At 61.1% G+C, this 57,671-nt stretch carries 52 protein-coding genes, 3 tRNA genes and 5 pseudogenes (1 of these 60 running past the window's edge); 12 read left to right on the top strand and 48 right to left on the bottom strand.

Annotated features, from left to right (window positions below):
* From clpB to FJ934_RS11595, 21 genes and pseudogenes are all read right to left on the bottom strand, one after another.
* A protein-coding gene (gene clpB, locus FJ934_RS11690; RefSeq protein ID WP_140609782.1) for an ATP-dependent chaperone ClpB crosses the window boundary here: on the bottom strand, window positions 1-223 show its start. Its footprint begins 2,390 nt before the window's first position; only the first 223 of its 2,613 coding nucleotides appear in the window; it begins with the start codon at window positions 221-223; its stop codon lies off the left edge, out of view.
* Window positions 224-327: 104 nt separating this feature from the next.
* A complete protein-coding gene (groL, locus tag FJ934_RS11685; RefSeq protein ID WP_140609781.1) occupies window positions 328-1,932 on the bottom strand; it encodes a chaperonin GroEL in 1,605 nt (534 codons plus the stop codon).
* A gap of 76 nt (window positions 1,933-2,008) precedes the next feature.
* Window positions 2,009-2,316, bottom strand: a pseudogene (locus tag FJ934_RS11680) (co-chaperone GroES).
* A 147-nt stretch (window positions 2,317-2,463) separates the two neighbouring features.
* Complete coding sequence (locus tag FJ934_RS11675; RefSeq protein WP_140609780.1) at window positions 2,464-4,488, bottom strand: HAMP domain-containing sensor histidine kinase; 2,025 nt, start codon at window positions 4,486-4,488, stop codon at window positions 2,464-2,466.
* The gene (locus FJ934_RS11670) at window positions 4,481-5,878 is read right to left on the bottom strand and encodes a sigma-54 dependent transcriptional regulator (protein WP_140609779.1); all 1,398 of its coding nucleotides are present in this window, start codon (window positions 5,876-5,878) and stop codon (window positions 4,481-4,483) included. The genes FJ934_RS11675 and FJ934_RS11670 overlap by 8 nt, the downstream gene beginning before the upstream one ends.
* 132 nt (window positions 5,879-6,010) lie before the next feature.
* Entirely contained in the window at window positions 6,011-6,286 is a 276-nt protein-coding gene (locus FJ934_RS11665; RefSeq protein ID WP_140609778.1) for a chaperone modulator CbpM, read from the bottom strand.
* Window positions 6,287-6,288: 2 nt separating this feature from the next.
* Entirely contained in the window at window positions 6,289-7,191 is a 903-nt protein-coding gene (locus FJ934_RS11660; RefSeq protein WP_140609777.1) for a J domain-containing protein, read from the bottom strand.
* 75 nt (window positions 7,192-7,266) lie between these two features.
* Entirely contained in the window at window positions 7,267-7,959 is a 693-nt protein-coding gene (locus FJ934_RS11655; RefSeq protein ID WP_140609776.1) for a CDGSH iron-sulfur domain-containing protein, read from the bottom strand.
* Window positions 7,960-8,099: 140 nt separating this feature from the next.
* Complete coding sequence (gene dnaK, locus FJ934_RS11650) at window positions 8,100-10,049, bottom strand: molecular chaperone DnaK (RefSeq protein WP_140609775.1); 1,950 nt, start codon at window positions 10,047-10,049, stop codon at window positions 8,100-8,102.
* A gap of 152 nt (window positions 10,050-10,201) precedes the next feature.
* The gene (locus FJ934_RS11645; protein WP_140609774.1) at window positions 10,202-10,618 is read right to left on the bottom strand and encodes a hypothetical protein; all 417 of its coding nucleotides are present in this window, start codon (window positions 10,616-10,618) and stop codon (window positions 10,202-10,204) included.
* Window positions 10,619-10,693: 75 nt separating this feature from the next.
* Entirely contained in the window at window positions 10,694-11,344 is a 651-nt protein-coding gene (gene grpE / locus FJ934_RS11640) for a nucleotide exchange factor GrpE (protein WP_140609773.1), read from the bottom strand.
* 124 nt (window positions 11,345-11,468) lie between these two features.
* Complete coding sequence (locus tag FJ934_RS11635) at window positions 11,469-12,035, bottom strand: HdeD family acid-resistance protein (RefSeq protein ID WP_140609772.1); 567 nt, start codon at window positions 12,033-12,035, stop codon at window positions 11,469-11,471.
* Window positions 12,036-12,514: 479 nt separating this feature from the next.
* Window positions 12,515-12,724, bottom strand: a complete 210-nt coding sequence (locus FJ934_RS11630) for a hypothetical protein (protein WP_140609771.1) — start codon at window positions 12,722-12,724, stop codon at window positions 12,515-12,517.
* Window positions 12,725-12,772: 48 nt separating this feature from the next.
* On the bottom strand, window positions 12,773-13,447 hold the full coding sequence (locus FJ934_RS28755; RefSeq protein WP_348642483.1) for a KUP/HAK/KT family potassium transporter: 675 nt from the start codon (window positions 13,445-13,447) through the stop codon (window positions 12,773-12,775).
* A 117-nt stretch (window positions 13,448-13,564) separates the two neighbouring features.
* A pseudogene (locus FJ934_RS28750) lies at window positions 13,565-14,246 on the bottom strand (KUP/HAK/KT family potassium transporter); the annotation flags it as partial.
* Window positions 14,247-14,279: 33 nt separating this feature from the next.
* On the bottom strand, window positions 14,280-15,278 hold the full coding sequence (locus FJ934_RS11620) for a cation diffusion facilitator family transporter (RefSeq protein WP_246671488.1): 999 nt from the start codon (window positions 15,276-15,278) through the stop codon (window positions 14,280-14,282).
* Window positions 15,279-15,371: 93 nt separating this feature from the next.
* Window positions 15,372-16,661: a mechanosensitive ion channel family protein gene (locus tag FJ934_RS11615; RefSeq protein WP_210241956.1), complete on the bottom strand. Its 1,290-nt coding sequence runs from the start codon at window positions 16,659-16,661 to the stop codon at window positions 15,372-15,374.
* Between the two features lie 64 nt (window positions 16,662-16,725).
* Window positions 16,726-16,842, bottom strand: a complete 117-nt coding sequence (locus FJ934_RS11610) for a DUF2474 family protein (protein ID WP_140609769.1) — start codon at window positions 16,840-16,842, stop codon at window positions 16,726-16,728.
* Window positions 16,842-17,846, bottom strand: a complete 1,005-nt coding sequence (cydB, locus tag FJ934_RS11605; protein WP_140609768.1) for a cytochrome d ubiquinol oxidase subunit II — start codon at window positions 17,844-17,846, stop codon at window positions 16,842-16,844. Before cydB ends, FJ934_RS11610 begins: the two co-directional genes overlap by 1 nt.
* Before the next feature lie 5 nt (window positions 17,847-17,851).
* Window positions 17,852-19,264 (bottom strand): cytochrome ubiquinol oxidase subunit I, encoded by a 1,413-nt coding sequence (locus FJ934_RS11600; RefSeq protein ID WP_181165589.1) that lies wholly within the window; start codon window positions 19,262-19,264, stop codon window positions 17,852-17,854.
* An 89-nt stretch (window positions 19,265-19,353) separates the two neighbouring features.
* On the bottom strand, window positions 19,354-21,621 hold the full coding sequence (locus FJ934_RS11595) for an FdhF/YdeP family oxidoreductase (RefSeq protein WP_140609766.1): 2,268 nt from the start codon (window positions 21,619-21,621) through the stop codon (window positions 19,354-19,356).
* A gap of 472 nt (window positions 21,622-22,093) precedes the next feature.
* Between FJ934_RS11595 and cls the strand changes: the two genes are divergently transcribed.
* Window positions 22,094-23,560 (top strand): cardiolipin synthase, encoded by a 1,467-nt coding sequence (cls, locus tag FJ934_RS11590; RefSeq protein WP_210241955.1) that lies wholly within the window; start codon window positions 22,094-22,096, stop codon window positions 23,558-23,560.
* A gap of 155 nt (window positions 23,561-23,715) precedes the next feature.
* Here cls and FJ934_RS11585 read toward each other — a convergent pair whose 3' ends face one another.
* The 9 genes and pseudogenes from FJ934_RS11585 to FJ934_RS11545 form a co-directional block, all read right to left on the bottom strand.
* The gene (locus FJ934_RS11585; RefSeq protein WP_246671487.1) at window positions 23,716-24,615 is read right to left on the bottom strand and encodes a DsbA family protein; all 900 of its coding nucleotides are present in this window, start codon (window positions 24,613-24,615) and stop codon (window positions 23,716-23,718) included.
* 370 nt (window positions 24,616-24,985) lie between these two features.
* Window positions 24,986-25,183 (bottom strand): annotated as a pseudogene (locus FJ934_RS11580) (ACP phosphodiesterase); the annotation flags it as partial.
* 110 nt (window positions 25,184-25,293) lie between these two features.
* A complete protein-coding gene (locus FJ934_RS11575; RefSeq protein ID WP_140609765.1) occupies window positions 25,294-25,866 on the bottom strand; it encodes a flavodoxin family protein in 573 nt (190 codons plus the stop codon).
* Window positions 25,867-25,918: 52 nt separating this feature from the next.
* Window positions 25,919-26,362 carry a hypothetical protein gene (locus tag FJ934_RS11570; protein WP_140609764.1) on the bottom strand — a complete coding sequence of 148 codons (444 nt, stop codon included), beginning with the start codon at window positions 26,360-26,362 and terminating at the stop codon, window positions 25,919-25,921.
* Window positions 26,363-26,811: 449 nt separating this feature from the next.
* Window positions 26,812-27,039 (bottom strand): hypothetical protein, encoded by a 228-nt coding sequence (locus FJ934_RS11565; RefSeq protein ID WP_140609763.1) that lies wholly within the window; start codon window positions 27,037-27,039, stop codon window positions 26,812-26,814.
* A gap of 245 nt (window positions 27,040-27,284) precedes the next feature.
* The gene (locus FJ934_RS11560) at window positions 27,285-27,491 is read right to left on the bottom strand and encodes a CsbD family protein (protein ID WP_140609762.1); all 207 of its coding nucleotides are present in this window, start codon (window positions 27,489-27,491) and stop codon (window positions 27,285-27,287) included.
* Window positions 27,492-27,907: 416 nt separating this feature from the next.
* Window positions 27,908-28,366 (bottom strand): annotated as a pseudogene (locus FJ934_RS11555) (integrase); the annotation flags it as partial.
* 730 nt (window positions 28,367-29,096) lie between these two features.
* Window positions 29,097-29,170: transfer RNA gene (locus FJ934_RS11550), tRNA-Gly, on the bottom strand.
* A 91-nt stretch (window positions 29,171-29,261) separates the two neighbouring features.
* Window positions 29,262-29,346, bottom strand: a tRNA-Tyr gene (locus FJ934_RS11545).
* Window positions 29,347-29,546: 200 nt separating this feature from the next.
* Here FJ934_RS11545 and FJ934_RS11540 point away from each other — a divergent pair.
* Window positions 29,547-30,395 (top strand): RNA methyltransferase, encoded by an 849-nt coding sequence (locus tag FJ934_RS11540; protein WP_140609760.1) that lies wholly within the window; start codon window positions 29,547-29,549, stop codon window positions 30,393-30,395.
* A 132-nt stretch (window positions 30,396-30,527) separates the two neighbouring features.
* On the opposite strand, the gene FJ934_RS11535 is transcribed toward FJ934_RS11540, so the two are convergent.
* From FJ934_RS11535 to gcl, 3 genes are all read right to left on the bottom strand, one after another.
* On the bottom strand, window positions 30,528-31,445 hold the full coding sequence (locus tag FJ934_RS11535) for a 2-hydroxy-3-oxopropionate reductase (RefSeq protein WP_140609759.1): 918 nt from the start codon (window positions 31,443-31,445) through the stop codon (window positions 30,528-30,530).
* Between the two features lie 191 nt (window positions 31,446-31,636).
* A complete protein-coding gene (otnI, locus tag FJ934_RS11530) occupies window positions 31,637-32,434 on the bottom strand; it encodes a 2-oxo-tetronate isomerase (RefSeq protein WP_140609758.1) in 798 nt (265 codons plus the stop codon).
* Window positions 32,435-32,451: 17 nt separating this feature from the next.
* Window positions 32,452-34,233: a glyoxylate carboligase gene (gcl, locus tag FJ934_RS11525; RefSeq protein ID WP_140609757.1), complete on the bottom strand. Its 1,782-nt coding sequence runs from the start codon at window positions 34,231-34,233 to the stop codon at window positions 32,452-32,454.
* Window positions 34,234-34,447: 214 nt separating this feature from the next.
* Between gcl and bhcR the strand changes: the two genes are divergently transcribed.
* Complete coding sequence (gene bhcR, locus FJ934_RS11520) at window positions 34,448-35,266, top strand: HTH-type transcriptional regulator BhcR (protein ID WP_140609820.1); 819 nt, start codon at window positions 34,448-34,450, stop codon at window positions 35,264-35,266.
* 126 nt (window positions 35,267-35,392) lie between these two features.
* Window positions 35,393-35,827 carry a hypothetical protein gene (locus FJ934_RS11515; RefSeq protein ID WP_140609756.1) on the top strand — a complete coding sequence of 145 codons (435 nt, stop codon included), beginning with the start codon at window positions 35,393-35,395 and terminating at the stop codon, window positions 35,825-35,827.
* A 75-nt stretch (window positions 35,828-35,902) separates the two neighbouring features.
* Here the strand turns inward: FJ934_RS11515 and FJ934_RS11510 are convergent, their stop codons facing one another.
* From FJ934_RS11510 to FJ934_RS11500, 3 genes are all read right to left on the bottom strand, one after another.
* Window positions 35,903-36,208, bottom strand: coding sequence for a BA14K family protein (locus FJ934_RS11510; RefSeq protein ID WP_140609755.1), 306 nt, complete (start codon window positions 36,206-36,208; stop codon window positions 35,903-35,905).
* Between the two features lie 225 nt (window positions 36,209-36,433).
* A complete protein-coding gene (locus FJ934_RS11505; protein WP_140609754.1) occupies window positions 36,434-36,646 on the bottom strand; it encodes a hypothetical protein in 213 nt (70 codons plus the stop codon).
* Between the two features lie 194 nt (window positions 36,647-36,840).
* Entirely contained in the window at window positions 36,841-37,008 is a 168-nt protein-coding gene (locus tag FJ934_RS11500; protein ID WP_081850636.1) for a hypothetical protein, read from the bottom strand.
* Between the two features lie 156 nt (window positions 37,009-37,164).
* Between FJ934_RS11500 and FJ934_RS11495 the strand changes: the two genes are divergently transcribed.
* A tRNA-Thr gene (locus FJ934_RS11495) sits at window positions 37,165-37,240 on the top strand.
* A 212-nt stretch (window positions 37,241-37,452) separates the two neighbouring features.
* Here the strand turns inward: FJ934_RS11495 and FJ934_RS28355 are convergent.
* Window positions 37,453-37,728, bottom strand: a pseudogene (locus tag FJ934_RS28355) (DUF2569 family protein); the annotation flags it as partial.
* Between the two features lie 257 nt (window positions 37,729-37,985).
* Window positions 37,986-38,600: a TetR/AcrR family transcriptional regulator gene (locus FJ934_RS11485; RefSeq protein ID WP_140609753.1), complete on the bottom strand. Its 615-nt coding sequence runs from the start codon at window positions 38,598-38,600 to the stop codon at window positions 37,986-37,988.
* Between the two features lie 91 nt (window positions 38,601-38,691).
* Between FJ934_RS11485 and FJ934_RS11480 the strand changes: the two genes are divergently transcribed.
* Genes FJ934_RS11480 through FJ934_RS11460 form a run of 5 tightly spaced genes read left to right on the top strand, consistent with a single transcriptional unit; the run spans window position 38,692 to window position 43,267 of the window.
* On the top strand, window positions 38,692-39,777 hold the full coding sequence (locus tag FJ934_RS11480) for a spermidine/putrescine ABC transporter substrate-binding protein (RefSeq protein ID WP_140609752.1): 1,086 nt from the start codon (window positions 38,692-38,694) through the stop codon (window positions 39,775-39,777).
* 13 nt (window positions 39,778-39,790) lie between these two features.
* On the top strand, window positions 39,791-40,657 hold the full coding sequence (locus FJ934_RS11475) for an ABC transporter permease (protein WP_140609751.1): 867 nt from the start codon (window positions 39,791-39,793) through the stop codon (window positions 40,655-40,657).
* A gap of 1 nt (window position 40,658) precedes the next feature.
* Entirely contained in the window at window positions 40,659-41,441 is a 783-nt protein-coding gene (locus tag FJ934_RS11470) for an ABC transporter permease (RefSeq protein ID WP_140609750.1), read from the top strand.
* Window positions 41,438-42,502: an ABC transporter ATP-binding protein gene (locus tag FJ934_RS11465; RefSeq protein ID WP_140609749.1), complete on the top strand. Its 1,065-nt coding sequence runs from the start codon at window positions 41,438-41,440 to the stop codon at window positions 42,500-42,502. The genes FJ934_RS11470 and FJ934_RS11465 overlap by 4 nt, the downstream gene beginning before the upstream one ends.
* A gap of 3 nt (window positions 42,503-42,505) precedes the next feature.
* A complete protein-coding gene (locus FJ934_RS11460) occupies window positions 42,506-43,267 on the top strand; it encodes an MBL fold metallo-hydrolase (protein ID WP_140609748.1) in 762 nt (253 codons plus the stop codon).
* Window positions 43,268-43,272: 5 nt separating this feature from the next.
* Here the strand turns inward: FJ934_RS11460 and FJ934_RS11455 are convergent, their stop codons facing one another.
* The 3 genes from FJ934_RS11455 to FJ934_RS11445 all read right to left on the bottom strand — a co-directional run bounded on the left by FJ934_RS11455 (window position 43,273) and on the right by FJ934_RS11445 (window position 46,625).
* On the bottom strand, window positions 43,273-44,037 hold the full coding sequence (locus FJ934_RS11455; protein ID WP_246671486.1) for a TetR/AcrR family transcriptional regulator: 765 nt from the start codon (window positions 44,035-44,037) through the stop codon (window positions 43,273-43,275).
* Window positions 44,038-44,066: 29 nt separating this feature from the next.
* Entirely contained in the window at window positions 44,067-45,494 is a 1,428-nt protein-coding gene (locus FJ934_RS11450; protein ID WP_140609747.1) for an amidase, read from the bottom strand.
* A 96-nt stretch (window positions 45,495-45,590) separates the two neighbouring features.
* Window positions 45,591-46,625 carry an extracellular solute-binding protein gene (locus FJ934_RS11445; RefSeq protein WP_140609746.1) on the bottom strand — a complete coding sequence of 345 codons (1,035 nt, stop codon included), beginning with the start codon at window positions 46,623-46,625 and terminating at the stop codon, window positions 45,591-45,593.
* 967 nt (window positions 46,626-47,592) lie between these two features.
* Between FJ934_RS11445 and FJ934_RS11435 the strand changes: the two genes are divergently transcribed.
* Window positions 47,593-48,366, top strand: coding sequence for an NAD kinase (locus tag FJ934_RS11435; RefSeq protein WP_140609744.1), 774 nt, complete (start codon window positions 47,593-47,595; stop codon window positions 48,364-48,366).
* A gap of 191 nt (window positions 48,367-48,557) precedes the next feature.
* Window positions 48,558-50,147: a DEAD/DEAH box helicase gene (locus FJ934_RS11430; RefSeq protein ID WP_181165588.1), complete on the top strand. Its 1,590-nt coding sequence runs from the start codon at window positions 48,558-48,560 to the stop codon at window positions 50,145-50,147.
* A gap of 168 nt (window positions 50,148-50,315) precedes the next feature.
* Here the strand turns inward: FJ934_RS11430 and FJ934_RS11425 are convergent, their stop codons facing one another.
* From FJ934_RS11425 to FJ934_RS11395, 7 genes are all read right to left on the bottom strand, one after another.
* Complete coding sequence (locus tag FJ934_RS11425; RefSeq protein ID WP_140609743.1) at window positions 50,316-50,924, bottom strand: hypothetical protein; 609 nt, start codon at window positions 50,922-50,924, stop codon at window positions 50,316-50,318.
* A gap of 242 nt (window positions 50,925-51,166) precedes the next feature.
* Window positions 51,167-51,817, bottom strand: a complete 651-nt coding sequence (locus FJ934_RS11420; RefSeq protein WP_140609742.1) for an OmpA family protein — start codon at window positions 51,815-51,817, stop codon at window positions 51,167-51,169.
* Window positions 51,818-51,960: 143 nt separating this feature from the next.
* The gene (locus tag FJ934_RS11415; RefSeq protein ID WP_140609817.1) at window positions 51,961-52,329 is read right to left on the bottom strand and encodes a GFA family protein; all 369 of its coding nucleotides are present in this window, start codon (window positions 52,327-52,329) and stop codon (window positions 51,961-51,963) included.
* Between the two features lie 206 nt (window positions 52,330-52,535).
* On the bottom strand, window positions 52,536-52,913 hold the full coding sequence (locus FJ934_RS11410; RefSeq protein WP_140609741.1) for a hypothetical protein: 378 nt from the start codon (window positions 52,911-52,913) through the stop codon (window positions 52,536-52,538).
* A gap of 308 nt (window positions 52,914-53,221) precedes the next feature.
* A protein-coding gene (prfB, locus tag FJ934_RS11405; protein WP_140609740.1) for a peptide chain release factor 2 occupies window positions 53,222-54,353 on the bottom strand; the annotation gives its coding sequence in 2 pieces (ribosomal slippage) (window positions 53,222-54,286 and window positions 54,288-54,353; 1,131 coding nt in all).
* Between the two features lie 225 nt (window positions 54,354-54,578).
* Complete coding sequence (locus FJ934_RS11400) at window positions 54,579-57,035, bottom strand: penicillin-binding protein 1A (RefSeq protein WP_140609739.1); 2,457 nt, start codon at window positions 57,033-57,035, stop codon at window positions 54,579-54,581.
* A 215-nt stretch (window positions 57,036-57,250) separates the two neighbouring features.
* Window positions 57,251-57,671: N-acetylmuramoyl-L-alanine amidase (locus tag FJ934_RS11395; RefSeq protein WP_181165587.1), on the bottom strand; the 421-nt coding region annotated here is incomplete at its 5' end.

Raw genomic sequence — 57,671 nt, 5'->3', positions numbered from 1 at the left:
TAACCTTCGGCAATTTCGCCAGCGCTTCCTCGGTCGCGTTCAGGATCGCGCGCGAATTGCCGCCCGAGCGATCGATCAACCCGGCGGCAAGGCCCTCGCTGTCATCGAGCAGGACCTTGAGGATATGAACGGGCGTGAATTGCTGATTTCCCTCTCGCTGCGCCAGTGATTGCGCAGACTGGATGAAGCCCCTCGCTCGATCGGTGTATTTCTCTGCATTCATTGCGCTACCTTTCAAGGCAACAGGATCTGTCCAGGGCGCGCTGCCGTCGAGCACACCGCATCATTGCTCGATGGCAGACGGCAACGTCGATGGCGCTCGCGGATCTAAGAGGATGCGGCCACGTCCTCGGCCGGCTTGTCGGCCACCATGGCTTCGGTTGTGATCATCAGCCCGGCGACCGACGCTGCATTCTGCAAGGCGCTGCGAACCACTTTCAGCGGATCGATAATGCCCTCCTGGTACAAATTTCCGAAGGTGTCGGTCTGGGCATTCCAGCCATAACCAAAGTCGCCTGTCGCTCGCACTTTGCCGACGATGACCGACCCTTCGTCTCCGGCATTTTCCGCAATCTGGCGAATAGGCGCCTCAAGGGCTCGCCTTACGATTTGAATGCCATGGCGTTGATCGTCATTGTCGGTATGAATGCCATCGACCGCCTTGGCCGATTTCAGCAGCGCGACGCCGCCACCGGGCAGAATGCCTTCCTCGACCGCCGCGCGGGTCGCATGCAACGCGTCGTCGACGCGATCCTTCTTTTCCTTCACCTCCACCTCCGTCGTCCCACCGACGCGGATAACCGCAACGCCACCGGCAAGCCTAGCCAGGCGCTCCTCGAGCTTCTCGCGGTCGTAGTCGGACGTGGTGTCCTCGATCTGCCGTTTGATCTGGGCGACGCGGCTCTGTATGGCTGCCTTGTCGCCGGCGCCGCCGACAATGGTGGTGTTTTCCTTGTCGATGAGGATGTTCTTGGCCCTGCCAAGCATATCCAGTTCGACATTCTCGAGTTTCATGCCGAGATCATCCGAAACGACCCGGCCAGCGGTAAGAGTTGCGATGTCTTCAAGCATCGCCTTGCGGCGGTCGCCGAAGCCCGGTGCCTTGACGGCCGCGATCTTCAGGCCGCCGCGCAGCTTGTTGACGACCAGGGCTGCGAGCGCCTCCCCCTCGACGTCCTCGGCGATGATCAGCAATGGTTTGCCCGACTGCACTACCGCCTCCAGTAAAGGGACCATGGCCTGAAGATTGGAAATCTTCTTCTCGGACAGCAGAATATAGGCGTCCTCGAGTTCGACGACCATCTTGTCGGGGTTGGTGACGAAATAGGGCGAGAGATAGCCGCGGTCGAATTGCATGCCTTCGACTACTTCCAGCTCGGTGTCGGCGGTCTTGGCTTCCTCGACGGTGATGACGCCATCATTGCCGACTTTTTCCATGGCTTCGGCGAGGTAGCGGCCGATCTCGGCATCGCCATTGGCCGAAATGGTTCCGATTTGGGCTATTTCGTCATTCTTGACCACCTTCCTCGCATTTTTCTTCAGCTCATCGACGACAGCGTCGACCGCCTTGTCGATGCCGCGCTTGATATCCATGGGATTTGCACCCGTGGTGACCGCTTTTGCCCCTTCCCGCACGATCGCCTGCGCCAGCAGGGTCGCCGTCGTTGTGCCGTCGCCCGCTGTGCTTGCGGTTTTCGCAGCAACCTGGCTGACCATCTGCGCTCCCATGTTCTCGAACTTGTCTTCGAGCTCAACGGCCTTCGCGACGGTCGCGCCGTCCTTGGTAACACGCGGGGCGCCATAAGGGCGCTCTATAATGACGTTGCGGCCCTTCGGGCCGAGAGTTACCTTCACCGCATCGGCGAGAACATCGACTCCACGCAACATCTTGTCGCGGGCGTCGGTATCGAAAATCACATCTTTTACTGCCACGATGCTCTCCCTGACCAATTGTTCGATGGTTGGAAATTCAGTCCCACCAGTTGCACTTCATCAGTGCGATCGGCCTCTATCGGCCCTCGATGACCTCCAGGACGTCTGGCTCCTTTATGATCAATAGTTCTTCCCCATTGAGAACGATCTCTGTCCCAGACCATTTGCTGAAGAGAATGCGATCGCCGACCTCGACGCTGGGCTTGATCCGGTTGCCGGTTTCATCGCGAGCCCGGGACCAACCCCGACAACCTCGCCCTCCATCGGTTTCTCCTTGGCAGTGTCGGGTATGATGATGCCGCCGGCTGTCTTCTCATCCGCTCCGAGCCGACGGACCAGGATGCGGTCATGCAATGGACGGAAGGCCACGATGATCTCCTCCATGACAAAAAAATCTGCCGACAGACAAGGAGCAACGCTCGTGCCAGTTTGGGCGCGCAATGAAATCAATCGGATATTGCGGATCTCTCGCTGGACACGGACAATATGTCGGGCGCGGGTAGGACAAAATGTCTCGAACCGACCTGCCGGTCAGCCTGCCTCGGGCAGCCAGACGGTAAACGTCGTTCCCTTGCCGAGTTCGCTCTCGACGGCGATGTTGCCGCCCTGCCGCGTTGTCAGCATCTGGCTGATCGAGAGGCCGAGCCCTGTGCCCTCGCGTGATTTGGTGGTGAAGAAGGGATCGAAAACCTTCTGCATCACCTCGGACGTCATGCCGGCGCCCGTGTCCGCAACCTCGATGGCCACGCCCTTGCGCTGATCGAAATCTCGGTCGCATGTCCGCAAGGTGAGCCGCCCGCCTTGCGGCATGGCATGAATGGCATTCACGATCAGGTTGACCAGGACCTGTTGAAGTTCCGTGCGGTTCATCATGATCGTGCGCGAGGCACGGTCCTCCCTCTCGACCTGTATCGTCTTCTTCCTGAGCAGATGCTGGACCAACGGCAGCGTGTCGGTGACGATGTTGGCCGCCGCGTAATGTTCGGTGTAGCCGGCATATTCCTGCGGTTTGGCGAACCGAAGCAGCTTGGTCACCATTTCGCTGATGCGGTTCATCTGCTCGTCGATCAGCCTGAATTCCGTCCTTGCGCTCTCGGCATTCGGGCCCATCAGATCGCGGATCACTTCAAGATTGCCCTGCATGACCGCGATCGGGTTATTGATCTCGTGGGCAACACCCGCGGTGATCTCGCCGATCGCGGCAAGCTTTTCCGACATGACGAGCTGTTTGGTCGTCGTCTCCAACTGCGCCGCAGTCTGCTGGAGCTTGAGCGCGCGCTCCTCCACCCGCTGATTGAGCTCCTCATTCCATCGGCGCAACTCCGCGTCGCGATCCTGGACCAGATCGAGCAGATGATTGAGATGCAGTGCCACCTGGCCGATCTCGTCCTTGTTCCTGATCGGCCCGGTTCGCGCGGCAAGATCGCCGCTTTCCACCCGCGCTATAGTGCCGGTCATGCGCTCGAGTGGTTTGAAGACGCTTCTTGCCCAGGTCAGGAACAGGGGGACCGTCGCGGCCACGGCCAGTACGAACGCGGCCGCGATCGTCAACAAAGTCTGGAACTTGGCATCGGTGAAGGGCCTCTGCAGAAATCCCACGTAAAGCATGCCGACGCGGCGATCGAAGCTGTCGAGGATCGGCTCGTAGGCCGAGATGTACCAGTCGTCGACGACGAACGCGCTGCCGAGCCATGTCCGCCCCTGTTCGAGGACGGCGTCCTTGACGGCCGCCGAGACCCGTGTCCCGATCGCCCGCTTGCCCTTGAACAGACCCACATTGGTGCTGATGCGCACGTCGCCGAGGAACAGGGTCGCGGTTCCCTTGCTGCCATCGGGCAGGCCCGCCCCGCTGAAGGTGAGATCGTTGATCGTATCGACGAAGGCGAGGTTCTGGCTCAACAACATGCCGCCTATCAACGCGGCCTTGCGACCGTCGGGCAATGTCAGGGGGCCCGCGGACTGGAGGACCAGCCCGCGCGTTTCGACCGCGCGATCGGTGTCGGCGCTGCCGGTGGTCTTGACGAGGTCGATGCGTGCCCGTCGTGCGAGTCCGGGAGATATGGCTGCAAGCTCGCCGGGCTCGAAGACATCGATGTCCGTCTTCGGTTGACCGCGCAGGGCGGATACGACGATCGGCCAGTCCCAGCGGATCGAGACGGCAGCCATCGGGTATTCGCTCGCCACGACATGCCCGCCATCATCGATGACGTAGAGAAAATCGAAAACGTGTTTTCGTGCCGTCTCCTTCAGAAGCTCTGCAAAATTGCCGTCGGTATAGTCGCCCTTGACGAGCAGGTCTTGAAATCGGGCCGACTCAGCCATGGCGACGAGTTGGTCCTCGGTGTTCTGGAGTATCCTGGCCAGATATTGATGCGCGATCGTCAGATCGTCATTGACCTTGGATACCGTAATCGCATCGAATTTGGCGTTCCAGCGATAAATGCTGATGCCAAGCAGGAGCGGCAGGATGACGAGCATCGGCACGAGCGCGATCGCCAACAGGCGGGCGCGCACCGATAGTCGCTTCCCGCTCGCTAGCATTGCACCGTCAAACATTCCAGCTTGCGCATTTTCGATCGATCGTCTTGCGCGAAATACCCAGCCGCCGCGCGGCTTCCTCGCGATCGCCGCCGACCCCATCCAGGACCGACAGGATGTGCTTGCGCTCTACGTCGGCCAGGCTCTCCTTTGCACCCTCCCGGTCGTCCTCATCATCGACCCGCGTGGCGATGTCTTGCGGAAAAGCACCAAGGATCACTGCCCGCTCAATAAGGTTTCGCAGTTCGCGGATATTGCCCGGCCAATCGTAGCGCAGCAGCGCAGCCCGCACACCAGCGTTTATCGCCACGGCGGGCATGCCAAGCTGGGAAACAAACGAACGCATGAAATACTCCGCCAATTCCAGCACATCGTTGCCACGGTCCTTCAGACGCGGCAAATGGATCTGGATGACGTTGATGCGGAAATAGAGGTCGGCTCTGAAGGTGCCTGCGTCAACACGCTTGGCAAGGTTGGCGTTGGTGGCAAAGATGAACCTCGCGTCGAATGGAACTTCGCGTTCCGAGCCGACCGGCCGGACGCGACGATCCTCGAGAACACGCAGCAGCTTTGTCTGTAGCACGAGCGGAAGCTCGCCTATTTCATCGAGGAAAATGGTGCCGCCATGGGCGTGCATGAACAGGCCCTCACGCGCCCTGCCTGCGCTGGTAAAGGCACCCTTCAAATGACCGAACAGCTCGCTTTCGATCATGTCTGCCGGGATTGCCCCGCAATTGATGGGCACGAAAAGCTTGTCGGAACGATCGGAAAGAGAGTGGAGAGAGCGGGCAGCCACCTCCTTGCCCGTCCCCGACATGCCGGTCAGCAGGACCGAGGTCGGCAGCGGTGCAACACGCGCGATCGTCTCGCGCACATGCTCGATCGCTTTTGAACTGCCGAGCAGCTTGTCGCGCAGCAATATCTCGTGCGACGGCGACCGTAGTTCGTGCCGCAGGACGTCATTCTCGCGCTGTAGTCGCATGCGATCCAGGCACCGGGCGACCGCATTCAGCAACTGATTTGAGCGGAACGGTTTCAGGATGAAATCGACGACGCCGGCGCGCAATGCTTCGATCGCCGCGTCCAGGTCGGCATAGGCTGTCATCAGGATCACGTCGGCAAAGAATCCGATTGCACGCTGCTGCGCCAGCCAATCAAGACCGTTCTGCTCGGGCATGATGTTGTCGAGTATGACGACGTCGAAATGGTGGCTGTCGACCTTGCGGGAGGCCTCCTTGGCGTCTTTCGCTTCCTCGATCACCTTGCAACGCGGCGCAAGAATCTTGACAAGGAAGTTGCGAATGCCCGGTTCATCGTCGACGACCAGGATGGACGCCTGAGCCAGCCACGGCCCAAACTCCGGATCGGAGGCAGGCTCGCCGATGTCTTGAGCTCGGTCTTGCGACATTCAAACTCCTTCCGAAGCCGGCATTGGCCAATCAGTCTACAAGCGGCCAAGCGACCCTTTCACACCGCTGATCGATCACTCCTCCCAAAGCCGCGACCGCGATATTTGCCTTGGCCAAGCGGGAGGAGCGCCTCAGAACGAACGCCCCTTTATGTCATTACGCAACTGTGCGAGCGCGCGGCGCATCTCGTGAAGCTGATCCATGAGGTGAAGGATCACGTCGACGCCCTCATCGTTGGCTCCGAAATCGTTCTTCAGTTCTTGGATAAGCTGAGCGCGCGCGACATCGATATCCGCGAACCGCGCTCCCTTCGAGGTCTGCTCTGGAATAAGCCACCGCTGTTCGAGCCAAAGTTCCAGCGTTTGAACTCTGAGACCCGAGGACTTGAGAAACTCCTTCTTGTTCATCCTCATGTCCTGTCCTCGCGCGGATTGAATTCCTTGCCTTTGCTCCAATTCGACACGAACGCCTCGAGCTCGGGATCCGTCGATTTCGGCAACATCACCTTGAGCTTGACCAGCTCGTCGCCGTGACCCCCGCCGCGATGCGGAGCACCCTTGCCTTTGAGCCGTAGGGTCGTGCCGGTGTTCGACCCCTTGGGGACCGACAAAGTGACATCTCCGGTCGGCGTCGGAACGCGGATGCGCCCGCCCAGCACCGCCTCGGAAAGCGAGATCGGCACTTCGAGCGAAATATCGTCGCCGTCACGGGTGAACCGCCGGTCCGGTAGGACCTCGACTTCGATGAGGGCATCTCCGGGGCCACCCTTGCCGGCTCCGGGCGCCCCTTTTCCTTTGAGACGCAAGGTCTGCCCATCCACGAGACCGGGCGGGATCTTCACGTCCAGCGTGCTTCCGTCCGGCAGCGTAAGGCGCTTGTTTGCGCCTGCGATCGACTCCACGAAATCGATCGGCAGGTGATAGTGCATGTCCTGCCCGCGGCGATTTGCCCTTGCCCTCTGGCCGCGTCGCAGAAGCTCGGCGAACGCGTCGTCGGTGTCCATGAAGTCGGCGAAGCCGGAAGCATCGGCATAGGGATGTCCCTGATCCGATGACGCGTAGTCCCGGTAGAAATTGTGCTGCGGCCGCTCGGCTCCGGAGGCGTCGATTTCGCCGTTGTCGAAACGCTTGCGCTTCTCGATGTCGCTGAGCAGGTCATAGGCGCCCGCGACCTCCTTGAACTTTTCCTCTGCCGCCTTGTCGCCAGGATTGAGGTCCGGATGCAGCTTCTTGGCAAGCTTGCGGTATGCGCCTTGTATCTCGGCAGCGGAAGCCGTGGCGGCGACACCGAGAACTTCGTAGGGATTCCTCACAGCTTGCTCCGGAAGGCTTTGTCGATTGCGAAACTTGCGACCACAACCCCACCCGACGGTGCCGACATGCGCATTCTATTTCGCCCGAAACTTGATTGCGGCATGAGTACCATCGCAAAAAGGCTTGTTCCTGGATCCTCCGCACCGGCACAACGTCATTCGATTGCGTACCTCGTATTCCTCTCCGTCAGCCGAAACTACAGCAATTCCACCGCGCAGCCAGAGCGGACCGCTGCAACCTTCCGCAGGATCTTCGATGAGACCGATCGAGGGCGCAAGCTCCGGCTCGATGGCCGACCCGCGAGCCTTATCCCAGACGACGAGGCGCCCCGACGGACAGTTTTGAACCTGCCGGATGAAGGTGGCGCGAACCTCCGGATCGTCGGTTTTGGCAACCTGGCTCCAGACCTGCCCCTTCGGATCACAAAACCGGGCAAACGCGCACAAGCTTTCGACGTCGAGAAGAGCCAGGAACGGGCCGTCGAACGCCTCCGCCTGGTCAAGATACATCGTCCGAGCAGCGACCTCGGTGCCGATAAAGCCAACCCTGGCGTGCGAGCCATCGCAGAACGGCTTGTTGTTCGAATGCCCGCATCGGCATAGCGCAAACTTTGGACCGGGCGACGGCAATATCTTCTCGATCCACTCTTCCGATTCACCGTCGGAGTCGGTTCCGATGGTCTGCTCGCAAAGGCTGAGATCGCCCGTCACCAAGTATGGGCCATTTCGCGTGACGGTCACGCGCGTATTGCGGTCCGATGTCTTCATGGCCGACATTCCCTCCTGATAGGGCTGGTAAAAGCTAGCACCACACCCACTACGCGGGCGCGATGCGCTTGGCTCCCCACACCGGCGCCTAGACCGGCACGGTGCACATTCTGAGTTCCGCTTCCTCGCAGCGTCGCTGCCTACTTTTTATCGTCGTCCTCGACTTCCGTGAATTCGGCATCGACAACGCCATCGTCGTTGTCTGCATGGGCCGAACCGGAATCAGTCGACGCTTGCGACGCAGACTGAGCGGCTTCGGCGAGTTTCATAGCACGTTGCTGCAGGACGCCCGCCTTGGCGCTTATCATCGGCCCCTCGTCGACCTTCACCGCCTCGCGAAGGTTGGCCATGGCATTCTCGATTTCGCCGCGATCCGAATCCGAGAGCTTCGAGCCGTGCTCGGCCAGCGACTTCTCCGTTTCGTGTATGAGTGCCTCGGCGGAATTCTTGGCTTCGACGGTCTCCTTGCGCTTCTTGTCTTCCGCGGCATGGGTCTCCGCGTCCTTGACCATCCTGTCGATATCCGCTTCCGAGAGGCCGCCCGACGCCTGGATCTGGATCCGCTGCTCCTTGCCGGTGCCCTTGTCCTTGGCCGAGACGTTGACGATGCCGTTGGCGTCGATGTCAAAGGTGACCTCGATCTGCGGCATGCCGCGCGGAGCTGGGGGAATGCCCATCAGATCGAACTGCCCCAGCATCTTGTTGTCAGCCGCCATTTCGCGCTCGCCCTGGAAAACGCGGATGGTGACGGCGCTCTGGTTGTCCTCGGCCGTCGAGAACACCTGGCTCTTTTTCGCCGGCACAGTCGTGTTGCGCTCGATGAGACGGGTGAAGACGCCGCCCAGGGTTTCGATGCCGAGCGACAACGGGGTCACGTCGAGCAGCAGAACGTCCTTGATGTCGCCTTGAAGCACGCCGGCCTGGATGGCCGCGCCGACCGCCACCACCTCATCCGGGTTGACGCCCTTGTGCGGTTCCTTGCCGAAGATCTTCTGAACGACCTCCTGAACCTTCGGCATTCTGGTCATGCCGCCGACCAGCACCACCTCGTCGATGTCCTTTGCCGCTATGTCGGCATCCTTCAACGCACTCAGGCATGGTTCGATCGTCCGTTGAATAAGATCCTCGACCAGGGACTCGAACTTTGCGCGGGTTATCTTGACCTGGAGATGCTTAGGCCCTGTGGCATCCGCAGTGATGAACGGCAAATTCACTTCAGTCTGAGTGGAAGTCGAAAGCTCGATCTTTGCTTTCTCCGCCGCCTCCTTCAACCGCTGCAGCGCGAGCTTGTCCTTCTTCAGATCGATCCCTGCTTCCTTCTGAAACTCGTCCGCCAGGTAGGTGAGCAGACGCATATCGAAATCCTCACCACCAAGGAACGTGTCTCCGTTAGTGGATTTGACCTCGAACACGCCGTCACCAATGTCGAGGATGGAAATGTCGAACGTGCCGCCGCCGAGATCATATACCGCGATCTTGGCCAGCTTCTTCTTGTCGAGGCCATAAGCCAATGCCGCCGCGGTGGGCTCGTTGATGATGCGCAGCACTTCCAGGCCCGCAATTTTGCCGGCATCTTTCGTCGCCTGGCGCTGCGCGTCATTAAAGTAAGCCGGTACGGTGACGACTGCCTTGGTCACCTTTTCGCCGAGATTGGCCTCTGCCGTTTCCTTCATCTTCTGCAGGATGAACGCCGATATTTGCGACGGCGAATAAGTCTTGCCCTCGGCCTCGATCCAGGCGTCGCCATTCGGGGCCTTGACGATCTTGTAGGGAACAAGCGCCTTGTCCTTTTCGACGATCGGATCGTCGAAACGGCGGCCGATCAGCCGCTTCACCGCAAAAATCGTGTTGGTAGGATTGGTCACTGCCTGCCTACGGGCGGGCTGACCGACAAGGCGTTCACCGTCGCTTGTGAAGGCAACGATGGAAGGCGTGGTGCGCGCGCCCTCCGAGTTCTCGATAATGCGGGCATTCTTGCCCTCCATTACGGCAACACAGGAATTCGTCGTTCCCAGGTCGATTCCGATGACTTTGGACACCGCTGCGCTCCTTGTCTGGTTTGCTTGTTTGCTCTGATTGTCCTCACCAATCCGACAGCAACTGACATGCCAATTTCGATATGCGGCGAATTCAATGGCTTACGGTTCAAGCTCGTACCGGCTCGGACAAAATGTCTCCTTCATGCTGGACAATGTGTCCGCCGCCGACCTCTGTCAGCCGCCTGAAGAACACCCTCGCGCCTTCAGGAGATTCCGATGATCCCTCCTTCGTGCGTCTTGTTGGGGGTGATCCCGAAGAACTCAGTTCCAGTCGCCTTGTCGAATTGGTTGGGCCGAGTCGCTATTCGGATGCTGAACGGGGGCGAGTTGCTGGGCACGGCCAGGATCGCGCTCCATTGGCCATTGCCGATGCACTCGTCATAATTTGTTTCGCAGTTGTTGCCCGTCTCTGAGATTTCGAACCACTTCCCATAGTTGCCGTCCGGACCAGCTACGGATGCAAATGAATAAACCTCATTGGTTATATTGACCAAACCGAGGACCCATTTTTCGCTCGGCTTGCCGCGCCCTTTGAGAGGATCGAAGGTCTTATCGATGTCGGCGTCTCTGATGGTGAAATCGGTGTACGCACCTTTGGTCTGAATCTTCTTGTAAGACACGACGTCCTCCTCGCTCGTCAACCGAACAATGATATCTGTGGCGGCACCCTTGGCCGGCCAGCGCCTCTTTTGGGTTTATTCCTGATTGCCAGGGAGCGGCATGCCTACCGGGGGAGCGCCCGTCGCAATGCCAACCTTGGCCGGGCGCAGCGGTCGTGATCCGATAGTATACCCAGGCTCCACGACCTTGGTGATGGTGCCTGCCGGCACAGAGAGGTCGGGCAGCTCAAACAACGCCTCATGGAAGTTCGGATCGAAGCGCTCCCCCACGGGGACTAGCTTCTTGACGCCATGCTTCTCCAGTGCCTGAAGCATCCCCTTTTCGGTGAGCTCCACACCAAGGATCAGCGTCTTGACGGCCGCGTCAATCTTGCGGGCCTCGTCGGGGACGCTGGCGATGGCGCGTTCCATATTGTCGGCCACGCCAAGCATGTCGCCGGCGAATTTCGCGACTGCATACTGGCGCATGTCGTTGATATCCCGATCTGCGCGGCGGCGCACATTTTCCACCTCCGCCAGAGCGCGCAGCAAGCGGTCTTTCAGCTCGACGTTCTCCGCTTCAAGCCTGGCGAGCGCAGACTGCGCGTCTTGATCGCCCACTGGGTCCTTGGCGGCGCTGTCGGACCGATCAACAGCGGCTCCAGTGCCGGTGCGCTCGGCCGGTTCATGCGCAGGCGCCTTGCCGGTCCGGGGATCGTTGCCATCGGATTTGTGCTTCTTGGTCATGTCATTCTTCTCGCAGAATACGCTCTTCCGGATTTGACTGGACGTCCGCAGGTTCGCTCGATCATCGGCGATCCGCCGCTATTGGCCACTACTCCAACCGAGGCGGGACCAGGCCCCCGACGAGCTAGGCCGCCGTTCTGAGACGCAGGCTCAGCCCGATCAGCGTAAGGCCTTGGAAGACCAGGTCGATCGAGAGGACCAAGCCCAGCAGCCACAGGCTGTTGACCGGCCAGCCCAGCACCAAGACCAGCCCCGCGATCGTCGTCACGACGCCGGAGGCAACGATCCAGCCCCAACCCTGTTCGGATTTCGCCTGGAATCCGAGCCACAAGCGCATAAGTCCTGACGCGATCGTCAACAACGCCAGCAGTAAGGTGAGTATGGCCGATACAAGCAGCGGATTCGCGAAGGTCATGACGCCAGCGACGGCATAGAGCAGACCGCTAAGGAGCCAGAGGAAGAAGCCTCCCCAACTCTTGACCCGCATGGACTGGACGATCTGCGCAACGCCGGCGACGATCATCAGCATGCCGACATAGTAGACCGTCACGATCGTCGCGAACAGCAGATTGCTCACCGCAATCGCGCCCAAGACGACAAAGATGATTCCGAGGACGAGAAACCATCCCCACCTTGCGCGCGCCTCGGCGAACGCTCCTGGCAGCGTGGAAGCTTGATAGGCATTCGTCATAGAAACCTCCCCTTTGTTTTCGCGTCCGGGTTTTTCGCGTCTGCGCTCCTCGCTTTCCGCTGTCACACAGGACGGCCCCGGGTTTCAGACACCTCACATTTGACGGCCGATCGGCAGCCGACCGCTTCCTGCTGATCGCGCGGATTCCGCGTGAGCACCGATTATGGCCGACGGGCCGTCACGGGCGCTCGCGCTTCCATTTGCGGCAACCACAACAATGCATAAGCAATGCACGTGCCAATCCCGAACGGCAGCGATATCAACCGATTGTCGATACAGTCGTGGCGAGCATGATCAAAATGTCCGGCCGCGACGGACAATTTGTCCTGACAACCCTGAGCAATCCGCGCATGAGGAATGCCGCATCGGCAGCGGCCACTTCATCTACCTGCAATACATGCGGCAATGACTGTGCGATCCGGTTTCAAGTGTCGCCAGCGTCCACCGACTTCGAAGCAACGGGACCGACGGGAGGAGCGTCATTCGTCTCCCGTCTTGTCGCCGTAGAGGACCCACTCCGGAGAATTGTCTCCCCCCGGCAGCTTCGACCGCCTGATGTTCGCCAGATTCAGGATGTCCTTGGGCGGTTTGTTGCCTGCCGCATCCATCGAAACCTGGTTGTTCGGGTCATCCGGCGCGCGGGCTACCGTCGTCATGGCCGGATCCGTCCAACGATATTTCTCAGCCATCTCCGTACCTCCTGTTTCGACGGAGCTTCAGGGCTCCCGGGCGTAAAGCTAGATTCTTATCTCGGTCCCGATTTCGACGAGTTGTCCGGACGGGATGCCGAACGAGGCGCCGGTCGTTGCCGAGTTGCGCTGCATCCACATGAAAATGGCTTCCCGCCAGCGCCACATGCCTGGAACATTCGCATCGGGAATTACGGTCTCGCGGCCAATATAATAGCTGGTCTGCAGCAGTTCGTGCGGAGAAACGCACACCCGCGCCTTTGCCAGCGCGCCCGGTATGTCGGGCATCTCCATAAATCCGAACCTGAGGATGACGCTCTCAAAACCGGACGTCAATTCGGAGACCACAGCCCGGTCGTCGGCGTCCATCACCGGGATTTCTTCGACAACCACCGAGACGAGCAGGACGCGCTCCTGCAATGCCTTGTTGTGTCTGAGGTGGATCGAAAGCGACAGCGGGATGCCCGTCCTCGCGGCGGAAAGAAACGCGGCGGTGCCGGGCACCCGGCAGACGGCCTTGTCCTCAAGGGCGGCGATGAATCGTTTTTCATCGAGACGCCGTTCGGCGCGCGCTGCCTCAAGAAGCTCGAGGCCGCTGCGCCATGTCAGCATGAGGAAGGCGATGGCCCCGGCGATAAGCAGCGGGAACCACCCGCCCTCGAGCAGCTTCAGGGCGTTGGCCGAAAGAAAGATGAGATCGACCAGCATGAACATGCCGTTCAACAGCACGACCAGTGTCGGATTGTATCCCCATCTGATCGCCACCAGCGCCGCCAGGAAGGTCCTCGCCGCCGGTGACCGCCAGGAACGCTGCGCCCAGAACGCCGAAGCTGACAGCGAGTGGCGCATGCGCCACGAACCCGACCGCCTCGGATGGCAGCAGCGCCTTGAGAACCTGTGGATCCCTGGCGACGCCGACCAACCCCAGCAAGCCGATCGCGACAAACCAGCACAACATTATCGGGCCGAAAATCCGGCCGATGAATCCGGTTCCCTTGGACTGCGCCAGGAAAAGGGCGATCAGGATCGCGAGTGTTATGGGGATCACCGCATGCTCGAGGCCGGGCGCGTCAAGCTTGAGCCCTTCGACCGCGCTCAGCACGGAGATCGAGGGTGTTATCGCTCCGTCGCCATAGAGCAGCGCGGCGCCGACCAGGCCCAGCACGAGCAGGGCGCCATGTCCGCGACCTCGCCGCCTGTTGCGGGAGCCCAGCAAGGCAAGCATCGCCATCACCCCGCCCTCGCCGTGATTGTCGGCGCGCAGGATCAGCAAGGCATATTTGACTGAAACGATCAGGACGAGGCACCAGATCACCAGCGAGGCTATCCCGACCGCCGCCGCGCCAATGTCCTGGCCGGGTCGCGCGGCCGCCTGCAGCGCGATCTTGAAGGCGTAGAGGGGACTGGTGCCGATATCCCCGTAGACGACGCCGAGCGCCGCAAGCGAAAGGCCGGTCAGGCCCCTTTGCTTGACAGCCGGCTGATTCCGCCGATCAGGCGGATGGTCGCTCGACCACGTCAATCGTTGTCCCCTGTTCGCCCAACTCTTTCTCAGTCACGGCCGCGCGGCCGGAAATGCGTAGTCGCCGAACCGCCGCTTTCGCGCGCTTTCGAATTGCTCCAACGTCTGAGGCTTGACGAAGAGCGCGACGACGTCGGGATGGGCGAGTTGCACGCGCCTTTCGATCGCGGCGACGCAAGCCTCGATTTCCTCGGCGCCAAGCGATTTGTCGAACTCGATGCTGAGCGCAACCATGGCCTGATCCGGCGCGAGCTGGGCGGTCAAGGCGCTGTTGGCGTGCGCCACGCCCGGCTGTTCCTGGGCAAGCCGGCATATGGCCGCGACGAGGGCCGGCGGAGCGCGCTCGCCGATCAGCAGGCTTTTGCTTTCGATCGCAAGCAGCAGCGCCGTGATCGCAAGCACAAGCCCGATCAGGATCGAAGCGACACCATCCAGGATCGGCATGTCGAGCACATCGGCAGCCATGATTCCAGCGGCGGCAATTGCGATGCCGACAAGTGCCGCGCTGTCCTCGAACAGCACCATGAACGCCGGCGGATCCTTGCTTTGCCTGAATGCCGCCCAGAAATCGAGATCGCCTCTGATCTTGGCAAACGTCCGCCACGCGACGAGCCAGGATGCGCTTTCGAACAAGAAGGACAGGCCGAGCACGACGTAGCTGACCACGACCTGTTCCACAGGTCGCGGGGCAATGACGTGCTGGACGCCCTGGTAGAGCGACACGCCCGCGCCAAGCCCGAACAGCAGCAGTGCAACGATGAAACTCCAGAAATAGAGCTCCCTGCCAAAGCCCAATGGATGAATGAGGTCCGGTCGTCGCGCTGCCCGGCGATAACCGTAGAGGAGCAAGCCCTCATTGCCGGAATCGACGATCGAATGCACAGCCTCGCTGGCCATCGCGGCGCTGCCCGTGACAAAGGCCGCCACGAGCTTGGTCGCCGCGACGGCAATGTTGCCGGCCAGCGCGGCATGAACGACAAGGCGTGCCGATGGCCGTCGATGCAGTTTGGGATCAGTCAGCACTGCGCTCACGACAACCTCCCCGGCAAAAGCCACTTGTCGTGGACAGCGCCCGCGCGAATCCGTAAGACCATCGGCATGGTGCATACGGCCGCAACCGGGACGCTACTTTGTCTGTCTGGATACGGCATCGGGTTTGTCGCCATTGTGCGTGGTGGGTTGCGAGGGTTGAGGTCCCGCCGGACCGGGCCGTGCTGCGGATGACTGCTGCTGTTGCAGCGGGAAGACTTCGGTGCCGGCCGGCATGGTCTCGACGTAGACGGCGGATCCTGGGGAGGCGAAATCTGCTCCGGTCTTTGCAACGACCTCCTTGAGGGCGTAGGCCAGCGCTTCCTTGATCTTGAGCCATTCGCCCCATTCGGTGGTGCGAGTGAAACAATAAACCATGACGTCGATGGAAGAAGTGCTGAAGCTGGCGATACGCACGAAGGTCGGCGCCTCGGGAGGTTGGACGAAATCTCCATCGCCCAGGATGTGGCTTTCGATACCGTCGCGGATCTGACGGAGCTGGTCGACCGTGGTGTGATAGTCCAGGCCGATGATCCAGGAGATGCGCCGATACGTCATCTGTGAAAAGTTGGTCAGCGCGTTGTCCGCCAATTTTGAATTGGGAACGAAAACCGGCGCCATGTCGAAGCGCCGCACTTTGGTCGTTCGAAGGCCGATGACTTCAACCGTGCCCTCGACAATGCCGTCCACCAGAATCCAGTCGCCGTTCCGGAACCGTTGCTCGCCGATGATGAAGATGCCGGCTATCAGGTTCTTGAACAGGTCCTGCGCTCCGAGCGCAACTGCGACGCCGACCAACCCAAATCCCGCCAGGAAGGGTCCGACACGGATACCCCAGATTTCAAGGATGACGGCTGCACCCAAGGATAGGACGAGAACCTTGGCCACCCGCACGCCCCAGCCGACCATGGCCCGACTAAAGGCTGCCTTGCGGCCGTCAAGTAGCGCACCCACCGGCACGACGATTGCGAAAAGCCCCCAGAAGATCGAAAAGCCAACCAGCGAGCGATTGATCTCGCCGAAGATCTCCTTCGCCTGCGGTGGCACAACAAGAAACGTCGAGATTGCAAGGGTCGCCACGATAATCGGGATGAACCGGATTGGCGGGGCCAACGCTTCAACGATGGCATCGTCGATCACGCTGCTCGTCCTTTTTGACCAATAGCGGATCTGTTTCAGTATCACGTAGCCGAACAGCCGCCGCACGGCCATCGCCGCCGAAAGGATGAGCATGGCGAGAACGAGTTGCCCGACGGTTATTCCGAGGAAGCCGTAGGCCCAGATGTCGATCAGCGATGCCCGAAGCGCCGCTGGAATCGAGCTTGTCGTATTTGGCTCCATTTGCATCGACCCTCGCAACCGGTTGCTGGCTTTGTCGCCGTTCAACCGGGAGTGCCGCTCTCCCCCAGGTCTCGAATACCTAGAATGCAATGACGCATGACAACCACTCTCAGCCGGAGAGCCAAAGCCGCATCGCGCCGGCCACGAGCCCAAGCGCCGCCACGCTTGCCGCCCAGATTGTGGCCATCCATGCAAGCCGTTTCCAAAGGGGGACGTCCGTGGTCATCAGTGATAGCCGTGGATGCCCGCCTTGCCTCGGAACACCCAGTAGGCCCAGCCAGTGTAGGCGAGGATCGCGGGAATGATGATGAGCGCGCCGGGCAGCATGAAAATTTGGCTCTCGGGCGGTGCGGCCGCTTCCCAGATGGTCACCGCACGTGGCACGACATAGGGGTAGATGCTGATCCCGAGCCCGACGAAGCCTAGCAGAAACAATGCCAGGGCCATGAAGAACGGCGTACGCTCGAACTCGCGCTTCAGGCTCCAGAAGAATGTCGCGGAGCAGATGACCACCAGCAGGGGTACCTGGGCGGTCAGCAGCACGCCCGGCAGCGCGAACCAGCGCCGCCAGTAATCGTAGTGCAGGAAAGGGGTAGCCATGCTCACGGCCGCAAGCGCGACCAGCGTCGCGGCGCCAAGCAGCGATGCCGCGCGGCGCGCCTGGCGCTGGCTCGTTCCTTCGGTTTTCATGATCAACCAGGTTGCGCCAAGCAAGGCATAGCCGATCACCACGGCGACACCGGTCAGCAGACTGAATGGGCTCAGCCAGTCGAGCCAGCCTCCGGCATAGGCATCGTTCTCGACGTTGATCCCCTGCAGGATCGCGCCGAGCGTGATCCCCTGCGCAAGCGCCGCCACGAACGAACCCGCCGAGAAGGCCACATCCCACAAGGGACGGTGGCGCGGATCGCGCCATCGGAACTCGAAGGCGACACCCCGGAAGACGAGCCCCAGGAGCATCGCGATTATCAATGGATAGGTCGCGGGCAGGATGATTGCATAGGCGAGCGGGAAAGCGGCGAGCAGCCCGCCGCCACCCATGACCAGCCATGTTTCATTGCCGTCCCAAACGGGCGCGATCGAGTTCATTGCCTGATCGCGCTCGTCGCCCACCTCCAGGGTAGGGAAGAGGATGCCGATGCCGAGGTCGAAACCGTCCATCACGACATAGGCCACGACAGCGAACCCAATGATCGCTGCCCAGACGATTGTGAGATCAATGCCGAGCATGACGATCACCCCTTTGCCGAGGAGGACGCAGCCACGCCTAGCGCCGGCGTGATGCCGGCCGCGCGTTGCGGCACGTGGGCCGGCTCTGTCTCGCCGCGCTCCGGCGCTTTGGCCATCAGGCGCAGCAGATAATAGGTGCCTGCCCCGAAGGCGAAGAAATAGACCACGACAAACGCGATAAGCGACGCGGCGACCGCCGGAGCGGCGAGCGGCGAATGCGAGTCCGCGGTCCGCAACAGGCCATATACCGTGAAGGGCTGCCGCCCGACCTCGGTCGTCACCCAACCGGCGATCACGGCGACGAAGCCCACCGGTCCCATCACGATAGCCGCGCGATGCAACCAGGACCAGTCATATAGCCTGCCGCGCAAACGGGCGGCGAGGCTCCACAGGCCGATGCCAAGCATGGCAAAACCGATCGCCACCATGATACGGAACGACCAGAATATGATGGGTGCCGGAGGCCATTGATCTCGGGGGTAGTCAGTGAGGCCTGGTAGTGGCGCATAGGGGTCGTGCTTGAGAATCAGGGATCCGATATGGGGGATTGAGATTTCATAGCGGACGCGGGCCTCGTCATTGCTCGGAAAGCCGAACAGCACGAGCGGCGCGCCATTGGGGCTCGGCTGATAATCACCTTCCATGGCGAGCACTTTCGCCGGTTGATGCTCCAGTGTGTTCAGCCCATGCGCGTCTCCGGCCAGTATCTGGATCGGCGCGACGATCGCCGCCATCCACATGGCCATCGAGAACATCTTGCGCGCGCCGGGATTGGCGCGATCCCGAAGCAGATGCCAGGCACCGACGGCGCCCACCACGAAAGCGGTGGTGAGATATGCCGCAATCACGGTGTGAACGAGACGGAAGGGAAAGCTCGCAGTGAAAATGATCGGCAACCACGAGCCCGCGGGGACGAACTGGCCCTTGGCGTTGATCGCAAAACCCGCCGGCGTCTGCATCCAACTGTTGACGGCGATGATCCAGGTTGCCGAGATCAGAGTGCCGAGCGCCACCATGCAGGTGGCAAAGAGATGCAGCTTCTTTCCGACCTTGCTCATGCCGAACAGCATCACGCCGAGAAAGCCTGCCTCGAGGAAGAAGGCGGTCAACACCTCATAAGCCATGAGCGGACCGACTATGGAACCGGCCTTGTTGGAAAACACCGACCAGTTCGTTCCGAACTGGTAGGACATGACCAGACCCGACACGACCCCCATGCCGAAAGCGACGGCGAAGATCTTGAGCCAATAGCGATAGAGGTTGGCGTAGACGCCCTGACCGGTTTTCAACCAGAGCCCTTCGAGTACCATCAGGTAGCTCGCAGTCCCGATCGAAAACGCCGGGAAGATGAAGTGGAAGGAAATGGTGAACGCAAACTGCGCACGCGCCAGAATCACCGGATCGAGTTGATCGAGCAACATCCTTCCTCCTCAGACAATCCAAACACGTCGCCTCGATGGGTGCAACCATCGAAGTCATTCTTTCCTGATCGACAGATCAGCCTCGTTCAGGTGGCAACGACCCGAACAGGGATGGATTTGGCGGCCGGTGTACCGCTGATCCTGTCGTAATAATCGAGAGGCAGGAGCGGGTTCAATTCGGGGTAATATCCCGCAACCGCCCCGCGCGGCATCGGATAATCCAACACCGTCAGACCGTCGACTTGTCGTTTGAGGCCGTCATCGCTGATCGTTTCCAGCGCGACGCGCGCCCCCGCGTCAATGCCTCTATCGGTGCGATCCTCGGCGTTCATGAAGAGCACCATACGGTCGTTGTAGACACCGCGGTAGCGATCATTGTTGCTGTAGATCGTGGTATTGAACTGATCGTGCGAACGCACGGTCGCCAACCGAAGTATCGCGGGGTCGGAAACCGGATCATTCACCTCGAAACCGGACATGAGGAGGAAATTCGCCTTGCCGTTTGGCGTCGGCCAGACGAGGCGGCGTGGCGGCACGTCGAGGTGAAACCCTTTCGGATCTTTGATCCGCTCCGAAAAGTCGCTGTAGATCTCCGGATAAACCGCGGCGATCTTGTCCCGAATGAGATTGTAGTCGTGGATATAGTCTTCCCACGACACTTTGCTGTCGGGCAGCGTGGCAAGCGCCATCCGGCAAACGATCTCCACTTCCGGAAGCAGATGCGGGGTGGCGGGCGCCAGCACGCCGCGTGACGCAGTAACGTTCGACATGGAGTCTTCGATGGTGACGAACTGTTCGCCAGCCGACGCCCTGATCCATTCGGAACGCGAGACAACCGGCAGGATAAGCGCGTCGCGGCCGTGCACGATGTGCCCGCGATTGAGCTTCGTCGCAATTCCCACCGTCAGTGCCAGTTTGCGCATCGCCGCGTAGGATCTTTCAGTGTCGGGAATCGCGCGAACGAAATTGCCGCCCATCCCGATAAAGACCTTGGCGGTGCCTTTTTCCATCGCTTCGATGGTCTCTATCGTGTGGTGCCCATGTTCGCGTGGCGGTTCGAACCCGAAAACATCGCGGACGCGGTCCAGATAGTCTTGCGTGGGCTTTTCATCGATTCCCACCGTACGATCGCCCTGGACGTTGGAATGGCCGCGAATGGGCGAAATGCCTGCGCCAGGCTTGCCGAAGTTGCCGCGAAGCAGGAGGAGATTGGCCACTTGCTGCAGGAGGCGGGATCCCTGCTGGTGCTGGGTAAGGCCCATGCCGTAGCAAATCATGGTCGCGCGCGAGCGGATGTAGATTTCGGCGCAGCGGCGAATCTGGGCTTCTTCCAATCCGGAAATCCTGACGATGTCGGACCATTCCTGGGCCATGGCATCTTCGCGGATGGCGTCCAGCCCGACGGTGTGCTTGTCGATGAAGTCGGTGTCGATGATCTTCTCGCCTTGAGCTTCGCGCTCGAAGATCACCTTCATCATGCCCTTGATCAATGCGAGGTCGCCGCCGATGCGGATGTGAACGAATTCGCTCGCGATAGCCGTTGAACCAAAGGTCGCCATCTGCACGACGTCTTGGGGCTCGGTGAAGCGTATCAGCGCGCGCTCGGGCATGGGGTTGACGGCAACGATCGGAACCCCGCGCTTCCGGGCCTCGACCAGATTGGTCATCATGCGTGGCGAATTCGTCCCGGTATTCTGCCCGATCACGAATATGGCCTCTGCGTGCTCGAAGTCCTCGAGAACCACGGTCCCCTTGCCGACGCCGATAGCGGGCGGTAGGCCGCGGCTCGTCGGCTCGTGGCACATGTTCGAGCAATCCGGAAAGTTGTTGGTCCCGAATTCCCGAATGAAAATGGCATAGAGGAACGCCGCCTCGTTCGGCGTGCGGCCGGATGTATAGAATTCCGCGTGATGGGGACTTTCGAGCGCCCGCAGATGATCGCCGATCATCGCAAACGCCGCGTCCCAGTCGCACGGCACGTATCGGTCGGACGCAGCATCGTAGCGCATGGGCTCCGTCAGGCGCCCCTGCATCTCGAGCCAGTAATCCGACTGTTCCATAAGCTCCGACACGGTGTGCTTTTCGAAGAACTCCCGGGTCACGCGCCGTTTCGTTGCCTCGAACGCCAGTGCCTTGGCGCCATTCTCGCAAAACTCGAGCGTCTTCTTGCAATCCGCGTCGGGAAAGGCGCAGCTCGGACATTTGAAGCCGCCCGGCTGGTTCATCGCAAGCAGCGCCCGCGAACCCTTGGTGACGACGCTTTGCTCGAGCAGCACTTTCGCTGTTGCCGCCGCTGCTCCCCAGCCGCCGGCCGGATGGTGATACGTCTTATAAAGCGGCTTGGTGTCGGCCATTTCGCGAAGCGCTCCGTAGACCCGTGAAAATCATACTTAAACATATTATCCTATTGAAATCTATAGACAATTTGTCTTTCATGATTGGACAATTTCATGATTGGACAAAATGTCCTCGGGATGAAGTCGAACAGAGCGTAAGCCTTTGATATTCCACGACGTGGAGAACTGGCACGAATGATGCTACGGGCAGGCCACTGAAGAGGTGCCTGTCATTCTGCCGGCAGCGCCGACCTCGGATCGGACAACCTACCATTCCGAGGCGAAGTCCCCTGCCCGGCAGGTTGCGGGGCATCCCCGGTTTGTGGGCGGATGCGAGGCGCGTTCGAATTCCGCTGACGGCGAGCAAACGGGCGGTTCGGACGTCAAGACCGCAACCCGGCGATTGTCGTCCCTGACCGCAGCGCGCTAGCTTGCCGACACAGTAGCTGAAACGAAGGGCGCGATGGTGTCGTTATCGGGCGCGGTTCACATGGGCATGCAAGCTCTGTCTGGCCTGCCGCTGTTCGTCGTACACCTAATCACGGTGGCGCGCGCGATCACCCGCGCCAACCGCACACCTGCCGCCCGGGTAGCCTGGGTGGCTGTCATCATGCTGCTGCCGCTGCTTGGCGTCATTGCCTATCTGTTCCTCGGCGAGACCAGCATCGGACGCAGGCGGGCGCGACGGCTGAAGGCGGCGGAAGACCGAACCGTCCGGCCCAACCATGCGGCCTATGTGCCGGTGGTCATCGAGCCGGAAGCGGCGGGTCAATTCGAGCTTTGCCGGTCCATCAATGGACTGCCCCCGGTGGCGGACAACCGCATCTTGCTTCTTGGCGATCCCGAGGCGTCCAACGACCAGCCGACGCTCGATTCTGACAGCGCAATCGACTCGCTGGTAAGGGATATCGAACAGGCAAGGGAGCATGTGCACATCAGCTTCTATATCTGGCTCGACGACAACAACGGCGGCAAAGTCGCCCACGCCGTCGCCGATGCGGCACGGCGCGGCGTGCGCTGCCGGGTGATGGTGGACGCGCTGGGGTCGCGTGCGTTCACCCGCGGTCCACGCTGGCGGCAATTGCGCGAAGCCGGTGTGCTGCTGGTCGCCACGTTGAACGACATTCCACGCTTGGGGCACTTGGCCGTGGGCCGCGTCGACCTGCGCAACCATCGCAAGATCGTCATCATCGACAATCGTATCGCCTATTGCGGCAGCCAGAACTGCGCGGATCCGGCATTCCGTATAAAGGCGAAGTATGCGCCCTGGGTGGACATCTTCCTGCGTTGCGAAGGGCCGGTGGCGCGTCAGGCGCAGTATCTGTTTCTATGCACATGGATCGCCGAAACCGGCGAGCCGCTGGAAGGGCTTGCCGCGGCTGAGCCCGCGCCGGAGCGCTTCCAGCCGGGGAGCGTGGCGCAGATGTACGGCACCGGACCGACGACGCCCGGCAATGCCATGTCCAACTCCTTCGTTGACGCGATCTATTCCGCACGCCAGGAACTGGTGATCACGACGCCTTACTTCGTGCCTGATGAGGCGGTTCTGCGCGCCGTGTGTGCCGCCCCGCGCCGAGGCGTCGAGACGACGATCATCTTCCCTGAACGCAACGATTCATGGCTGGTGAAAAATACGAGCCGCAGTTGCTATGCGGAGCTGCTCGTCAATGGCGTAAGCGTCTATGAGTATCCCCTAGGGCTGTTGCACACCAAATCGATGACCATCGACAGGAAGACCGCGTTGATTGGGTCGGCCAATATCGACCGGCGCAGCATGCAGCTGAACTTCGAGAACAACCTGCTGGTGGCGGACGAAGGCGTCGTCGCCGCGGTCCGAGCCCGCCAGCAGGGTTATCTCGACGTATCGCTGCCGGTCGCGCTCGACGTCGTCAGGGCCTGGCCGTTCCATACGCGCCTGGTGCAGAACGCCGTGGGCATGACGGCGCCCGTGCTCTAAGGAATTCCAGGAAAACCGTGATCGGACAGGCGCCGCAGCCATTCGTCCGGAATTGCGTTAAATCAAAAAGAGAGCAAATCAAAGAGAGGGCGGTTCGCCGTTTCGTAAAACGGTGAACCGCCCTAGAGGCTTCGGCTCGGGAGGAAGACCGAAGGTCAGGCCGCCTGGATCCTGGCGACCAGACTGTTAAAACTGCCGTAGAGCGCATTCGCGTCGATGAGACGCGGCGCTCCGTTGCGGATCACGGCGAGCGCCGGTGTGCCCTCAGCATGCAATCGCTGGAACAGCGCGCGACCACAACCGAGCAGGTCATGATGAGCCACCAGGAATTCTTCCGTCGGCGCCGCCACAAGCCTTGCAGCATCCGCCATGTCGGCGTCTTCCAGAACCTCGGCCACGCCCCGTTTGGTCACGATATCGCGGCCGTCGACGTAGCGGGCATACTGGATCGCCTTCAGCGCCGGTAGCCGGCGCTGCGAATCCTTGAAACCGGCGGCGCAGATGCCTAGCGTGGCGGTGGCGGAATCGAGCAGCGTGCCTCGCGCGTTCAGAACATTGTCCAGATAGGCCTGGCTGAAAGGCTGACCGCTCAGTTGCTTGATGCGCTGGTCGCTGGTCCAGGCATGAGCGGCAAAACCCGCATCCAGCGGCCGGGCGCCGGCCCCCGAGAAGAGACCGGTCGGCAGCGCGTCGATCGCGACACCGCTCGCGGCAAGTCTGTCCAGCATCGGCGTGGCGCCATAGCACCAGCCGCAAAGTGGGTCGAAAAGATAGGCGATGATCATAGCTGTCTCGGCACGCTTGATATGCGAGCTTATTTCACTCTGCGACCATGAAAGAAGCCGGCATTCGTCGTGTTCAGTCGGATGTTGCCGGTTTCGCCCTGTTCCGACGGGTTGTCGATCCTCTTTTCGGATATCGTTTCCTTCTTGTTTTTCGGACTTCCTCCCACCCCTTTCGGGCTGCGACTGGCGGGCGGCACAGGTGGCATCTCGTTGTGTCGTGACATAGCGAACTCCTGGAACGGCAGGCCGGAACTGAGAACCTGGCAGCAATACGCATGCCAATTGGCGTGCGCCGCGATATCAATGGCTTACAAGTAGGCTTCGGGAAATTTTGGACAACATGTCCGCGTAGGAAAGACGCGTTGTCCATGTCGTCGCCTGATGGCTCCTTCGCCGTTCCACGTGACGTTGGTCACCATCGACTTTGACCTTCGTCAGATGTTTCCGCCCGTTGAGCCACGATAGAAAGCCGCATGCGCTTCTGTTGCGATCATCATCGACGAGGTTCGCGCATCACTCTCGGATCCGGCCGCCCCAGTTGTCGTGACCACGAGTAGAGAGTGTCCGGCAGGGATCATCGATGGCTCAAGGTCAGCCGATGATCCGCATTGTTGCAAGGCGAGAGCGCTGCCTGGAATTCGATAGCATCCTTGAAGGCGCGGGCGACCGCCGGAAAGTCGGCGTCGTAGTCGTAGCTGTAGAGTGGCAAGTCCTTGAAGGAGATCTCCGACATATCGAGTTGCGGCGGGGCAAGCTGCACCAGCGCCTTCGCGAGCTTGCGGTTGATGGATTCACGCGCGAGGCTGCCGGTGAGATAGTCGACTTTGTGCTTGGTCATTTGTACCTCCCTGCGTTCACCTGAACGTGCTGATGATGATTGCAATCCCACATGAGGCGCATCGCGACCCGACGAAGCCCGCGATTTCCCGTGGCGTGCGAGACGATGCGCTATTCTCGCAGCTTGGCCGCCACCTCAGCAACGCGCTTGCCGAGCAGACGCGCAGTTTCAAGGTCGCCCTGCCGCGGAGCTTCCTCCGGCGAGGCGTCGGAAGGCGAAATCGCCAGCGCGCCCGCAAAACCGGCCGTCCAGTTCACGTCGTCGGGTCCTGCCTCCTTATTGTTGGCCGGCATCAGGCCGGTGCCTACCCAGATTTGGCCGTGTTGCTGGGAGAGGGTGAAGAAGAAGAGCATAGTGGAGGACTTATCGCCGTTCACCGACGCGGAATTGGTGAAACCGGCCGCTACCTTGTCCTTGAGCGCCTGCGTGAACCAAGGCTTGGAACTGGCATCGGCAAACTTGATGAATTGCCAGGCCGGTCCGCCCATATAGGTCGGAGAGCCGTAAATTATCGCGTCTTGCGCGGCCAGGGTTTCGAAGGTGATCTCCGGCAGGTCGCCATTCGCGTCGATCCGGAACATCGTCACCTCCGCACCCGCAGCGGCAGCACCATGCTGCACAGCTTCGGCCTGCTTAGCGGTGTGGCCATATCCGCTGAAATAGACGATCGCTATCCTGGTCATGAACTGCCCTCATATCGCCGGGTGAACGGGACGTATTGCACAGATGAATTACTCAGATGATTTCTTCAATTTTCACTTTGTGGACGCCAAACTCGACGGTGTCGGATTTCTCCAATCCATCGATCGCCTGATAGAATGGCGCGAGCGGTGAGAGGCCTATTAGCTCGATCCCCTCGCAGGTGAAGTGGTCCATAGAGACGCCGATCACGAAGTGGCGGCCATTGACGGTTACGATCGCGCCAGGCTCGACGAATTCCTTCGGCCCGAAATCGAGCGCATTCAACGCCGCGACCTTAGCTTCGGCGGCGCGGAGCATCTTCTCAAGGTCTTCAGCGAGCTCCGCTTGCGACCAGGCCTGAGCTTGATCGTCCACCACGGTCGCTTGATCTTCGGCCGGCTTGCTCGCCTGAAGGTGCTCGGTATATGCCGTCCTCGCGCCGTCCAGTTCGGCCGCTGCCAACTCAATCAACTTGCCGCGGACGCTGTACTTGTTCATTTACCGCATCTCCGTCTTGTCCAATCGCTCGGGTCCTGTCGGAAAATTTCATCGAGGCGTGCGTCGCAAGATTGCTGGCCTCCGCGACTGGCCACATCGAGACAGCCCGATTGCAGATTCGTAAATGCAGCCGGTCGCCGGCACGAGTTCGACCCAGATCGGACTGATCTCTCCGCCAGTTGACATCGATCGTCAGTTCGAGGAGCGGCAGGCCTCCACTCACACGACAGGTATCGTTCTTTCTAATCTTCACTGGACTGGCCTTGCTCATCGCACCATGGCCTCCATGATGGCGGCTCGTGGGCTCCGGCTGCCGCCCTGCCGTGTTGGATATCATCATCGTCAGCTCGGCCGCGATCCCCTCCCCGCACGCGACTCCTCCTCGACACAACCACTTCCGTCGAACGGAAATTACAATCACCTAGCGAGTATCGCTCTGCGCAGTGCTATCAATCTTTGTGATCTCGCTGATCTCGATCGAGCTTGGCTGCGATCGCCCTGTCGATCAATTCTTCATTGTGGCTGATAAACTCCTCTCGTGTCATGCTGGAGGCGCGCCACTTTGCTTCTAGGGCCGCGTCTCTATCGAGCCATTGATCGCGCGTCGCATGGTCGAACTTATGTCGTCTGGCATCCTGTGATCCTCGCGAGGCGTCGTGGTGATCCTTGGTCATCATACATTCCCTTCTAACAACATCGTCGCCTGGTCGCCCGAAATACTTCGTATGGCTGCTTTGGAATACATGACACGGCGACACGCAGACGAGTAACTGTTCAGGCATGTACAAGCATTGGTCGCCATGTGAACTAGCGAGGCAAAATCGAACAGAGCACCTTGGCGCAGTATCGGTGTCGATCCGAAATATCGCGTTGGGGCGATGCCACCGGTCGACACTGTTCTCGAAGGACGGTCAACGAAGATTCAATTCCAATTGGCCTCTCTCGCCCACTTGTCCACCTCCTTGCGCACTTGGTTTTTGTCGTAGCCGTAGAGATCCTGAAGCTTACCTTCCAATCTCTCTCGATCACCGTTGATGATGTCGATATCATTGTCGGTCAGCTTGCCCCAAGTCGCTTTGAGCGCGCCCTTGGCAGCCTTCCAGTTTCCCTCGATGCGATCCCAGTTCACATTCGCCTCCTTCGCTGATTCGTCCGTCAGGGATGTTCGGCACGCCGAACATCAGTAGGCCTAGCATCGGTACATGGAAGCGCAACAAACGTGCCAGTCTCGTAAAGCAATCAAATCAATACTTTGGCAGAAGGTCGTTGGAATGCGATGGACAACTTGTCGAAATGGCTGCGGTCAAATTGTCCTCGGCGCAAATCCCCAGGCCGATAGCGCGCCGTGCTGGTCGCCTCATCCAAGCGAAGTTCGCCCACGCGCCAAAAGGTTAGATGATGCGCCGACATGGAGCTTCGCGCAGCCCTGATGGGGCACAGGTTTGAGAGGCGACCGCTGTTGTTTTCCGGGACTATGCCCGCTGCGGCCGTGTTGGAAGGCGCTCAGCGGCGGGCAGGCTAGCACCTGAACGAAATCCGGGCGTGTCAGACGATCGCTGGATCGAAGTCGAAAGCTATCGCGCCCAGGACCTTCTGGCGGAAGCGCAGCGTGCCCTTCTCGCCGTACAGCGGCCTGTCGAGCTTATGCCCCATCAGGACCTCCCTCAGCTCCAGGTCGACGCCGCCTTCCAGCATGCGGTCCTCGAAGGCGCGTCTGAGGGAGTAGACGCTATGTTGCGGGCTCGGCTTCAGGCCATGTTCTTTGAAATATTTGTTGGCCATGGCCGAGTAGGAGTCCTCCTTGTCCTTGTACCGGGGAAATCCCTTCGGGTGCCGTTTGAACGCCTCCAGGGCGACGCCGACCAGCGGAATTTTCCGGTCCGACTGCTCCGTCTTTATGGCCCTGGTGTCGTCGGGGTCGGTCCTGGCCCTGACGTGTATGTACGGGACCTCGTCGTCCAGGAAGATGTCCCCCGGCGCGATGTTGCACAGCTCCCCAGGGCGACAGCCTGTTCGACCTGTGCCAGGTGATTCCGCGGCCTTCGTCGTTCATGGCCGCGAGCGCGCCGGGAGCTAGAATCTTGTCCCGGATCCACTCTGCCGCAAACGGCATTCTCTTCCGCCCGCCCCCGTTCTTGAAGCTGAGGTCGGAGGTGGGTTCTTCCTGTCCTCCTGCTGGTGCCTGAAGTACCTCGAGTAAATGTTCCGCAGTATGCCGATCTGCTTGTTGGCGGGAGCGCCCCTTCTGCTTTTTGTCGTCCGGCACCACCCTGCCGAGCCAGTATTCGTGAAGGGTCAGGCCGTCTTCGCGCGTCGTTTCGGCGATCGGTTTGTCGCCGCCCACCAGCGAAAGGAAATTTGATATCGCGCCCTTCCTCGTGTTGTCCCAACGCGTCAGCTGTCCCGGGCTCTTCTTTGCAAGCTCGTCTTTCTTGATCACGTTCTTGTAGACTTCGTATGCCTTCCACCAGCCGTCCTTCGGTCGGTCCTCGCGCCCCAGGACCGCAGCCTCCGCTTCGGCCGACGTCCCCGCCGAGGCGATTGCAAGCACGCGCCGGACGAGTTCGATGAGCGGTCCCGAAGCCAGCTCCGAGCTCGTCCGATAGGAGAACCCCAGCGCCTCGGCCCGCCTGGTACCGCAGGCGTGCCTGGGCCTCGTCCTCGTCGAGAACCAAGCCGCATTGCGCGATCCCTTGCATTGGAAGGCGGAGGCGGAGATTCTGGGGATGGAATCTGGAGCGGGTAGCGGGAATCGAACCCGCATATTCAGCTTGGAAGGCTGCTGCTCTACCACTGAGCTATACCCGCGCCTTGCACTGAAGTACCGGATTCACCCGAAAAGCGCCATGCGCTTTTCGCCTCCGATGCTTTTCTCGTTTCAGGGCTTCCGGGCCGGCAGTGGTGGAGAGGGTTGGATTCGAACCAACGTAGGCTAAGCCAACGGATTTACAGTCCGTCCCCTTTAACCACTCGGGCACCTCTCCAGTCTGCCGCCGGAGCCATGCAACGAGGCATTCACGCCGTTCCGGACCCGAGATAGATGTCTTCTCCGAAATCAGCGAAGCGCCTTATGGCGGCAAGGCCAGTGGGTGTCAACCGCGCTGGTAGGGTTTTTCGATGTTGTTCGCCGGCTGCGGCGACGGGCCATATCCCTGGCCGCGGGACCCAGCTATAGAAGCCAGCCATGAACAACAAGACCAACACCCCGAAAGACACCCACTACGCCAAACTGCGCCGCGCCCATCGCGACGAGAAAAGCGGCGGCGCGCCGGCATTCAGGCCGCGCCTGCCCGTTCCGCCGGGCGAGAATGCCGCCGACGGCCTGGTGCGACTTTATGGCCTGCACACGGTGCGCGCAGCACTCGACAATCCGCTCCGCAAGATCCGGAAAATGCTGGTGACGCGCAATGCGGCCGAGCGTCTTGATATAGCCGACCTCGCCGCCCTGTCCTTCAAGGCGGAACTGGTCGAACCCAGGGATATCGACAAGGTCACGGGTTCCGACGCCGTCCACCAGGGCGTGCTGATCGAGGCCGAACCGCTGAAGCCCAAGCGCCTCGATGCGCTCGGTGACACAAGGCTGGTGCTGGTGCTCGACCAGGTCACCGACCCGCACAATGTCGGTGCCATCCTGCGCTCGGCGGTCGCCTTCGGCGCCGGCGCGCTGATCACCACCGCGCGTCACAGCCCGCAGGAATCAGGCGTGCTAGCGAAATCCGCCTCCGGCGCGCTGGAACATATCGACCAGATCGAAGTGAAGAATCTCGCCGACGCGCTCGGGCAATTGCACGAGGCCGGCTTCCAGACGATCGGTCTTGATTCGGACGGGCCGGCGGAAATCGAAACCAGCTTTGCCGGCGACCGGATAGCGCTGGTGCTCGGCGCCGAGGGCAAGGGCCTGCGCCAGAAGACGCGCGAGACCGTGACGAAGCTAGCGCGGCTCGACATGCCCGGCGCCATCCACTCGCTCAACGTGTCGAACGCGGCGGCGGTCAGCCTCTATGCCGCGCGGGCATTTTTGAAGCGCGGCTGATCCGGAAGCGGCAGAGCCGCCTGCCGGGAAGGTTACGAAACGAGAAACGGGTTCCGGCGACATCAGCCGAAACCCGTTCTTGGGCAGGGCAAGAGGTGGCGGCTTGGGAACGTTATACCGCCCTCTCCTGACCTATGCCGCTTTGCCTTTGACTTCGGCTGCCGCGCTGCCAACCTCGAAATTGGCCATCCGCTCCAGTGCCCGGACCAGGGCCGAGTGATCCTCCTTGGCACCACCATTGGCCGCGCAGGAATTGAACAGTTGCTGGGTGGTCGAGGTGTTGGGCAGCGACACGCCGAGCGCCTTGGCGCCTTCCAGCGCCAGGTTCAGATCCTTCTGGTGCAGTTCGATGCGGAAGCCCGGCGCGAAAGTGCGCTTGATCATGCGCTCGCCATGCACTTCAAGGATGCGCGAGGCCGCCAGCCCACCCATCAAGGCTTGCCCGACCTTTGCCGGATCGGCGCCGGCTTTCGACGCAAAAACAAGCGCTTCGGCGACGGCTTCAATGGTCAGCGCGACGACGATCTGGTTGGCGACCTTAGTGGTCTGGCCGACGCCGTTCGGTCCGACCAGCGTGATGTTCTTGCCCATCTTCTCGAATACGGGCCTGGCGCGTTCAAATGCCTTTTCCTCGCCGCCGACCATGATGGTGAGCGACGCCGCCTTGGCGCCGACCTCGCCGCCCGAAACCGGCGCATCGAGATAGTCGCAGCCGAGATCATTGATCTTCCCAGCGAATATCTTGGTCTCGATCGGCGAGATCGAGCTCATGTCGATCACCAGCTTGCCCTTGGTCAGGCCTGACGCAACGCCGTTCTCGCCGAACAGCACATCGGCCACCTGCGGCGTGTCGGGCACCATGGTGATGATGATGTCGGCAGCCTCGGCCACGGCGGCATGGCCGGTGACGGTTTTCAGGCCTTTGGCCACGAGATCCGCCGATGGCTTGGAGCGGTGGTCGCTCGCGATCACCTTGTAGCCGGCGTCGAGCAGATGCCCTGCCATCGGCGCACCCATGATGCCGAGGCCGATGAAGCCGATGGTTTCCATTGATTTTCTCCTGAAGGTCTCTGTTCAAATGTATCGAAGGTCGGCGCTGCCCCTCATCCGCCTGCCGGCACCTTCTCACCGTGAAAGACAGGGAGAAGGGACAAAGCTCCAGCGCTGGCGGCCCCCTCTCCCCGTTCTTCACGGGGAGAGGATAAGGTGAGGGGCCGCGCCAGCGGTGGTTGAAAATCAGCCTAAGCCGCCGCGCTCCCATGCCCGGCGAACTCGCTGAACCAGCCTAATCCGGCCTCCGTGCCCGCCTTCGGCTTGTATTCGGCGCCGATCCAGCCGGAATAGCCGAGGCGGTCGATGTGCTCGTAGAGGAAGGGATAGTTGATCTCGCCCGTCCCCGGCTCGTGACGGCCGGGATTGTCCGCAAGCTGGATATGTGCGATGCGGCCGAGGTTTGTCTCGATTTTCCGGGCGAGATCCCCCTCCATGATCTGCATGTGATAGATGTCGTATTGCAGGAACAGGTTTTTTGAGCCGACACGATCGATGAACGCCAGCGCCTGCTCCGAATAGTTCAGGAAGAAGCCTGGAATGTCGCGCGTGTTGATCGGCTCGATCAGCAGCCTGATGCCTGCCTGCTCCAATTTCTCCGCCGCGAAGGCGAGGTTTTCGGCAAAGACGTCTTCCAGCACCTTGCGCTCGACGCCCGCTGGCGTGATGCCGGCCAGGCAATTGACCTGCGGGCAGCCGAGCGCCTGCGCATAGGTGATCGCCTTGACGATGCCTTGACGGAACTCCGGCACACGGTCCGGCAGCACGGCGATGCCGCGCTCACCCTTGCCCCAGTCGCCGGCCGGCAGGTTGAACAGAACCTGCGTCAGGCCGTTCTTCTTCAGCCTCGCGGCTACCACATCAGGCGCATGATCATAGGGGCCGATATATTCGACGCCCTTGAAGCCCGCGCGGGCGGCTGCGTCAAAACGGTCGAGGAAATCGTGCTCGCCGAAGAGCATCGACAGATTGGCTGAAAAACGCGGCATTCTTCTTGTCCTTCTTCTCAGTCGAGCATCACGATCGCCGTCGGCGCGTCTTCCTGACGTTCGGCAAGGTCCTCGAATTCGGTGATCTTGTCGATCTCGGTGCCCATCGAGATGTTGGTGACGCGTTCGAGGATGAATTCGAGCACGACCGGGACCTGGTGTTCCTTCACCAGCCGCTGCGCTTGCTTGAAGGCGGCGGCGAATTCGTCGGGCTTGCGCACCCTGACCGCCTTGCAGCCCATCGCCTCGGCAACGGCGACATGGTCGACGCCATAGCCGGCCTCGGGATCGTTGGCACGGTTGATGTTCTCGAAGGCGAGGCTCACCTCATAGTCCATCGAGAAGCCGCGCTGTGCCTGGCGGATCAGGCCGAGATAGGCGTTGTTCACGACGACGTGGATGTAGGGCAGCTTGTGCTGCGCGCCGACCGCCAGTTCCTCGATCATGAACTGGAAATCATAGTCGCCCGACAGCGCCACGATGGTGCGGTCCCGATCAGCGGCGCGAACGCCAAGCGCTGCCGGCAGCGTCCAGCCAAGCGGGCCGGCCTGGCCGCAATTGATCCAGTTGCGCGGTTTGTAGACATGCAGGAACTGCGCGCCGGCAATCTGCGACAGGCCGATCGTGGTGACGTAGGTGACGTCGCGGCCGAACGCCTTGTTCATCTCCTCATAGACACGCTGCGGCTTCAGCGGCACCTGCTCGAAATGGGTCTTGCGCTTCATCGTCCTCTTGCGACCCTGGCACTCCCTCGCCCAGCCCGACCAGTCGCGCAATTTGCCAGCCGTCTTCCACTCGGTGGCGACGTCGAGCAGCACCTTCAATGCGGCACCCGCATCCGAGACGACACCGAGATCCGGCGCGAAGACGCGGCCGATCTGCGTCGGCTCGATGTCGACATGGATGAATTTCTTGCCCCTGGTGTAGACGTCGACCGAGCCGGTGTGGCGATTGGCCCAGCGGTTGCCGATGCCGAAGACGAAGTCGGCTTCCAGCATTGTCGCATTGCCGTAGCGGTGCGAGGTCTGCAGCCCGCACATCCCGGCCATCAGACGATGGTCGTCGGGGATCGCGCCCCAGCCCATCAGCGTCGGGATGACCGGCACGCCCGTGATTTCGGCGAATTCGATCAGCAGATCCGACGCATCGGCATTGATGATGCCGCCACCGGCGACGATCAGCGGCTTTTCGGCGGCATTGAGCATGGTCAGCGCCTTTTCGGCCTGCGCGCGCGTCATCGCCGGTTTGAATGGCATCAGCGGCTCATAGGCCTCGATGTCGAACTCGATCTCGGCCAGTTGGACGTCGACCGGCAGGTCGATCAGCACTGGGCCCGGCCGCGACGAACGCATCAGATGGAATGCCTTCTGCAGCGCCATCGGCACCAGATAGGGTTCCATGACTGTGACCGCCCATTTGGCGACAGGCGACGCGATCGCGGCGATGTCGACGGCCTGGAAATCCTCCTTGTTGAGCCGCGCACGCGGCGCCTGCCCGGTGATGCACAGGATCGGAATGGAATCGGCGGCAGCCGAATAGAGACCGGTGATCATGTCGGTACCGGCCGGACCCGAGGTGCCGATGCAGAGCCCGATATTGCCCGCCTTTGCACGGGTGTAGCCTTCGGCCATGTGCGAGGCGCCCTCGACGTGACGGGCCAGGACATGGCGGATCGTGCCCCTCGCCTTCAGCGCCGAATAGAGCGGATTGATCGCCGCGCCCGGCACGCCGAAGGCGCAGGAGATGCCTTCTTTTTCGAGAACGAGAACCGCGGCATCGACAGCGCGCATTCTGGCCATTTTCCGGCCCTCCAAGGGGTTGTCATTGTTGGATTGGCTAAGGATGTCAGCAAGCCGGCTATTTTTCAATTTTTTCAGAATATTTTTTCATTTCTAGAAAAAGGCCGCTACGCTTTGATTTCATTTGCCTTCCGGTTTTTCAGGAATTTTCCCGCCGATAGCGGTGGAAAACTTTTTCATTTCCTTGTTCGACGAAATCGGTGACAATGGTGCGATGGAAACCGCCGAAAAACGCCAGCGCGGCCGTCCGCGCGCCTTCAACGGGCCATCCGAGGCCAATTCAGTGCAATCGCTCGATCGGGCCTTGCGGATCCTGGCCATCGTCGCCGAGGGTAGCGGCCTGTCGCTGAGCGAGGTGTCGGCGCGGAGCGGGCTTGCGGCCTCCACCGTCTACCGCATGCTGACGACGCTTCAAAACCGCGGCATGGTCGAGTTCGACACGGGCGACCAGCTGTGGTCGATCGGTGTCGAGACCTACCGCATGGGCGCGGCATTCCTGCGCCGCCGCAAGCTGGTCGACCGCGCCCGCATCGTCATGCAGGAATTGATGGAAAACACCGGTGAAACGGCCAATCTCGGTGTCGCCGAAGATGATTGCGTGGTGTTCGTCAGCCAGGTCGAGACGCACCAGGCGATCCGCGCCTTCTTCCGTCCGGGCACGCGCAGCCCCTTCCATGCGTCGGGTATCGGCAAGGCGGTGCTGGCGCATCTCGAACCGGAGCGCGTCGGGACCATCCTGCGCAAGGCCGGCCTGCAGCGTTTCACCGACAAGACGCTCTCCGATATCCCTGCCCTCGCCCACGACCTGGCGACGATCAAGCAGCGCGGCTGGTCGGTCGACGACGAGGAACGGCACCCCGGCATGCGCTGCGTGGCGGCGGCCATCTTCAACGAGTTCGGCGAACCGATCGGTGGCGTCTCGGTGTCGGGCCCGACCGTGCGGGTGACGCCGGAGCGGCTGGCCGAAATCGGCCCGATGGTGCGCAACGCGGCCGCCGAGGTGACCAGAATGATCGGCGGAACAACGGGTTGATCGGCTGCAGCGCGCTCTTGTCGCTGATAGGAGTTTGGCCCGCTGGACGCGCATCAAATGCCTATACATCGTGGGTTGCCGCGCCAAAGGCCGACGACAAGCGGCGTGATTGGAAAAAGGGCAGGCATGAGGAAAACGGTTCCGCTTCTGCTTGCCGCTTCGCTTTGCGGATGCGTGGCGGTAGCGCCCAAACCCGATCCTGGGGACCAGCGCGTCAATCCGATCCCGATCTCGCTTGCCCTGGAGGAGATCGTCACCACCGGCATTCGCCAGCGCCTGGAGGACCCTGCCTCCGCCAGGTTCGAAACGGTGCTTGCCGGCGAGCGGATCCTCAACGGCCACCGGGAGATCGTGGTCTGCGGCCATGTCAGCGTCAAGAAATCGTCCGGCGACCATGGCACCGACGAACCTTTCGCTGCCAAGATCTATCCGGACGCGGGAAGCAGCTTCGAACTCGTCGCGATGGGTGACCAGTCACCGAATGCGAGCCTCCTCATCGGCGACACCTGCCGTGCCGCCGGATTGGCGATCCTGGACTCCAAACTGAAGGCTAGTCTCTAAACGCGACCTTCCGCCGTTCAAACGAGGAAAAGGGGCCGCGTGCAGCCCCTCTTGCCTGTGTTGGCACACCTCCTCTTAAAGCCGGCAGTAGTGGCTGTAGCCGTCGTGGCCGATATAGGTGTCGGAGTCCGGATCGTAGCTCGAGTAGCGTTCGAAGCAGCGGCGTACATGCCAGGAACCGCCATCTTCGTCGACATAGACAGTTCGCGGCTGCTGCTGGGCGAGAAGGCTGCCGAGGACGAAACCGCCAACGCCGGCAGCGATGCCGATGCCGAGGTCGTGGTGATGCGAGTGAGCCGCCGAGGGCTGAACGGTGCCGACCAAAGCGGTGGCGGCGACAGTGGTGGCGACGAGGCCGGAAACGAGTATGCGCTTGAACATGACGATCTCCTTGGTTCATTGACCGAGGCGATCCATCCGCCTCTTGATCATCTGTCGCAGTGACAAGGAAAAAGGTTCGAAAGATTTTTCGGGCGGACAAATATCGGCCAGCTCGACGTGGCCACGTGGCGCCAGTCATCAACGATGAAATCGGCGCATGGCGGCACGCGGACGCAAGAAGGGCGGCCGAAGCCGCCCTTCTTCGATCGCACCGTCAGGCTATGTTCAGTAGACGATGATGTGATGGTGATGATGGTGGTGGTGATGATGGTGCCACCAGTAATCCGGGTAATCAGGGTAGTCTGAATAGTACGACCAATCCTCGTAATGATGATGGTGGTGCATACCGTAAGCTGACGACGTCTGAACCGTGGCGGCCAGCGCGCCTGTGGCGACGAAAATGGCTACGAGAGCGGAAGTGAGCGTGCGCTTGAACATGATGATCTCCTGGATCCTTGACCGAGGCGACCATTCGCCTCTGGAGATCAGTCGACGGAGGGCGGCAAAAGGTTCGAAGGCCGGGAGATTTTTCGGCTGAGCCGGAAAAAGCGAGTGGTGAGTAGTGAAGACAGGATCACGAACGTCGGGTCACTACTGACTACTGACTACTGACTACTGACTACTTCCTGACCTCATCCCATGCCGGTGATATGGCGAAGCCAGAAGGCGAGCGCGATGAAGCCGATGATGGTGGTCACGCCGGTCCAGTCGACATTGGCCTTCTTCACGTCACTGATGAGCTTCACCAGCAGCATCCAGGCGATGACGACGATCGGAAGAATGATGACAAGCCTGATCATGCGACACTCCAGTTCGAAGCGATTGCACCTGCCTTACATGTAGGAAGCACGTTTGCGGATTTCAGCGTGGGGCCCACGCGTCATCGACCAGGGCACGAAGCCGAAAAACGGAGTTTTGTCTTTACTGGCGCGACAAATATGCTAACGGGGCGCCATGCCCTTGTAGCTCAGCTGGTAGAGCAGCGGTTTTGTAAACCGAAGGTCGCGGGTTCGATTCCTGCCGGGGGCACCAGTTCCTAACGTGTACGACCCAGCAGCCCAAAACTGTATTCGACCACAGGCGCTCCCCTCTACGAGGCGCTCGCGATTTGGGCAGACACGTTCGTCCCGGTGAACGTATTTCTCACCCTGATCGACCTGTGGAGATAAGCGGCCCGTCACCACAAACGAGGCTATGGGTGCCACCAATGCATCGCCTGCAAGCGCTTGGTTCACCGAGACGCCCAAAATCGATGAGATCCAGATCGTGTCCAGGATGAACACGAGCGGAATTGCAAACCACTGGAACAGAAACAATTGCGGGAAGCGGTGGCTTCGTCTCAGCATCGAAACCAGCACGACCAGCTGAAGCGCCAGAAACGCCAGATTGAGGGCAACTTCGCCATACGCCGCCAGAGCCCCGTTCGGCAGGGTCACGAGTTGCTGGTAACCTTCGACCGAATTGGCCAATTCCGCGATCGTACGCAGCGGTGACAATGTCTGACCGATCGCCAGCAGCATCAACCAGCCGCCGAAACCCGCAAGTGTCGCTGGATTCTGTGATGGCTTCGCGGCTGACCGGACGGCAAAGAAAACAGGCACGCCGATCAGCAACAGTACTATTGCCCAATGCCAGATGGAAAACGACATCTTTATCCCCCTTTTATGCCCCTTCAGGTTGTATCAGATTTTAAATTCAACTCAAGAGGTGAAGCTCGCGAGAAGGCACGTCGGATGCCGAAGCGGCGATTTCTGCTGCCTGCTCCTGACAGTTAGTTTCACACCCCGATCGCCGCCACCAATATCCGGTTCTGCCGCCTTATCGCCGCGCGCAATTCCGGTATCCCTGCCTTCTCGCGTTTCACGAACTCGATGAACATCATGTTCATGTTGTTGAAGATCAGTTCGCCGAGTGACGCCCCGTCGATGTCCTGACGTACCAGGCCGAGCGCCTGCAACCGGGCGATCAGTGCGCTTATCTGCTCGGTCAGCGATCGGTCGAGCGCGCTGTAGGCCTGCCCGAAAGGGCTGTCTGGCAGCTGCGTCGAGATCGCCATCGCCTGCCGCCACATCTCCTTGCTGAGATAATGCAGGGAGTGCTCGATATAGATGCCGACCAGCATGTCCAGCGCATCACCGATATTGGCCGGCGGGTTGGCAACGACACCGCGTCCAGCATTGAGGACCTCGTTGACCTCTAGCGAGACGATGGCACCGAGGATGTCGCCCTTGTTCTGGTAGTAATTGTAGATCGTGCCGATCGAGACTTCGGCTTGCGCTGCTATCGTCTCGATCTTGGCCCCCTCGTAACCGGTCTCGCGGAAAAGCGCCGCCGCCGCCTCGATGATGCGCCTGTGACGGTCCGCCTTTTGCCTTGCCCGCAATCCGCTCATGTCGGCCTCTTGCCACAAAAACAGAATTGACTCAATTTTAGAATTGGTTCAATTTTTTGCAAGAAGCCACAAAGGCAAGGGAGAACACTCGATGTCCGTCAAATCCGCGAATCCGCTTTCTGGCCTGAAACGCCATCTGCATCGAGCTTGCGCCGCCGCGGCCCTGTTGCTTGGGGGCGGCAGCCTCGCCGAGGCCGCCGATCTCAACGCGCTGATCTGGTGCGACCATTCCGATCCGGCGCTGCTCCAGCCCTTCGAGGAAGCCAACAACGTCAAGGTCAACGTCAAGGAGTTCGAGGGCACCGGCGCTGGTCTCGCCATCGTCGAGCAATCGCAGCCCGGCGACTGGGACGTGATGGTGATCGATTCCATCGACGTGCCGCGCGGCGTCGAGAAGGGCCTGTTCGAGCCACTGCCGGAAGACAAGCTGCCCTTCGCCGACCTTTTCCCGCAAGTGAAGATGGACAAGTCGACGATGATCGACGGCAAGCGCTACGGCATCACCGAAAAGTTCGGCTACAACACGATCGGCTTCAACAAGACCAAGGTCGATCCGGCCGACATGCAGTCTTTGGCGTCGCTGACCAGCGACAAGTACAAGGGCAAGGTCGCCATATACGACTATTACCTGCCGGTCATCGGCATGGCGGCGCTGGCCATCGGCAAGAAGACGGCTGATCTCACCGAGGCCGACCTGCCCGCCCTCAAGGAAGAGCTCCTGAAGATGAAGGCCAATGCCAAGCTGGTCGGCGAAGTAACCGCCAGTCAGACCGCGCTCGCCACGGGTGAAGTCGACATACTGGTCGGCGGCGGCGAGTGGGTGACGGCGGGACTGGCGAAGGAGAACCCAGCGCTGGATTTCTCCATCCCGAAAGAGGGCGCGGTGCTGTGGTCGCAGTCGCTGGCCATGTTCAAGGATTCCAAGAACAAGGACATGGCGCTGAAGTTTATCCAGTACATACTGAGCCCCGAGGGCCAGGCGCGGCTTGCCACATCGTCCTGCTATTGGGGCATGCCGTCGAACACCAAGGCCGCGCTCACCGACGACCAGAAGAAGGTTCTGCGATTCGACGAGCAGCCGGGCTTCCTGGCTCGTGCGCAAGCCTATCCGGCGCCCAATGCCGACCTCGACAAGAAGATGCAGGACATGTGGACCGAAATGCTGCAGGCAAAGTGAGCGATCTCCGCTCATGAGCACAACTGAAAACAACGGGCGTCCTCGGCCCCGGGCGGGTCGCACCCTGCCCTGGGTGCTGGTCATGCCCGCGCTCGGCTGGACGCTGCTGTTCTTCGTGCTGCCCTTCGCCGCCATGGGGCTTTCCAGCCTGACAACGCATGAGGGCGGCGGTTTCACCCTCGCCAACTACAGCCAGTTCTTCACCAACCCTTCCTACTGGCAGGCGATGGTGAACTCGCTGCAGGTCACGGCAATCGTCACCGTGGTTTCGGTGCTGCTCGCCTACCCCTTCGCCTGGATCCTGGCCGAACAGGTGCCGGAGCGCTGGCAGCGCCTGGCGCTGATGCTGGCCGTGCTGCCGTTCTGGACGTCCTATGTCGTGCGCTCCTATTCCTGGCTGCTGGTGCTGGCGCAGAACGGCGTCATCAACCGCGCGCTGATAGGTTCGGGCCTGATCTCGGAGCCGCTGCAGCTCGCCAACACGCGTTTGGCCACGGTCACCGGCTTCGTGCATTTCTTCGTCATGCTGTTGACGCTGACCATTTTCGCCAACCTCAAGCAGCTCAGCCCGAGCTATCGCAAGGCGGCCGCCGATCTCGGCGCCGGACCGGTGCGCACCTTCCTGCACGTCATCCTGCCGCTGACCTTGCCCGGCATCATGGTCGGCGCCTTCCTGACCTTCGTGCTGTGCATCGGCGACTACATCACGCCGCAGATTCTCGGCGGCAACAACGAGCTTCTGATGCCGCAGTTGGTGATGATGCAGATCGGCCGGCGCGGCGATTTTCCGCTGGCCTCGGCGCTGTCTATTATCTTGATGGCGGTGGTGACCATCGCCTACCTCGCCTGCGCGCGCTGGCTGAAGATCGAGCGGGCCTGACATGCGCCGGTCTGTCCGCGTCATTTCCTGGGTCTATGCGCTTGCCGTCTACGGCTTCATCTTCCTGCCGGTTGTCGTGCTGGTGCTGTTCTCGCTGCAGTCGACCTCCTTCCCCATCCCGCCCTTCACCGGCCCGTCGCTGCGCTGGTACGATGCCGTGCTCTCCGACGCCAGGCTGACCTCGGCGCTGGTCAATTCGCTGCTGGTCGCGGTGCTTTCCTCGGCGACAGCCGTTACGCTCGGCTTCCTCTCGGCCTGGGGCTTCGCCCGCTTCGTGCTGCCGGGCTCGGGTGTGCTGCGCGGCCTGATCACGCTGCCGCTGACGGTCAGCTATCTCATCATCGGCATGGGCCTTCTGGTGCTATTCAACTGGGCCGGCGTGCCGAAGTCGCTGCTCGCCGCCGGTATTGGCCATGTCGTGATCAACCTGCCGCTCTGCTTCGCCATCATCTACAGCCAGATGGGCGACCACCAGATCAACATCGAGCGTGCCGCGCGCGACCTCGGCGCGCCGGAGTGGAAGGTGCTGCTCCTCATCACCGTGCCGGTCATGGCGCCGGCCATCTTCGCCGGCTTCTTCCTGTCGATGACCTTCTCCTGGGACGAGTTCGTGATCTCTTTCCTACTCACTCGTTTCGACACCACATTGCCCGTGGAAATCTGGAACCTGCTGCGCTCCGGCCTCAATCCAAAAACCAATGCCGTCGGTTCGCTGGTCTTTGCCGTTTCCATCGTGCTGGTGGTGCTGTTCGAACTGACTTTGCTGCGCAGGAGAAAGCCATGACCGCGCCCCTGGTCGACATCCGCAGTGTCTCGCACCGTTTCGGGCAGCTGGCCGTACTGAAGAACGTCTCGCTGCGGATCGAGCCCGGCAGCTATACGATCCTGCTCGGGCCGTCGGGCTCCGGCAAGACGACGCTGCTGTCCATACTGGGCGGCTTCGTCACCCCAAGCGAAGGCAAAGTCTTTATCCGTGGCGAGGACTGCACATCGGTGCCGCCGGCCAAGCGGCCGACGACAACCGTGTTCCAGGACTACGCGCTGTTTCCGCATATGAGCGTCGGCGGCAATGTCGGCTTCGGCCTGCGTATGCAGGGCGTCGATGGCGCAACACGCGCCGCCCGGGCGCGCGAGGCGCTGGCGCTGGTAGGCCTTGCCTCCGCCTTCGACAAGAAGCCGCACCAGCTTTCCGGCGGCCAGCGGCAGCGCGTCGCGCTGGCGCGTGCGCTGGTCATCGAGCCGGCGGTACTTTTGCTCGACGAACCGCTCGGTGCGCTCGATCTCAAACTGCGGCGGCAAATGCAGGACGAGTTGAAGGCGATCCAGAAGCGCGTCGGCACCGCCTTCATCCATGTCACCCACGACCAGGAGGAAGCGATGGCGCTGGCCGACCACTGCGTGGTCATGAATGATGGGCGTATCGAGGACGAAGGCCCGCCCGAGCGTGTCTATGCCAGGCCGGCGACGCGCTTTTCGGCGACCTTCATGGGCGAAAGCACGATCCTTGCCGGAACGGTGATGAAAGCGACAAACGGTGCAATCACGGTTTCGACGCCAGCGGGTGCGATCTCGCTGTCCGGCGCTCAGCCGGCCGGTACCGGCATTGCGCTTGCTATCCGGCCGGAACACCTGCGCCTTGGTGAGACCAAAAGCGATATTGCGCTGGGTGCCGCCAAAGTCAGCGATGTCGTCTTCCAAGGCAGCTTCAAACGCGTGCTGGCGACTTCGGCGTTGGATCCGGCACTGCAGTTCATCGCCAGGGCACCCGCATCCACAACTGTTCAGGCAGGCGACACTGTCGTGGTTTCGTGCAACGCTGACGACATCATCCAGCTGGCGGACTGAGACATGAGTGTGCTTCCAGCTATCGACGCGGCAGACTGGTACGAGACCATCCGCATGGCCGACGGCGTCACGCTGATCCATGAACCATGGATCAAACCCTTCTTCCGCTGCAACATGTGGCATGTGCGCGGTCGAGACCGTGACCTCCTCTTCGACACCGGGCTCGGCCATTTCAGCCTGCGCACGCATGTGCCTTTGGTGACGGAGCGCAAGCTCACCTGCGTCGCCAGCCACACGCATTTCGACCATATCGGCTGCCATCACGAATTTCCCGACCGTTGCGTGCACAGCGCCGAGGCGGAAATCCTCGCCGATCCGCGCAGCGAATGGACGGTTGCCGACCGCTACGCCACCGACGAAATGTTCGATCGGCTGCCGCAAGGCTGGGACACCGCGCGTTACGACATTTTACCCGCGCCGGCCGACCGTCTGCTCGAGCATGGCGACATTGTGGATCTCGGTGACCGTGCCTTCGAGGTCGTCCATACGCCGGGCCATTCGCCTGGCGGCATCGCGCTCTACGAGAGAAAGACCGGCATCCTGCTGTCCGGTGACATCATCTATGACGGCCCGCTGATCGACGACGTCTACCACTCGGACATCCCGGATTATATGGCCACGCTGATCGCCATGCGCGACCTCGATGTCTCGGTCGTGCATGGCGGCCATTTCCCCAGCTTCGGCAAGGTACGCTACCGACAGTTGATCGACGAGTATCTGGCGCGGAAGCGCCAGGCCGGCTGCCATTTGCGGCAGCGCCCCTAACGGGCTCAACGCATCAATTCGAAATGTCGCGGAAATGCCTGATGCAGCAGGAGCAGCATGGTCTTGCGCAGAACGTCGGTATCGCGCCCGGAAGGGTTCAGATGATCCCAGTACCACGCACCATGAACCAGATAATTCAGACTCTCCGACAGGGTGTCTATGTCAACACCCGTATAGGCGCCGTTGCGCGCTATCTCGATCAACAGCTCGCGCGCTTCGGCGGTGTAGGCGAGGTCACTGGGCAGGCCAATCTCATTGTAGATCTGCATGCTCTTGCGGTCGCTGGAGAACACGACGAAGACCGACACCCATTTCGGATGCTGCCGGGCAAAACGTTGCGCGCATTCGACGGCGCCCAGCAGCCTGTCAACCGGCGAGAGGCCGGGCGCCCGCACCAGGTTGAACCACAGCTCGTCATACTGATCGCTGAGATATTGCAGGACGGCCCGGAACAAGTTCTCCTTGCTGCCAAAGTGGAAGACGACCAGCGCGTTGGACGAGCCGACATGTTCGGCGATGCGCTGCATGGTGACACTCGCCAGGCCCTCCTCCGCGATGAGCTCGATGGTCGCGTCGATGATGCGCTGGACGCTCGCTTCGCCGCGTTCGCGCCGACGGTCCCTGGGCGGGGCATCGTTTGCCGAGTCCCTGCCCTTCGTCGGCGCGGCCTTGCGTTTCTCCGGCTTTGCGGTTGCCTTGCGCTGCGCCATTTTCGTCAGCCCTTTCGGACCCGTGGCGGAAATATTTCGCCGCACGGATTGCTTTGCCATACGGACCGCCGGCTCATCCCCCAAACCGCTTAAAGCGACGGGCGTGTCCCGGCATTTCCATACCATTGCCCCCGAGCCGTTTCATAGGCCAGCCCGGCCCGGAAAACGTCAGCATCGCAGTAGGTGCGGCCGACGATCTGGATGCCTGTCGGCACGCCGTTGGCGGCGTGGCCAGACGGTATGGAAAGAACCGGGCAGCGGCTCATCATGTTGAACGGCGTCGTCATCACCCAGCCCAGCGACGGGTTCACCTGCTTCCCGTTGATCTCGACAGTGTCCCTGGTCTGGTCGAACTCCGCCGGAACCGCCGGGATAGCGTTTGTCGGGCAAATGAGCACGTCATACTTTTCCAGCAACGGGCCAAGGGTCTGGTACATCCTGCCGGCGACATCCAGTGTTGCGACAAAATCCGTGGCCTTCGACTTTTGCCCGTCCTCGGCGAACTTGCGGGCATAGCTGGTCATGTCGTCGGCGTGCCGTTGGAGCAGTTGCGACAGCGACGCGCCGAACAGATGCTCGAGATACATCATGGCGGCCTTGAGCACCTCATCGCCCCAGCCCAGATCGACCTCCTCGACAGTGGCGCCCAGCGACCGGAAGACGTCGCACGCGGTAAGCGTGTTCTTGCGAACCTCCGGATTCACCTCATAGGAGCCGAGATCCATGGAGAAAGCGATCCTCCAGCCCTGGATCGGCTTGTAGTCGAACGGCAGGCGCAATTTGGGGCGAAGCGTCGCGATGTCGAGCGGGCTTGGCCCGGCCATGACGTTCTGCAGCAGGATCGCGTCCTTCACGGTGCGCGCCAACGGTCCCGTGTGGCAGTAGAAGTCGAGATTGAAGGGCGGATCATCCGGGTTTCGACCGTAGGGCGGCTTGAAGCCGACAAGGCCGCAAGCCGATGCGGGAATGCGGATCGACCCGCCAATGTCGGATCCCGTCGCGATCGAGGAGGTGCCCGAAGCCAGCGTCGCCGCCGCGCCGCCCGATGAACCGCCCGGAGTGAAGTCCGGGTTCCATGGATTGCGCGTGACGCCCCATCGCTTCGACCAGGTATAGCCGGCGCAGCTGAATTCTGGCGTCGCGGTACGCGCGTGGACGATGCCGCCGGCCTTGATGATGCGCTCATTCATGGTCGAGGTGTGGCCGCCAATGGCATCTTTCGACAGCAGCGAACCGTGCGACGTCGGCTTGCCCTTGATGTAGCTCTCGTCCTTGATGCCGATCGGCAGGCCCTCGAGCGCACCGGTTCTGGCGCCTTTGGCGTATTTCGCCTCGGCCTTGGCGGCCAGCTCCATCGCCTCCTCGAAATGCGTGAACGTGAAGCAGTTGATCGCCGATCTGGTGGCTTCGGCGCGGCGAATGGTGGCCCGCATCAATTCGACGGGCGAGAGTTTCTTCGCCTTGAACAGCCGCAGCGCCTCATGGGCCGGCATGTAGCAAAGGTCGAGATCGGACATCGGAAGTCTCCCGCGATCAAGAGACCGCACTTGGCATGAAGGTGGCCGGGCCGCGCGTTGCGGCCCGGTGGCTGTTCCCGGAGTCGGCTGGCAGCGCTATTTCTGGAGGTCGGTCCAGATTTTCGTGTAGAGCGCCTGCACATTCGGCGGACAGGCCTGCATGAACTGGCCCTTGGCGGCAAATTCGGCCGGAATTGCCACTTCAGGCGCGGCCTTCATGTCGTCCGGCATGAAAGCGTCGGATCCCTTGATGCCATTGGAGTAGCGCGCGAAGGCCGAGATCATCGCGGCATTCTTTGGGTCCATGATGAAATTCTGGAAAAGCTTGGCGTTCTCGACATTCTTGGCGTCCTTGAGGACGGCGACATTGTCCATCCAGATCGGAAAGCCTTCCTTCGGATAGCCGTAGACGATCTTGTCGTTCTGCAGCCGCTCGCGCAGCGATATGCCATTCCAGTTGACGCCGGCGGCAATGTCGCCCCTGCCCAGGCCGTCGACGGCCGCATAGTCGAGCGAAAGCCATTTCGCCTTCGCCTCGACCAGCTTGTCGTGCACCTTCTTCAGCACTTGCATGTCGTCGGTGCAATATTTGCCGCCCTCGTAGGCGATGGCGAGGAACAGGATATCGCCCATTTCGGGGACGACGTTGATCTTGCCGGCGAGTTCCGGCGGCGGGTCGAGGAAGATCGCAGAGGTGTTCGGGTCGCCGGCATAAACCGACTTGTTCACCGAAATGCCCGTTGTCCCCCACTGCCACGGAACGGTGTATTTGCGGCCCGGATCGAATGGGACATCGACCCATCGCGGATCGACATTCTTGAAATTCTCCATCTTGCTGGGATCGGTCTCGAGCAACAGGCCTTCGCTGATCCAGACCGGGACGGCGCTGGCCGACGGCACCACGATATCGTAGCCGGACGCGCCCTGGCGGACCTTGGCCAACGCGGTGTCGTTGGAGTCGTAATCGGTGACGGTGACCTTGACCTTGTAGGTCTCCTCGAACTTCTTGATCAGGTCCGGGCTGGTGTAGTTGCCCCAGTTGTAGATGTTGAGTTCGCCATCGGCGCGGGCAATGCCTGTTACGGCGAAAAGCGATAGCCCAACGGCCGCCGCTGTCAGTTTCCAGTTCATGCTAGTGCTCCCATTGTTGGGACCGGCCGCGTCGCCGCCTCAGGTCCATTTCCTGCGATGAACAAGCCTGTTGACGCCTTTCGTCCCGATGATGGGCCGGACGGCTGTCGAGATATTTCCCTCTTCGCGGCCATTCACAGGCAAATGCCGGCTGGCCAACTCGGTTATCCCCGAGGCTAAATTATAACTAACTATACAGTCAATATCTTTTCGCCGGCACTACCGCGACCTAATCAGATGCCCTGCACTTTCCAGGCGGCGAGCCGCTGACAGAATGGCGGCGCAGGCTCGGCCGCGGCTGTTGGCGGGAAGCGAAATCCGATAGTCTGGCCCTCGATTCCTCGGTTTCCGCCAAGACCGCAGGCGATCCAGCAGCAGGCAAGACATGCCGAGCATCGGCGGCGGTTCCATGGCGTGGATGGACGATCGTGCTTTCGCGACCTAGAGCGCTCTTTGCGGGCAAGGCATCCCTGCGGCATCGCCGCAGCGTGACGCCGTGGGTAATGGTCTGGTGCTCATTGCTTCCGACTGGCGCACAAGCTCGGCGAAGACCAGCGCGAAGCTACCCAGCATGACAAAAACGACGATCAGGCGTGTTACCGGCAATGTGTCGGCCTCGTCTGGCTGGCGCATGTCCCGGGTATGAGGATTTTCCAGGAATCATGCGCACGATCAAAAGTGCCGCAGCCTCCATTTGACCATCCCGAAGGATACAGCGGTGCTGCGGGCGCCCCACGCTGCCCATGCCGGCTAACATGATCGATCCGCGTTTACGAGAGTTTAAGCCCCGCCTTAACCATCACATTCGCTCGCGCTTTGACATGAAGCGCGAGCTACCGGCTTTGGCGACGCAGCCCGGCGCAGTTTCGCTGGCCGACATACCGGCTCTCTTTGCAGACCCGCCCGCCCATGCTACCCCGGCGCTGGCGCGGCCGGAATCTCGCCAATCGGTCGCGATCGGGGAGCCATGAGCACAGCCGCCAACAGCATCGCCTTCGTTTCGTCCGACACAGCAGACGCCAAGGCGGCGCTGGAAAGCCTGACGAGGCGCTATGGTCAGTGTTCGGTCGCGGACGCGGGCGTTGTGGTGGCCTTGGGCGGCGACGGCTTCCTGCTGCAGACTTTGCGCGACACGATGGGAACGGGAAAGAAGGTCTACGGCATGAACCGTGGCACCATCGGCTTCCTGATGAATGAGTACCGGTCCGGAGGGCTCACCGAGCGCATCGCGGCCGCGGTCGCTGAAACGATCCGCCCGCTCGAAATGCAGGCCGTCACCTCGGAAGGCGAAACGGTGTCGGCGCTGGCGATCAACGAAGTGGCGCTGTGGCGCCAATCCTATCAGACGGCCAAGATCCGCATCAGTGTCGACGACCAGATACGGCTCGAGGAACTGAGCTGCGATGGCGTAATGATCGCCACGCCTGCGGGATCGACCGCTTACAATCTTTCCGCGCACGGCCCGATCCTGCCGCTCGACGCTCCGCTTCTGGCGCTTACGCCGGTCAGCCCGTTTCGCCCGCGCCGCTGGCGTGGTGCGTTGCTCTCCAACAAGGCGACCGTGCGCTTCGACATTCTGGAGCCTGAAAAGCGGCCGGTGAACGCCGCCGCCGACCACACGGAGGTCAAGGCGGTGACTTCCGTGACAGTGCGGGAATCGCCGACAGCCACAGCGACCTTGCTGTTCGATCCCAACCATTCCTGGAACGAACGCATCCTGGCTGAACAGTTCCGTTACTGAGCCGGCACAGAGAGAAGCGGCCGGATTAAGCATCGCGATTAAGGTTACGACTTCACAATCGCGCCAATCCCGCCTGTTTCTGTTGACAAATCGTGGACTTGCGCCTAATCGCATACCAACTTTGCAGGCGCGCGGCGCTTGCCGCGACGAATGACGTTGCGCCTCCCCGAACCAGCCAAAGACGACAACACTTGTCCTCAGACACCACGATCGCTCAAGAAGCGTTGACCTTTTCAGACCTCGGCCTGTCGCCGAAGGTGCTTTCCGCAGTCACCGATGCCGGCTACACGCAGCCGACTCCGATTCAGGCCGGCGCCATCCCGCACGCCTTGCTCGGCAAGGACGTGCTGGGTATTGCCCAGACCGGCACCGGCAAGACGGCCTCCTTCGTGCTGCCGATGCTGACCCGGCTGGAAAAGGGCCGCGCCCGCGCCCGCATGCCGCGCACGCTGATCCTGGAGCCGACGCGCGAACTCGCCGCACAGGTCGAGGAAAACTTCGTCAAATACGGCAAGAACCACAAGCTCAACATTGCGCTGCTGATCGGCGGCGTGTCGTTCGACGAGCAGGACAAGAAGCTGGAACGCGGCGCCGACGTGCTGATCGCGACGCCGGGCCGCCTGCTCGACCACCGCGAACGTGGCAAGCTGCTGCTCAATGGTGTCGAGATCCTTGTCATCGACGAGGCCGACCGCATGCTCGACATGGGCTTCATTCCCGATATCGAGCGCATCTGCGAGATGATCCCGTTCACCCGGCAGACGCTGTTCTTCTCGGCGACCATGCCGCCCGAGATCACCAAGCTGACGGAGAAATTCCTGCATGCCCCGGTGCGTGTCGAGGTTTCCAAGGCAGCCTCCACCGCCACCAATATTACGCAGCGGCTGGTGAAATCCGGCTCCAAGCCATGGGACAAACGCGAGACGCTGCGCAACCTGATAAAGGCCGAAGACGCGGAACTGAAGAACGCCATCATCTTCTGCAACCGCAAGGTCGAGGTGTCGGAGCTGTTCCGCTCGCTGCTGAAGCATGATTTCGATGCCGGCGCACTGCATGGTGACATGGACCAGCGCGCGCGCATGCAGATGCTGGCTAATTTCCGAGACGGCAAATTGCGCTATCTCGTCGCTTCGGACGTGGCCGCGCGCGGCCTCGATATCCCCGACGTCAGCCACGTCTTCAACTACGACGTTCCGATCCATGCCGAGGATTATGTCCACCGTATTGGCCGCACCGGCCGCGCTGGTCGCTCGGGCAAGTCCTTCACCATCGCGACCAAGTCCGACACCAAGTATATCGACGCCATCGAACGGCTGATCGGCACCAAGATCGAGTGGCATGACGGCGACCTGTCGACGGTTGTTGCCAGCGAGAGCGAGGATGATGCTCCGCGCCGTGGCAAAGGCGCGCCGCGTCGTGCCGGCCGCAAGGACGAGGACCGCAAGGCCCATGATCGCAAGGACAATGGCGAGCGCAAGCGAGGCGGCGAACGTCGTGCCCGACGCAGCGAGGAAGATGCCCCGGCCGCGGTTGCCCAGCAGAGCGAACAGCCCGATGCACCCGAGTCGGCCGTGGCCGACATTGTCGAACGGCGCGCGCGCAAGGATGCGATCCGTTCGGAAAACACCGAGCGCAAGACGTCCTCGGATCGAGCACCGGAGCGCGGTGACACCAGGCCCCAGCGCAACCGCCCTGCCCGCCAGCATCAGGAAGACAATGATAGCACCGTCGGCTTCGGCGACGACATGCCGGCCTTCATGCGCATCGTCGCCAAGGTCTGATCGCCGAACGATTGAAAGCAAGCCGGCCATCCGGCTTGCCCTGCCGGCAGGCGTCTAGCCGCGTCGCGTGTGAACCGAGTCAGGCGACGCGCTTTAGGCCTTTGTTTCCTCCATGTCGTGCTCCCAAGGGACCACTTCTGGCGACATGCATTAGCTCTGACTTGCCTGTTACATCGGTCCAGGCACCATCTTGGTCGGTTTCTCCAGCATCGGAAACTCGGCCTTGTTGCATTTCACGTTCGGGTTCGTCGGGCTGAACATGCCGTTCGGATTGTCCCTGAACAGCCAAGCGTGAAGATCGTAGTGGACGAACTCCCTCGGAATGAGCGGGTAGTGTCCCTCCATCGGGCCCTGGAAGGTTTGGCCGAGCAGTTTCGGCGGCTCCTTGATGTCCGGCGTCAGCGGCACCAGCCATTCCACCCCGACCAGGCGCAAGCCCTTTTTCGTCGGTTCGTAGATCAGCACATTGGGGCGCATCGGATCGAGTTTTTGGCCGACACTTTGAGCGTTGACGAAATGGATGCCCATGGCGCCTTTCGGATAGTCCATCGCGCCCGGTATCTTTTCTCCGCTGTAATAGACGCAGCCGACTGTCGACAGATAGAGGTCGCGAACGGCGACGGTGTAGTCCTGATATTTGGCCAGCGATTTTTTCAAGGCGTCGATGTCGGCCTTGTTGGCGTCTTCGGCCACGGCCGAAGCGACGCCTAACCATGCGCCTACAATACTCGTCAAAGCGAGGACGCCGCAGCGCCCAAGGCAGGCTGTTCTTGTCATGCATTCCTCCCAGATTTTCTGATCTGGCCGTTCAAGACGGAGGCGGAAAATGCTGATTGCGCGGCCAGTTGTACCGCCTCATCCCCTCTGGACAGCCACGATGCTATTCCTTTCCACGGCCGCAGGAAAGCAGCTATTTAGAACTAGCTAATTCCCCAGCGCGCCAATCTGAAGAGCGCCGAAATCGGCTCAAACAAAAACGGCCCCACATGGGACCGTTTCGCATTCGCATGCCGTCCAGTTCAGGTGAGCGGAGAAAGCTGGATCTCGACGCGCCGGTTTTGGGCGCGGCCTTCGGCCGTTGCATTGGATGCGACAGGCCGCGTCTTGCCGAAGCCGGTGACGGCAAAGCGGCGCGAATCGACGCCCTGACCGGACAGATAGTTGGCGACGGCCAGCGCACGCCGCTGCGACAGATCGAAATTGTGCTGGTCGCCGCCGGTCGAATCGGTATGGCCGAAGACATCGACGGTCGTCTGGCGGAACTTCTTCAGTACCAGCGCGACGGAATTCAGCACCGGATAGAAGCCGGGCTTCACCGCGTCCTGATCGACATTGAAGGTGATGTCGGATGGCATGTTGAGGATGATCTGGTCGCCACTGCGGGTGACGCTGACTCCGGTGCCCTGAAGCTGGCGGCGCAGCTCGGCCTCGTTCTGATCCATGGTGGCGCCGATGGCGCCGCCGGCCAGTGCACCAATACCGGCGCCAATCAAGGCGTTGCGGCGATCATTGCCACCGGCAAGCAGGCCGAGGCTGGCGCCAGCCAAGGCGCCGAGGCCGGCACCAGCGGCCGTGTTGGAAATCTTCTGGTCGCCGGTATACGGATCGGTCGTGGTGCAGGCGCTCACGAGCAAAGCCGTCGCCACAACGACGAGCACGGTCTTCTTCATAGGATGGTCCCTCTCCAAGTCACGCCATTGCGATGGCGCCAAATCAGCCCTTCCCGCGACTTGTACCATGAAATACGGCGAAAAGCGGAATGGCAAAAGCGCCTGCCTCAGCTTTTCCCCGGAGCTGACTGACGCTTGGAAGGCTACCAGAGATTCTTGCCGTCAATGACCACCACTTCGACCTTGTCGAGATCGAAATCGTCGAATAGCCGAGAATTGACGCTGATCTTCGGATTGTCGAAATCCGGCTCGCCAGTCGACCAATCCGGCGTTTCCGTGAAGGTGCCGCAGCCACAGGTCGGGCAAAAACCATGTTTTACAGTCTTCGAGCCCCATTGATAGAAGGTCACGTTTTTCATCGGGGTAATAAGCTTGAACTGCGATGGGGTGTAGTAGGCCCAGAGCGAGCCGCGTTTCGAGCAGAACGAACAGGTGCATCGCGTCACCGTTTCTGGCGCCTGCGAAACCTCGAACGCGGTGGCCTTGCAGTGGCAGCTTCCCTTGATGGTCATGAACATCACCTCTCCATTGTCCGCCGCCCGCGCGGCAAGGCACCATAAAGAAGCGATCCTGACAACTGTCCGTCAGCAGGCTTTTGCCCGCGGACAGCAGTCAGCGGCTCTAAAGCGTGTCGCGTTCGAACGGATTGTGGCGACGCACTTTAGGTCTCTGTTTCATGCTTGTCGGGCTCCCGGAACCGGGACCCAGGCGACATGCATCAGTAAGACTGCGGCGGCACAAACAGGCAGATCGTCTTGCCTGCATCGAGACCGGCCACGTGAGCACACCAATGAAACTCACCGTCGGGCGAATCCTTGATCCGCCTGTCGCTGTAGGCCAGCACCTCCCCGGTATCCTTGATGACATAGCCTTCCGGGCGCTCGCTGATCGAGGTCTGCGATACCTCGCGGCAGTCGTAGTTCGCGCAGCAGGCGAACGGATAGCTCCAGCCTTGCGGTTTGGCCGCGGTCGGCTTGGCGTCATGCGCCAGGGCTGGCGCCGTCAGGGCAGCTATCGCGCAGGCAGCACACAGAGGCAGGAGAGGCCGGCCAACCGATGGAACGGCAAAGGCCGATCTAAAACCGGCAGAGAACATGGCAACGCTCCTTTCAAACGAGATTCAAGCATTTCGCTTGCCCGTTCCCGGAACGTGTCTTCCCAGTGGCCGAACCGTCAGCAGATACGCCGCGACCGGCCATATATGCTTTGCCTCCTCCTACCTCTAATGGTGAGCCGAAATGCGAGCCGGCGCAAGCAATAGCTGCGTAGCCGGCCCATGCGCTGCCATCGCGGCAGCCACAGCGCGCTTTCACACAGCGCCAGCTCGTCGCGACAATGGTGAAAAAGGGCGAACCAAATGCGCGACTGTCATTCGCTGGCCTGCGTCGCAGGACATCGGCTGACCTAATCCAGGTCCGCCATCACTTCGCCCGCGCCGCCCTCGATGCGTTGCGACAGCGAGGCCTCCATGAATTCATCGAGGTCGCCGTCGAGCACGCTCGACGGGCTGGTGCTTTCGACACCGGTGCGCAGGTCCTTCACCAACTGGTAGGGCTGCAGCACATAGGAGCGGATCTGGTGACCCCAGCCGATGTCGCTCTTCGAGGCTTCGGTGGCATTGGCGATGGCCTCACGCTTCTTCAGCTCTTCCTCGTAGAGGCGCGAGCGCAGCATTTCCCAAGCCTTTGCCCGGTTCTTGTGCTGCGAACGCTCGGCCTGGCAGGCGACCGCGATGCCCGTGGCGATATGGGTGATGCGCACGGCCGAATCGGTGGTGTTGACGTGCTGGCCACCTGAGCCGGAGGAGCGATAGGTGTCGATGCGCACGTCCGATTCGGAAACGTCGATCTCGATCGTGTCGTCGACGACAGGATAGACCCAGATACTGGAAAAGGACGTATGCCGGCGCGCGTTGCTGTCATAAGGTGAAATACGCACCAGGCGGTGGACGCCCGATTCGGTCTTCAGCCAGCCATAGGCATTGTGGCCCTTGATCAGCAATGTCGCGGACTTGATGCCCGCTTCTTCGCCGTCATGCACTTCCAGCACCTCGACCTTGAACCGGCGGCGCTCGGCCCAGCGCGTGTACATGCGCAAAAGCATCGAGGCCCAGTCCTGGCTCTCGGTACCGCCGGCGCCGGCATGAATTTCGAGATAGGTGTCGTTGGCGTCGGCTTCGCCCGACAGCAGCGTCTCGACCTGGCGGGCCTTCGCCTCGCCCTGCATCGAGCGGATCGCGGCTTCCGCCTCGGCAATGACGCCCTCGTCACCCTCTTCCTCGCCGAGCTCGATCAGGCCGATATTGTCTTCCAGGGCCTGGGTCAGGCCCTTGACCGCCGCTATGCCTTCCTCGAGGCCTTGGCGTTCGCGCATCAGCTTCTGCGCTTCCAGCGGTTCGTTCCAGAGGCTGGCGTCCTCGGCACGGACATTCAGGTATTCAAGCCGTTTAATGGCCTGATCCCAGTCAAAGATGCCTCCTCAGCAGGGTTATCGCCTGCCTGATCTCGTCGACAATATTCTGCGTTTCCGCGCGCATGGCCTGGTATTTTGTCCTGTTGCTGAAAGTGACGGTTAGAGCGGATCGGTGTTTGAAGGAAACGCCGAATCGCTGCAACTTTTCTGTTTGACGCAATTCCGGACGGAAAACCGCTAGGCATTTTCCTGGAATTGCTCTGGTCGGCGCGATACATAGGGACGGTGCTGCCGCGTGTAAAGCGAAATGGGCCAGCCCCGGGCTGGCCCATGGTCGGGATTTGAACCGTCAGTAGAGGCCGCCGCCACCGTCCTGAATGGCCTGGTTGGCCTGCGGCGATAGTGCGCCGCCGGAGGCGTTGGAGCCGTCGGCGCCCATGCCGATCACCCAATAGCTGTCGGCGGGGCCGGTACCTGGCTTGAAGGCCTCGATGATGGTGCCCGGGTCACCCGGTGTCGCCCGCATGCCGGTCTTGCGGTTGATGGCGATCAGGCTCATGCCATCGGGAACCTTGAAGTCGACATTGGGCGTGCCGTCCAGCGCCACACGCATGAAATCCTTGAAGATCGGAGCGGCGAGACCGCCGCCGGTGGCGCCATGGCCAAGGCCGCGCGGCGTGTCGTAGCCCATATAGAGGCCGACGACGAGGTTGGGCGTAAATCCGATGAACCAGGCGTCCTTCTCGTCATTGGTCGTTCCGGTCTTGCCGGCGATGTGGCGGCCGAGCTCGCCGATGGTGGCGCCGGTGCCGCGCTGCACGACGCCTTCCATCATCGAGGTGATCTGGTATGCGGTCATCGGATCGAGCACCTGCTCGGAATTGTCGACCAGTTCCGGCTCCGGCTGGTTCTTCCATTCAGGCGCGTTGCAGCCCTCGCAGCCACGCTCATCCTGCTTGAACACCGTCTTGCCGTAGCGATCCTGGATGCGGTCGATCAGCGACGGCTTGATCGACTTGCCGCCATTGGCCATGATCGAATAGGCCGAAACCATGCGCATGACAGTCGTCTCGCCGGAGCCAAGCGCCATCGGCAAATACGGCGCCAGATGATCGTAGACGCCGAAGCGCTCCGCATATTCGACGACCAGCTTCATGCCCATGTCGTTGGCAAGCCGCACCGTCATCAGGTTGCGTGACTTCTCGATGCCGGAGCGCAGGGTTGCCGGCCCGGCGACGGTGCCGTCATAGTTCTTCGGCGTCCAGGTCGTGTTGCCGCTCTGGATGGTGATCGGTCCGTCCATGATCACCGAGGCCGGCGTATAGCCGTTGTCGAGTGCGGCCGAATAGACGATCGGCTTGAACGAAGAGCCTGGCTGGCGCATCGCCTGGGTGGCGCGGTTGAACTCGGACTGGGCGTAGGAGAAACCGCCGACCATGGCCAGCACGCGGCCGGTATGCGGATCCATCGCGATCAGGCCGCCTTCCACCTCGGGAACCTGGCGCAGGCTGTAGGCATTGTCGGAGCCCTCGTTCTTCTGCACGAAGATGACGTCGCCCGGTTTGAGCACTTCGGCCGGCGACTTGGCCTTGACGGTCTTGCCGCCAACCACATGGCGCATGGCGAAGCCCATGTCGTCCTTGCTGACAGTCCCTTCGACACGTTCCTTGACGATGTCGCCAGACGCCTGGCGCGCGGGCTGCAGGCCGATCGACAGGCCGGTCGCGGAACTGTCGAGCACGACGGCGAGCGACCATTCGGGAACATCCTCGAGGCCCTTGACGTTGCCCAGAGGCACACCCCAGTCACCGGACACATCGATTGATTTCACCGGCCCGCGATAACCGCGCAGCGTATCGTACTTCAACAGGCCGTTCTGCATCGCCTTGCGGGCAATGAGCTGTATCTTCGGATCAAGCGTCGTGCGAACGGACAGGCCGCCTTCGTAAAGCGCGTTCTCGCCATAGCGGGCGATGATCTGGCGGCGCACCTCTTCGGTGAAATACTCGCCGGCGAAAAGATAGGTACCGGTGCGGCGTGGCGTCACGCCGAGCGGCTCGGCCTTGGCCTTGTTGCCTTCCTCACGCGTGACGTAGCCATTCTCGACCATCTGGTCGATGACCCAGTTACGGCGCTCAATCGCGCGATCGGCATGCTTGAAGGGGTGGTAATTGTTCGGTCCCTTCGGCAGGGAGGCCAGGTAAGCGGCCTCGGCCACGGTCAGCTCGTTCACCGACTTGTCGAAATAGGTAAGCGCCGCGCCGGCCACACCATAGGCGCCGAAGCCGAAGAAGATTTCGTTGAGGTAGAGCTCGAGAATGCGATCCTTGGGATAGGCCTGCTCAATGCGGAAGGCCAGGATCATCTCCTTGATCTTGCGCTCGTAGGTCTGGTCCGCGGTCAACAGGAAGTTCTTTGCCACCTGCTGGGTAATCGTGGAGGCGCCGACCTGACGCCTGCCCGAGCCAAGATTCTGGAAGTTGACGATGATGGCGCGGCCAAGGCCGGTCACGTCGATGCCGGGGTGATTGTAGAAGTTCTTGTCCTCGGCCGACAGGAACGCCGCCTTGACGCGATCCGGGATCGCCTGGATTGGCAGGTACAGGCGCCGCTCGCGCGCATATTCGGCCATCAGCGAGCCGTCCGAGGCATGGATGCGGGTGGTCACCGGCGGCTCATACTTGGCCAGCACCTCGTAGTCGGGCAGATCCTTGGACAGATGGCTGATGTAAATCGCAACGCCCGCCGCGACCAGAAGGGCCAGCGTCGTGCCGATGCCGAAGAAATAGCCAATGAGACGAATCATACCCGCTCCAGTCCTTGGTTCGGGAATTTCCTAAACGAAGCCGCCTTCCACGCAAGCTTTCGAGCCGGGTCCCAAACCGTAATCGAAAACCCATGTCGCCACCATGTGGACAAAATACGGCAAGGCCTGATTTCGTGACCGCGCGCCGGAAATAAAGGCAGCTTGTGTTGTCGTCGCGCAACGCCGCCTCCGGTTGCGCGTGCCCGTGAGGCATGTCAGCCCCCGGTTCCGGTTCCGGCCCGGGCGGAAGCGAACAGCGCAACAGCGTTGGTGATGCTTTGCGCGGCCTTGCCGCGCCACTCGGCGTTGAGGAGCTGCGCCTCGTCCTTGGCGTTCGAGAGATAGCCGAGCTCGACCAGCACGGATGGCACGTCTGGCGCCTTCAGCACCTTGAATCCCGCGGAACGTTGCGGATTGTTGATGAGGCCCACGCTGGTCGACAGCTGGCCGACCAATGTGTGGGCAAAACTCATCGAGAAGGTGTGCGTCTCGCGGCGGATCAGATCGATCAGGATGTCTGTCACTTCCTTGTTGTCGTCCTTGATAACCATGCCGGCGAACTGGTCGGAGAGATTTTCGCGGTCGGCAAGCGCCTGTGCCTCGGGGTCCGACGCCTTGTCGGAGACGGTGTAGACG

Origin of the sequence: Mesorhizobium sp. B2-4-12 (assembly GCF_006441575.1) — a bacterium.
GTDB lineage: Bacteria > Pseudomonadota > Alphaproteobacteria > Rhizobiales > Rhizobiaceae > Mesorhizobium.
This window is presented reverse-complemented; position numbering and strand designations above follow the sequence as displayed.

Bases quoted from the DNA above. Each gene is read 5' to 3' on its own strand.
- FJ934_RS11675 (WP_140609780.1), bottom strand. From the start codon at position 4,488: ATGTTTGACGGTGCAATGCTAGCGAGCGGGAAGCGACTATCGGTGCGC.
- FJ934_RS11670 (WP_140609779.1), bottom strand. From the start codon at position 5,878: ATGTCGCAAGACCGAGCTCAAGACATCGGCGAGCCTGCCTCCGATCCG.
- FJ934_RS11665 (WP_140609778.1), bottom strand. From the start codon at position 6,286: ATGAACAAGAAGGAGTTTCTCAAGTCCTCGGGTCTCAGAGTTCAAACG.
- FJ934_RS11655 (WP_140609776.1), bottom strand. From the start codon at position 7,959: ATGAAGACATCGGACCGCAATACGCGCGTGACCGTCACGCGAAATGGC.
- grpE (WP_140609773.1), bottom strand. From the start codon at position 11,344: ATGACCAAGAAGCACAAATCCGATGGCAACGATCCCCGGACCGGCAAG.
- FJ934_RS11635 (WP_140609772.1), bottom strand. From the start codon at position 12,035: ATGACGAATGCCTATCAAGCTTCCACGCTGCCAGGAGCGTTCGCCGAG.
- FJ934_RS11630 (WP_140609771.1), bottom strand. From the start codon at position 12,724: ATGGCTGAGAAATATCGTTGGACGGATCCGGCCATGACGACGGTAGCC.
- FJ934_RS11610 (WP_140609769.1), bottom strand. From the start codon at position 16,842: ATGACCACGGACGTCCCCCTTTGGAAACGGCTTGCATGGATGGCCACA.
- cydB (WP_140609768.1), bottom strand. From the start codon at position 17,846: ATGCTCGGCATTGATCTCACAATCGTCTGGGCAGCGATCATTGGGTTC.
- FJ934_RS11595 (WP_140609766.1), bottom strand. From the start codon at position 21,621: ATGGCCGACACCAAGCCGCTTTATAAGACGTATCACCATCCGGCCGGC.
- cls (WP_210241955.1), top strand. From the start codon at position 22,094: ATGGGCATGCAAGCTCTGTCTGGCCTGCCGCTGTTCGTCGTACACCTA.
- FJ934_RS11575 (WP_140609765.1), bottom strand. From the start codon at position 25,866: ATGACCAGGATAGCGATCGTCTATTTCAGCGGATATGGCCACACCGCT.
- FJ934_RS11570 (WP_140609764.1), bottom strand. From the start codon at position 26,362: ATGAACAAGTACAGCGTCCGCGGCAAGTTGATTGAGTTGGCAGCGGCC.
- FJ934_RS11565 (WP_140609763.1), bottom strand. From the start codon at position 27,039: ATGATGACCAAGGATCACCACGACGCCTCGCGAGGATCACAGGATGCC.
- FJ934_RS11540 (WP_140609760.1), top strand. From the start codon at position 29,547: ATGAACAACAAGACCAACACCCCGAAAGACACCCACTACGCCAAACTG.
- FJ934_RS11535 (WP_140609759.1), bottom strand. From the start codon at position 31,445: ATGGAAACCATCGGCTTCATCGGCCTCGGCATCATGGGTGCGCCGATG.
- otnI (WP_140609758.1), bottom strand. From the start codon at position 32,434: ATGCCGCGTTTTTCAGCCAATCTGTCGATGCTCTTCGGCGAGCACGAT.
- gcl (WP_140609757.1), bottom strand. From the start codon at position 34,233: ATGGCCAGAATGCGCGCTGTCGATGCCGCGGTTCTCGTTCTCGAAAAA.
- bhcR (WP_140609820.1), top strand. From the start codon at position 34,448: ATGGAAACCGCCGAAAAACGCCAGCGCGGCCGTCCGCGCGCCTTCAAC.
- FJ934_RS11515 (WP_140609756.1), top strand. From the start codon at position 35,393: ATGAGGAAAACGGTTCCGCTTCTGCTTGCCGCTTCGCTTTGCGGATGC.
- FJ934_RS11510 (WP_140609755.1), bottom strand. From the start codon at position 36,208: ATGTTCAAGCGCATACTCGTTTCCGGCCTCGTCGCCACCACTGTCGCC.
- FJ934_RS11505 (WP_140609754.1), bottom strand. From the start codon at position 36,646: ATGTTCAAGCGCACGCTCACTTCCGCTCTCGTAGCCATTTTCGTCGCC.
- FJ934_RS11500 (WP_081850636.1), bottom strand. From the start codon at position 37,008: ATGATCAGGCTTGTCATCATTCTTCCGATCGTCGTCATCGCCTGGATG.
- FJ934_RS11485 (WP_140609753.1), bottom strand. From the start codon at position 38,600: ATGAGCGGATTGCGGGCAAGGCAAAAGGCGGACCGTCACAGGCGCATC.
- FJ934_RS11480 (WP_140609752.1), top strand. From the start codon at position 38,692: ATGTCCGTCAAATCCGCGAATCCGCTTTCTGGCCTGAAACGCCATCTG.
- FJ934_RS11475 (WP_140609751.1), top strand. From the start codon at position 39,791: ATGAGCACAACTGAAAACAACGGGCGTCCTCGGCCCCGGGCGGGTCGC.
- FJ934_RS11470 (WP_140609750.1), top strand. From the start codon at position 40,659: ATGCGCCGGTCTGTCCGCGTCATTTCCTGGGTCTATGCGCTTGCCGTC.
- FJ934_RS11465 (WP_140609749.1), top strand. From the start codon at position 41,438: ATGACCGCGCCCCTGGTCGACATCCGCAGTGTCTCGCACCGTTTCGGG.
- FJ934_RS11460 (WP_140609748.1), top strand. From the start codon at position 42,506: ATGAGTGTGCTTCCAGCTATCGACGCGGCAGACTGGTACGAGACCATC.
- FJ934_RS11455 (WP_246671486.1), bottom strand. From the start codon at position 44,037: ATGGCAAAGCAATCCGTGCGGCGAAATATTTCCGCCACGGGTCCGAAA.
- FJ934_RS11450 (WP_140609747.1), bottom strand. From the start codon at position 45,494: ATGTCCGATCTCGACCTTTGCTACATGCCGGCCCATGAGGCGCTGCGG.
- FJ934_RS11445 (WP_140609746.1), bottom strand. From the start codon at position 46,625: ATGAACTGGAAACTGACAGCGGCGGCCGTTGGGCTATCGCTTTTCGCC.
- FJ934_RS11435 (WP_140609744.1), top strand. From the start codon at position 47,593: ATGAGCACAGCCGCCAACAGCATCGCCTTCGTTTCGTCCGACACAGCA.
- FJ934_RS11425 (WP_140609743.1), bottom strand. From the start codon at position 50,924: ATGACAAGAACAGCCTGCCTTGGGCGCTGCGGCGTCCTCGCTTTGACG.
- FJ934_RS11420 (WP_140609742.1), bottom strand. From the start codon at position 51,817: ATGAAGAAGACCGTGCTCGTCGTTGTGGCGACGGCTTTGCTCGTGAGC.
- FJ934_RS11415 (WP_140609817.1), bottom strand. From the start codon at position 52,329: ATGACCATCAAGGGAAGCTGCCACTGCAAGGCCACCGCGTTCGAGGTT.
- FJ934_RS11410 (WP_140609741.1), bottom strand. From the start codon at position 52,913: ATGTTCTCTGCCGGTTTTAGATCGGCCTTTGCCGTTCCATCGGTTGGC.
- FJ934_RS11400 (WP_140609739.1), bottom strand. From the start codon at position 57,035: ATGATTCGTCTCATTGGCTATTTCTTCGGCATCGGCACGACGCTGGCC.